The 54,992-nt window shown below is 63.6% G+C and carries 53 protein-coding genes and 2 tRNA genes (1 of these 55 running past the window's edge); 30 read left to right on the forward strand and 25 right to left on the reverse strand.

The features are described 5' to 3' along the window. Positions 1 to 129: 129 nt before the first annotated feature. Positions 130 to 474 carry a type II toxin-antitoxin system RelE/ParE family toxin gene (locus ACE3QM_RS11380; protein WP_374421945.1) on the forward strand — a complete coding sequence of 115 codons (345 nt, stop codon included), beginning with the start codon at positions 130 to 132 and terminating at the stop codon, positions 472 to 474. Further along, positions 474 to 761, forward strand: a complete 288-nt coding sequence (locus tag ACE3QM_RS11385) for an XRE family transcriptional regulator (RefSeq protein ID WP_081546910.1) — start codon at positions 474 to 476, stop codon at positions 759 to 761. Before ACE3QM_RS11380 ends, ACE3QM_RS11385 begins: the two co-directional genes overlap by 1 nt. Positions 762 to 867: 106 nt before the next feature. Here the strand turns inward: ACE3QM_RS11385 and ACE3QM_RS11390 are convergent, their stop codons facing one another. From ACE3QM_RS11390 to ACE3QM_RS11400, 3 genes are all read right to left on the reverse strand, one after another. Next, positions 868 to 1,302: a hypothetical protein gene (locus tag ACE3QM_RS11390; protein WP_374421948.1), complete on the reverse strand. Its 435-nt coding sequence runs from the start codon at positions 1,300 to 1,302 to the stop codon at positions 868 to 870. Between the two features lie 1,044 nt (positions 1,303 to 2,346). Continuing rightward, positions 2,347 to 4,014, reverse strand: coding sequence for an acid phosphatase (locus tag ACE3QM_RS11395; RefSeq protein WP_374421950.1), 1,668 nt, complete (start codon positions 4,012 to 4,014; stop codon positions 2,347 to 2,349). 72 nt (positions 4,015 to 4,086) lie between these two features. Beyond that, positions 4,087 to 4,974 carry a phytanoyl-CoA dioxygenase family protein gene (locus ACE3QM_RS11400; RefSeq protein WP_374421952.1) on the reverse strand — a complete coding sequence of 296 codons (888 nt, stop codon included), beginning with the start codon at positions 4,972 to 4,974 and terminating at the stop codon, positions 4,087 to 4,089. Between the two features lie 236 nt (positions 4,975 to 5,210). Here ACE3QM_RS11400 and ACE3QM_RS11405 point away from each other — a divergent pair, with 236 nt between their 5' ends. Further along, positions 5,211 to 6,821, forward strand: coding sequence for an FMN-binding glutamate synthase family protein (locus ACE3QM_RS11405; protein WP_374421954.1), 1,611 nt, complete (start codon positions 5,211 to 5,213; stop codon positions 6,819 to 6,821). Positions 6,822 to 6,823: 2 nt separating this feature from the next. Here ACE3QM_RS11405 and ACE3QM_RS11410 read toward each other — a convergent pair whose 3' ends face one another. The 5 genes from ACE3QM_RS11410 to ACE3QM_RS11430 all read right to left on the reverse strand — a co-directional run bounded on the left by ACE3QM_RS11410 (position 6,824) and on the right by ACE3QM_RS11430 (position 13,246). Next, a complete protein-coding gene (locus ACE3QM_RS11410; RefSeq protein ID WP_374421956.1) occupies positions 6,824 to 7,228 on the reverse strand; it encodes a hypothetical protein in 405 nt (134 codons plus the stop codon). Positions 7,229 to 7,285: 57 nt separating this feature from the next. Next, on the reverse strand, positions 7,286 to 7,711 hold the full coding sequence (locus tag ACE3QM_RS11415; RefSeq protein WP_048408313.1) for a DUF721 domain-containing protein: 426 nt from the start codon (positions 7,709 to 7,711) through the stop codon (positions 7,286 to 7,288). A 111-nt stretch (positions 7,712 to 7,822) separates the two neighbouring features. Further along, positions 7,823 to 9,136, reverse strand: coding sequence for an AAA-associated domain-containing protein (locus ACE3QM_RS11420; protein ID WP_048408312.1), 1,314 nt, complete (start codon positions 9,134 to 9,136; stop codon positions 7,823 to 7,825). A 9-nt stretch (positions 9,137 to 9,145) separates the two neighbouring features. Then, entirely contained in the window at positions 9,146 to 10,885 is a 1,740-nt protein-coding gene (locus tag ACE3QM_RS11425; protein ID WP_374421959.1) for an ABC transporter permease, read from the reverse strand. 354 nt (positions 10,886 to 11,239) lie between these two features. Next, positions 11,240 to 13,246 carry an alkaline phosphatase gene (locus ACE3QM_RS11430; RefSeq protein WP_374421961.1) on the reverse strand — a complete coding sequence of 669 codons (2,007 nt, stop codon included), beginning with the start codon at positions 13,244 to 13,246 and terminating at the stop codon, positions 11,240 to 11,242. A 430-nt stretch (positions 13,247 to 13,676) separates the two neighbouring features. Between ACE3QM_RS11430 and secA the strand changes: the two genes are divergently transcribed. Beyond that, on the forward strand, positions 13,677 to 16,394 hold the full coding sequence (gene secA / locus ACE3QM_RS11435; RefSeq protein ID WP_374421964.1) for a preprotein translocase subunit SecA: 2,718 nt from the start codon (positions 13,677 to 13,679) through the stop codon (positions 16,392 to 16,394). A gap of 246 nt (positions 16,395 to 16,640) precedes the next feature. Further along, positions 16,641 to 17,165 (forward strand): DUF2087 domain-containing protein, encoded by a 525-nt coding sequence (locus ACE3QM_RS11440; RefSeq protein WP_374421966.1) that lies wholly within the window; start codon positions 16,641 to 16,643, stop codon positions 17,163 to 17,165. 45 nt (positions 17,166 to 17,210) lie between these two features. On the opposite strand, the gene ACE3QM_RS11445 is transcribed toward ACE3QM_RS11440, so the two are convergent. Beyond that, entirely contained in the window at positions 17,211 to 17,687 is a 477-nt protein-coding gene (locus tag ACE3QM_RS11445) for a TlpA disulfide reductase family protein (RefSeq protein ID WP_048408307.1), read from the reverse strand. Between the two features lie 120 nt (positions 17,688 to 17,807). Between ACE3QM_RS11445 and ACE3QM_RS11450 the strand changes: the two genes are divergently transcribed. The 6 genes from ACE3QM_RS11450 to ACE3QM_RS11475 all read left to right on the forward strand — a co-directional run bounded on the left by ACE3QM_RS11450 (position 17,808) and on the right by ACE3QM_RS11475 (position 22,707). Continuing rightward, positions 17,808 to 18,752, forward strand: coding sequence for a carbohydrate kinase family protein (locus ACE3QM_RS11450; RefSeq protein ID WP_048408306.1), 945 nt, complete (start codon positions 17,808 to 17,810; stop codon positions 18,750 to 18,752). A gap of 156 nt (positions 18,753 to 18,908) precedes the next feature. After that, positions 18,909 to 20,198 (forward strand): glutamate--cysteine ligase, encoded by a 1,290-nt coding sequence (gene gshA, locus ACE3QM_RS11455; protein WP_048408305.1) that lies wholly within the window; start codon positions 18,909 to 18,911, stop codon positions 20,196 to 20,198. After that, positions 20,195 to 20,809: a hypothetical protein gene (locus ACE3QM_RS11460; protein ID WP_374421970.1), complete on the forward strand. Its 615-nt coding sequence runs from the start codon at positions 20,195 to 20,197 to the stop codon at positions 20,807 to 20,809. The genes gshA and ACE3QM_RS11460 overlap by 4 nt, the downstream gene beginning before the upstream one ends. A gap of 5 nt (positions 20,810 to 20,814) precedes the next feature. Further along, positions 20,815 to 21,774: a glutathione synthase gene (gene gshB, locus ACE3QM_RS11465; RefSeq protein WP_374421973.1), complete on the forward strand. Its 960-nt coding sequence runs from the start codon at positions 20,815 to 20,817 to the stop codon at positions 21,772 to 21,774. 140 nt (positions 21,775 to 21,914) lie between these two features. Next, on the forward strand, positions 21,915 to 22,286 hold the full coding sequence (locus ACE3QM_RS11470; RefSeq protein WP_374421975.1) for a diacylglycerol kinase: 372 nt from the start codon (positions 21,915 to 21,917) through the stop codon (positions 22,284 to 22,286). Positions 22,287 to 22,329: 43 nt separating this feature from the next. Further along, positions 22,330 to 22,707, forward strand: a complete 378-nt coding sequence (locus ACE3QM_RS11475) for a DUF1622 domain-containing protein (protein WP_048408301.1) — start codon at positions 22,330 to 22,332, stop codon at positions 22,705 to 22,707. Positions 22,708 to 22,790: 83 nt separating this feature from the next. Here ACE3QM_RS11475 and topA read toward each other — a convergent pair whose 3' ends face one another. The 4 genes from topA to ACE3QM_RS11495 form a co-directional block, all read right to left on the reverse strand. Then, entirely contained in the window at positions 22,791 to 25,091 is a 2,301-nt protein-coding gene (gene topA / locus ACE3QM_RS11480) for a type I DNA topoisomerase (RefSeq protein ID WP_231463736.1), read from the reverse strand. A 260-nt stretch (positions 25,092 to 25,351) separates the two neighbouring features. Then, positions 25,352 to 25,810: a DUF494 family protein gene (locus ACE3QM_RS11485; RefSeq protein WP_048408299.1), complete on the reverse strand. Its 459-nt coding sequence runs from the start codon at positions 25,808 to 25,810 to the stop codon at positions 25,352 to 25,354. A 35-nt stretch (positions 25,811 to 25,845) separates the two neighbouring features. Beyond that, a complete protein-coding gene (gene dprA / locus ACE3QM_RS11490; protein ID WP_231463734.1) occupies positions 25,846 to 26,925 on the reverse strand; it encodes a DNA-processing protein DprA in 1,080 nt (359 codons plus the stop codon). Next, positions 26,922 to 27,956, reverse strand: a complete 1,035-nt coding sequence (locus ACE3QM_RS11495) for a LysM peptidoglycan-binding domain-containing protein (RefSeq protein WP_374421980.1) — start codon at positions 27,954 to 27,956, stop codon at positions 26,922 to 26,924. The genes dprA and ACE3QM_RS11495 overlap by 4 nt, the downstream gene beginning before the upstream one ends. Before the next feature lie 148 nt (positions 27,957 to 28,104). Between ACE3QM_RS11495 and def the strand changes: the two genes are divergently transcribed. From def to ACE3QM_RS11535, 8 genes are all read left to right on the forward strand, one after another. Further along, positions 28,105 to 28,608, forward strand: coding sequence for a peptide deformylase (def, locus tag ACE3QM_RS11500; RefSeq protein ID WP_231463729.1), 504 nt, complete (start codon positions 28,105 to 28,107; stop codon positions 28,606 to 28,608). A 37-nt stretch (positions 28,609 to 28,645) separates the two neighbouring features. Beyond that, positions 28,646 to 29,566: a methionyl-tRNA formyltransferase gene (gene fmt / locus ACE3QM_RS11505; RefSeq protein WP_374421983.1), complete on the forward strand. Its 921-nt coding sequence runs from the start codon at positions 28,646 to 28,648 to the stop codon at positions 29,564 to 29,566. Between the two features lie 36 nt (positions 29,567 to 29,602). Beyond that, positions 29,603 to 30,460 carry a zinc metalloprotease HtpX gene (gene htpX, locus ACE3QM_RS11510; RefSeq protein ID WP_043635619.1) on the forward strand — a complete coding sequence of 286 codons (858 nt, stop codon included), beginning with the start codon at positions 29,603 to 29,605 and terminating at the stop codon, positions 30,458 to 30,460. Between the two features lie 96 nt (positions 30,461 to 30,556). Continuing rightward, a complete protein-coding gene (rsmB, locus tag ACE3QM_RS11515; RefSeq protein ID WP_374421985.1) occupies positions 30,557 to 31,807 on the forward strand; it encodes a 16S rRNA (cytosine(967)-C(5))-methyltransferase RsmB in 1,251 nt (416 codons plus the stop codon). Continuing rightward, positions 31,794 to 32,366, forward strand: coding sequence for a DUF4390 domain-containing protein (locus tag ACE3QM_RS11520; RefSeq protein ID WP_231463722.1), 573 nt, complete (start codon positions 31,794 to 31,796; stop codon positions 32,364 to 32,366). The genes rsmB and ACE3QM_RS11520 overlap by 14 nt, the downstream gene beginning before the upstream one ends. After that, complete coding sequence (locus tag ACE3QM_RS11525) at positions 32,366 to 34,474, forward strand: ATP-binding protein (protein ID WP_231463720.1); 2,109 nt, start codon at positions 32,366 to 32,368, stop codon at positions 34,472 to 34,474. Before ACE3QM_RS11520 ends, ACE3QM_RS11525 begins: the two co-directional genes overlap by 1 nt. Continuing rightward, complete coding sequence (locus ACE3QM_RS11530; protein WP_019100015.1) at positions 34,474 to 35,742, forward strand: sigma-54 dependent transcriptional regulator; 1,269 nt, start codon at positions 34,474 to 34,476, stop codon at positions 35,740 to 35,742. Before ACE3QM_RS11525 ends, ACE3QM_RS11530 begins: the two co-directional genes overlap by 1 nt. A 99-nt stretch (positions 35,743 to 35,841) precedes the next feature. Further along, entirely contained in the window at positions 35,842 to 36,597 is a 756-nt protein-coding gene (locus ACE3QM_RS11535) for a ThiF family adenylyltransferase (RefSeq protein ID WP_374421990.1), read from the forward strand. 49 nt (positions 36,598 to 36,646) lie between these two features. Here the strand turns inward: ACE3QM_RS11535 and ACE3QM_RS11540 are convergent, their stop codons facing one another. The 5 genes from ACE3QM_RS11540 to ACE3QM_RS11560 all read right to left on the reverse strand — a co-directional run bounded on the left by ACE3QM_RS11540 (position 36,647) and on the right by ACE3QM_RS11560 (position 39,520). Further along, positions 36,647 to 37,132: a TlpA disulfide reductase family protein gene (locus ACE3QM_RS11540; protein ID WP_048408290.1), complete on the reverse strand. Its 486-nt coding sequence runs from the start codon at positions 37,130 to 37,132 to the stop codon at positions 36,647 to 36,649. Positions 37,133 to 37,188: 56 nt separating this feature from the next. Then, positions 37,189 to 37,602 carry a thioesterase family protein gene (locus tag ACE3QM_RS11545; RefSeq protein ID WP_048408289.1) on the reverse strand — a complete coding sequence of 138 codons (414 nt, stop codon included), beginning with the start codon at positions 37,600 to 37,602 and terminating at the stop codon, positions 37,189 to 37,191. Positions 37,603 to 37,663: 61 nt separating this feature from the next. Further along, positions 37,664 to 38,032, reverse strand: coding sequence for a hypothetical protein (locus ACE3QM_RS11550; RefSeq protein WP_048408288.1), 369 nt, complete (start codon positions 38,030 to 38,032; stop codon positions 37,664 to 37,666). 20 nt (positions 38,033 to 38,052) lie between these two features. Beyond that, entirely contained in the window at positions 38,053 to 38,913 is an 861-nt protein-coding gene (locus ACE3QM_RS11555; protein ID WP_048408287.1) for an energy transducer TonB, read from the reverse strand. A gap of 139 nt (positions 38,914 to 39,052) precedes the next feature. Beyond that, positions 39,053 to 39,520 (reverse strand): Dps family protein, encoded by a 468-nt coding sequence (locus tag ACE3QM_RS11560; protein ID WP_048408286.1) that lies wholly within the window; start codon positions 39,518 to 39,520, stop codon positions 39,053 to 39,055. Between the two features lie 100 nt (positions 39,521 to 39,620). On the opposite strand from ACE3QM_RS11560, the gene ACE3QM_RS11565 reads away from it, so the two are divergent. Then, a complete protein-coding gene (locus ACE3QM_RS11565; RefSeq protein ID WP_048408285.1) occupies positions 39,621 to 39,917 on the forward strand; it encodes a DUF167 domain-containing protein in 297 nt (98 codons plus the stop codon). Here the strand turns inward: ACE3QM_RS11565 and ACE3QM_RS11570 are convergent. Next, the gene (locus tag ACE3QM_RS11570; protein ID WP_374421995.1) at positions 39,911 to 40,351 is read right to left on the reverse strand and encodes an FxsA family protein; all 441 of its coding nucleotides are present in this window, start codon (positions 40,349 to 40,351) and stop codon (positions 39,911 to 39,913) included. The two genes, ACE3QM_RS11565 and ACE3QM_RS11570, sit on opposite strands and share 7 nt — an antisense overlap. 263 nt (positions 40,352 to 40,614) lie before the next feature. On the opposite strand from ACE3QM_RS11570, the gene ACE3QM_RS11575 reads away from it, so the two are divergent. From ACE3QM_RS11575 to ACE3QM_RS11595, 5 genes are all read left to right on the forward strand, one after another. After that, positions 40,615 to 40,690, forward strand: a tRNA-Lys gene (locus tag ACE3QM_RS11575). Between the two features lie 27 nt (positions 40,691 to 40,717). Next, a tRNA-Lys gene (locus ACE3QM_RS11580) sits at positions 40,718 to 40,793 on the forward strand. A gap of 251 nt (positions 40,794 to 41,044) precedes the next feature. Further along, on the forward strand, positions 41,045 to 41,626 hold the full coding sequence (locus ACE3QM_RS11585) for a biliverdin-producing heme oxygenase (protein ID WP_374421997.1): 582 nt from the start codon (positions 41,045 to 41,047) through the stop codon (positions 41,624 to 41,626). After that, positions 41,623 to 42,012, forward strand: a complete 390-nt coding sequence (locus ACE3QM_RS11590; protein ID WP_374421999.1) for a YbaN family protein — start codon at positions 41,623 to 41,625, stop codon at positions 42,010 to 42,012. Before ACE3QM_RS11585 ends, ACE3QM_RS11590 begins: the two co-directional genes overlap by 4 nt. A 72-nt stretch (positions 42,013 to 42,084) precedes the next feature. Continuing rightward, positions 42,085 to 42,414, forward strand: coding sequence for a hypothetical protein (locus ACE3QM_RS11595; RefSeq protein ID WP_374422001.1), 330 nt, complete (start codon positions 42,085 to 42,087; stop codon positions 42,412 to 42,414). 44 nt (positions 42,415 to 42,458) lie between these two features. Here ACE3QM_RS11595 and ACE3QM_RS11600 read toward each other — a convergent pair whose 3' ends face one another. Together ACE3QM_RS11600 and pyrE are read right to left on the reverse strand one after the other, a co-directional pair. Further along, positions 42,459 to 43,049 (reverse strand): DUF4124 domain-containing protein, encoded by a 591-nt coding sequence (locus tag ACE3QM_RS11600; RefSeq protein ID WP_048408281.1) that lies wholly within the window; start codon positions 43,047 to 43,049, stop codon positions 42,459 to 42,461. Continuing rightward, complete coding sequence (gene pyrE / locus ACE3QM_RS11605) at positions 43,049 to 43,693, reverse strand: orotate phosphoribosyltransferase (protein ID WP_048408280.1); 645 nt, start codon at positions 43,691 to 43,693, stop codon at positions 43,049 to 43,051. The genes ACE3QM_RS11600 and pyrE overlap by 1 nt, the downstream gene beginning before the upstream one ends. A 74-nt stretch (positions 43,694 to 43,767) precedes the next feature. Between pyrE and ACE3QM_RS11610 the strand changes: the two genes are divergently transcribed. Together ACE3QM_RS11610 and ACE3QM_RS11615 are read left to right on the forward strand one after the other, a co-directional pair. Further along, positions 43,768 to 44,544: an exodeoxyribonuclease III gene (locus ACE3QM_RS11610; RefSeq protein WP_374422004.1), complete on the forward strand. Its 777-nt coding sequence runs from the start codon at positions 43,768 to 43,770 to the stop codon at positions 44,542 to 44,544. Next, complete coding sequence (locus tag ACE3QM_RS11615) at positions 44,544 to 45,137, forward strand: RBBP9/YdeN family alpha/beta hydrolase (protein WP_374422007.1); 594 nt, start codon at positions 44,544 to 44,546, stop codon at positions 45,135 to 45,137. The genes ACE3QM_RS11610 and ACE3QM_RS11615 overlap by 1 nt, the downstream gene beginning before the upstream one ends. 6 nt (positions 45,138 to 45,143) lie before the next feature. Here ACE3QM_RS11615 and ACE3QM_RS11620 read toward each other — a convergent pair whose 3' ends face one another. Together ACE3QM_RS11620 and ACE3QM_RS11625 are read right to left on the reverse strand one after the other, a co-directional pair. Further along, complete coding sequence (locus tag ACE3QM_RS11620; RefSeq protein WP_374422009.1) at positions 45,144 to 45,980, reverse strand: sulfurtransferase; 837 nt, start codon at positions 45,978 to 45,980, stop codon at positions 45,144 to 45,146. Between the two features lie 29 nt (positions 45,981 to 46,009). After that, positions 46,010 to 46,675 carry an HIT family protein gene (locus tag ACE3QM_RS11625; protein WP_374422011.1) on the reverse strand — a complete coding sequence of 222 codons (666 nt, stop codon included), beginning with the start codon at positions 46,673 to 46,675 and terminating at the stop codon, positions 46,010 to 46,012. A 178-nt stretch (positions 46,676 to 46,853) separates the two neighbouring features. Here ACE3QM_RS11625 and ACE3QM_RS11630 point away from each other — a divergent pair, with 178 nt between their 5' ends. The 3 genes from ACE3QM_RS11630 (at position 46,854) to ACE3QM_RS11640 (ending at position 50,684) form a co-directional block, all read left to right on the forward strand. Then, positions 46,854 to 48,152, forward strand: a complete 1,299-nt coding sequence (locus tag ACE3QM_RS11630) for a hemolysin family protein (RefSeq protein ID WP_231580947.1) — start codon at positions 46,854 to 46,856, stop codon at positions 48,150 to 48,152. A gap of 134 nt (positions 48,153 to 48,286) precedes the next feature. Beyond that, positions 48,287 to 48,544: a hypothetical protein gene (locus ACE3QM_RS11635; protein WP_231463700.1), complete on the forward strand. Its 258-nt coding sequence runs from the start codon at positions 48,287 to 48,289 to the stop codon at positions 48,542 to 48,544. 529 nt (positions 48,545 to 49,073) lie between these two features. Next, positions 49,074 to 50,684, forward strand: a complete 1,611-nt coding sequence (locus ACE3QM_RS11640; RefSeq protein ID WP_374422015.1) for a glycosyl hydrolase family 18 protein — start codon at positions 49,074 to 49,076, stop codon at positions 50,682 to 50,684. Positions 50,685 to 50,732: 48 nt separating this feature from the next. On the opposite strand, the gene ACE3QM_RS11645 is transcribed toward ACE3QM_RS11640, so the two are convergent. Continuing rightward, positions 50,733 to 51,281 carry a cysteine hydrolase family protein gene (locus ACE3QM_RS11645; RefSeq protein ID WP_374422017.1) on the reverse strand — a complete coding sequence of 183 codons (549 nt, stop codon included), beginning with the start codon at positions 51,279 to 51,281 and terminating at the stop codon, positions 50,733 to 50,735. A gap of 168 nt (positions 51,282 to 51,449) precedes the next feature. Then, positions 51,450 to 54,992, reverse strand: the 3' portion of a protein-coding gene (locus ACE3QM_RS11650; protein WP_374422019.1) for a DUF3683 domain-containing protein. 309 nt of this gene lie beyond the right edge of the window; 3,543 of the gene's 3,852 nt are visible here — the last part of the coding sequence; its start codon lies beyond the right edge, outside the window; the stop codon is at positions 51,450 to 51,452.

Raw genomic sequence — 54,992 nt, forward strand, 5'->3', positions numbered from 1 at the left:
CCGCTTTTTCGCTCGTTTTCGCCTTGTCTCGCCCTAGCTCGCGAGATCGTAAACAGGTTCTAAGTGGCGCCGGTATTTCAGCCTAGGCTTTCGATTTGACTAATGTACCAAAATTGGTACCATTCAAGTATGAGTGCCCCCATCCTGGATGTTCGTTTCTACCAGACGGCAAGCGGTACGGAACCCGTGTGTGATTGGTTGAAAGCGCTAGAGGCTCCGGACCGGAAAGTCATAGGCGCAGCCATCAAGACGGTCCAGTTTGGCTGGCCGCTTGGCATGCCCTTGGTGCGAAAAATGGCCAAGGATTTATGGGAGGTCCGCATCCATCTGCCTGGGCGTATCGCCAGAGTGATGTTCACCGTGGTCGCGGAGGCGATGGTTCTGCTGCATGGTTTCATCAAGAAGTCGCAGGCCACGGCGAAGGAAGATTTGGGGCTGGCGCTTGCGCGGCTCAAACAGCTAGGGAATACATGATGAACAAAGAGCATATCGGCAGCCGCTTCGATGACTTTCTGGCCGAAGAGGGCATGCTGGAAGAAGCCACGGCAATCGCCGTGAAGCGGGTGATCGCCTGGCAGATTCAGCAGGAAATGAAGGCGCAGAAGCTGAATAAGACCGCTATGGCAAAGAAAATGCATACCAGCCGCGCGGCCTTGAACCGCTTGCTGGATGACACGGATACCAGCTTGACGCTGGCTACGCTGGCAGGCGCCGCGACGGCGCTTGGCAAGAAAATCAAGGTGGAGCTCGTTCCCGCCTGAAGCGTGTTTTTGATCCAATACGAGCAAAAAGCACCGTTCCCTAATCAGGAAAACGGTGCTTTTTTACGATGGCAGCGCAGTTTACGGCTAGATCCGTCGGCCGGGTTTAATGCCGGCGTCGCGCGTGCCGCGCCTCCAGCCAGGTGCGCAGGATTTGCGCGTCGTGCAGCTGGTGTTGGCTGTCGAGATGGCGGTAGACCTTAACCCGGCGCGCGCCCAGCCACAGCATGTGCTCAAGGTAGTTGAAGAAACCCATCCAGTGGCCGCGCTGGCTGCGGTCGCCGAAGTCGATGTCGCGGGCGACGCGGCTGAGCAGGCCGGAACCGACATATTCCGGATTGTCCTTCAGCCATTGCAGCAGATGGGCGGCGCATTCGCGGCCGTAAGCGCAGGCGATGTCGTAGTTCTCGGAGGCAGCGGGCATTTGCCAGTAGTGGGGGTAGTCGCGGGAGGGCAGGTAGCGGACGAAGGGGAGCAGGGTGGCCTGCTGTTCGCGGGCGGCCAGTTTGTAGCGGCGGCGGGAAGGTAGGGTGTAAGACATGGTGTTTCTCCTGCTGTGACACAAGATAAACCACCTGCCGGGTGAGGCTGAGGTATTAGGCAGGCGCGTGGCAGGATTGGCGTACCGGTCCGAAGTCTTGCCGGCGAGCGCATAGCGCTCTCCCACCATGCGCCTGCCAAAACGGCCTTGCCATGGATAAAGCAGCCAACGCAGCATGCTGCGTTGGCTTGTCGACTTCGGAAACGGGACGCCAATCCCGTGTGCCGCTTGTGGGCGGCAACGGGGGGATTGTTCCTGAGGGAGTGCTTGGGGTCAAGGCGGGGTGGTTGCTTTGATTGAGCGTGGCTTACTTGTTGAGTGATCTGGTTTTGAATCCGCTGCGCGGATATTGATTTAGGGCCGGTTCCGCCCGGCGAACGGGGAGGGGGCGGGCCGCCGCCCCCTTCCATCCCCCCTCGTCCCCCAGGACGCGAAACCCCGAAGAAAAAGGGGCCTGCAAGGCGCGGCTGAACTCGCGATTTGCTAACGTCAAATCGCTCAAACAAAGCAGCCGCTTAAAACCTTGCAGACCCCTTTTTCTCCGGCGCGCCCCGAGGGGACTCTTGGGCGCTACACGAGGTGGTCAATTCTCTAAATAGGAGGAAGTTGATTCACTACTTGGGCCGCTCTGTGGGTAACTTTGCGCTGTTCCCTTTTCTGTGGATATCTCCAAAGAGCCAAGGAGAAACCACGTTTGCGACGCGCCCCTGGTCCCTTCAAGCCTGCCGTCGGGTGGCAGGCCCGAGGTTTTAAGCGGCTGCTTGTTCGAGCAGCGCGACGTTAGCGCGCTGCGAGTTCAGCCGCGCCTCGGGCCTGACGGGACCCGGCGGGAAGCCGCAGGCCAGGCTTGCAGGGCGGCCTTTGGGGTGAAGGGGAATTTGGCCGAGCAAATTCCCCTTCCTGCCCGCCGGGCAGCCCCGGCAATCAAAATCATCATCCGCGCAGCGGATTCAAATGCCCTCGCGACGCTGCGCTTGCCTCGCTCGGTCAGCGCGGAAAGCGGCACCCAAATCATCATCCGCAAAGCGGATGCAACAACGCCCCTCACGCAAACGCCAAAGCCCCGGTCAAATCCCCCGGCGGCTGCGCGCCGCGCGCGCGGAAGGCCGCATTGCGCGCGCTTACCCCTTCCAGCTCCGGCAAATCATGCAGCCGGCTGATGAAACGGATGATGGACGTGGTGTCGTAAAAGGTGTGATCCACATGCCCGCGCTTGGCGAACGGCGAGGCGATGATCGCCGGAATCCGCGAACCCGGCCCCCAGCGGTCCCCCGGCGGCGGCGCCACATGGTCCCACCAGCCGCCGTTCTCATCGTGAGTGATCACCACCAGCATATGCTTCCACTGCGGGCCGCTCATCAAATGCTGCAACACATTGGCCACATGACGATCGCCGGATTCCACGTCGGAATAACCGGCGTGCATGTTCAGATTGCCCTGCGGCTTGTAGAAGGCCACCGCGGGCAGTTTGCCGGCCACGGCGTCGGCGATGAAGCGGTTGGAGATCGGGCTGTCGCCCAGGCCGCCGTCCAGCAGATGGCGCTCGCGGGCGGCGCTGCCGGGCGCGAACTGGCGGAAGTAGTTGAAGGGCTGGTGATGATATTGGAAGTTGGGCGCGTCGCCGCCGCCCTTGCCGTCCAGCGCCGCCTGCCAGCTGCCGCCGTACCAGGCCCAGTCTATGTGCTTCTCGGACAAGAGGTCGCCTATGGTGCGGTAGTTTTGCGGCGGCAGGGTGCTGGGGTCTTGCGGGTCGGCGTAGCGCTTGTCGCCGCCTTCCGCCGGCCGCACGAAGCTGGGCTGGTAGGGCGGGGCCATGGTGTTGACCGCGTAGCCGTCCGGGGTGATGGCGCCGCTGTTGACGAATTTGGGCGGGCCGTCCAGCGCCGAGGCCGGGGATTTTGGGTCCAGCGCCAATTGGTGGCCGGTGGGGCCGTCGGCCAGCACGGCGATTTTCTTCTTGGCCGGGGTCTGGGCGGCGTTGAAGTATTCCGGAGTGCGCGCGGAGATCAGGAACTGGTGGTTGAGATAGGAGCCGCCGAAGGCCGCCATGAAAAAGTTGTCGCACAGGGTGAAACGGCGGGCGATCTGCCATTGGTTGAGCGTGCGCGCGGTGTCCGGGTAGTGGCCCATCACCAGCGCGCCGGAATCGGCCCAGGCGACGAACTGGTCGTTGCGGCCGTCGTTGATCTGCATCTGGTTGTGATAGAACAGATGGCAGAGATCGCGGGTGATCACCGCTTCCGGCAGCGGCTGGCCTTCGGCGTCCTTCAGCGGGAAGGGCGCGTTGGGCAGGCCGTGGATGTCTTTTTCTTCGATGAAATAGCGCTTGCCGGCCACGGTCTGGCCGGTGGGCACCAGGCCGCCCCAGATCTTGGGCAGGCCGGACAGCGGCTGACCGTCGCGGTCGCGTTGCTGCGCCTGTTCCGGCTTGACCGCGCTCAGCGGCTGGGCCACGCCGGGAAAGTTGCCGTAGAGGTTGTTGAAGCTGCGGTTTTCCAGGTAGATCACCACCACGTTCTTGATATTGGCCTTGAGCAGCGCGTCCAGCTGGCCGTGGCGCGGGTGCTTGCTCGCTGTTGGCGCGGCGGCGGCCGGCAAGGCGCAACTGGCGCCGATGGCGGCCAGGCCTTCGAACAGGCGGCGGCGGGAGGGGTCTTGCGGGGCGTCCGTTTCGGCTGGCAACGGGCTGTCCTGTTCATCGGCGGCGGTCATGATGCGTCCTTGTCTGGGGGCGTGCGGTGTGGTCCATCATCCCGCCGCCGTGTTGCGGCTGGATGTCGGTGTTTAGTTGGCGCGCAGCGCGGCGGCGCGGGCTTCCGCCAGCGGCTGCAGCACTTCTTCCGGCAGGAATTCGCGGAACAGGGTGTCCGCCGGCGGCGCCTCGCGCAGCAGTTCTATCGGGTCGCGGCCGTCCAGGCTGCCAAGGTTGGGCGCGTGGACGAAGTAGCCCAGCAGCCGTTGCAGCCGCGGCGGCAGCGTGCGGGCCAGTTCGCGGGAAACGGCGAGGTATTGGTTTTCCGCCTGGCGCAGCCAGCCCAGGTTGTAGCTGATGACCACGCCGGTACGCGCTTGGGCGCTGTGGTTGGCGCCGCCGCCGTGGACCAGCGAACCCAGATAGATCAGCACCGAGCCGGCGGGCATGGCGGCGCTGATGACTTCTTCCGGCCTGGGTTCTCGCGGCTCGGGCCAGCGGTGGCTGCCGGGCACGACGCAGGTGGCGCCGTTCTGTTCGGTGAAGTCGTCCAGCGCGTACATGCAGTTGATCATTTTTTCCGATCCGGGCGCGGTGCCGGGGAACATCAGATCATCGCTGTGCAGGAATTGGCGCGGTTCGCCGGGGCCGATGCTGATGGCCTGGGTCAGGTTGAGCTGGTATTCGCGGCAGCCGCGCAGCAGGAAGGCGTCCATCACTTGCAGGATCAAGGGATGAATGGCGAGCTCGCGGGTGGCGGGCACGCGTTCGATCAGGCCGCTGAGCCGGCGGGTGACATGGCCGTAGAAATCACCCTGACAGGGGGCGGTGCGGTCCAGCAACGGTTGCAGCTGGGCGCGGAACTGTGCCAGGCCTTCCGGGGTCAACAAGTGCTCGATCACGATGCCGCCGTCTTGTTCTAGCGCGGCGATCAGGGTTGCCGGCGCGGTGTCCGGTCGGAAGTGTTGCAGGCTGGGCATGTGTTGGGTTCCATCGCATTGTCGAGTCGCCGACGCGGTGCGCGGCGCTGTGCTGTGGTGGGATGTTATATTCCGGACATTCGCCATGTCTGCGGAGCCGGCCTTTAGGTCAGGTCATTGACTATCTATATAGTGAATGTATTTATTAATGTGAATGGCGTTCGCCGCGGCTTGTGCGCGGCGGGTTTTCGACCTTACCCTGAGCCCTTGCCGCCATTCGCCGCTGAGGAGTCCGCATGAGTGTGTCCCTGTTGAGCCGTTACGCTTTTTTCTCCTGTTGTCTGTTGTTTACCCTGTTCAGCCTGCCTTTCGTTCATTACGAGTGGCTGTGGCCGTTCACGCTGGCTGCCGCCGCGCTGACGCTGCTGGGGGTGTTCGATCTGCTGCAAACCCGTCACGCGGTGCGGCGCAACTACCCGATCCTGGGCAATATCCGTTACCTGGTGGAAAGCATCCGTCCGGAAATCCGCCAATATCTGCTGGAGTCCGACCGTGAGCAGTTGCCGTTTTCGCGCGCGCAGCGTTCGCTGGTGTACGCGCGGGCCAAGAACGAGGGCGCGGACAAGCCGTTCGGCACCTTGATCGATGTATACCAGCCGGGTTTCGAGTTCATCAGCCATTCGATGCGGCCGGCGCCGCTGAGCGATCCGGCCGGTTTCCGCGTGGAGATCGGCGGCCCGCAATGCGCGCAGCCGTATTCGGCGTCCCTGTTCAATGTGTCGGCGATGAGTTTCGGCGCGCTCAGCGCCAATGCCATCCGCGCCTTGAACCAGGGCGCGCAGCGCGGCGATTTCTATCACGACACCGGCGAGGGCAGCATCAGTCCTTACCACTTGGAGCATGGCGGCGCGCTGGTGTGGGAGCTGGGCAGCGGTTATTTCGGCTGCCGCGACGCGGTCGGCGGTTTCGACGCGGAGCGCTTCGCCGAGCAGGCGCGCAATCCGCAGGTGAAAATGATCGAGATCAAGCTGAGCCAGGGCGCCAAGCCTGGCCATGGCGGCATTCTGCCCAAGCACAAGGTGACGCCGGAAATCGCCGCCACCCGCGGTGTGCCGCTGGGGCAGGATTGCGTGTCGCCGTCGCGCCACAGCGCGTTTTCCACGCCGCTGGAGATGATGGCCTTCATCGCGCGGCTGCGCGAGCTGTCCGGCGGCAAGCCGGTGGGCTTCAAGTTTTGCCTGGGCCATCCGTGGGAGTTCATGAGCATCGCCAAGGCGATGCTGGAAACGGGGATTCTGCCGGATTTCATCGTGGTGGACGGCAAGGAGGGTGGCACCGGCGCGGCGCCGCTGGAGTTCACCGACCATATCGGCGTGCCGCTGCGCGAGGGCTTGCTGTTTGTCCACAATGTGCTGGTGGGCCTGAATCTGCGCGACAAGATCAAGATAGGCGCCAGCGGCAAGCTGGTCAGCGCTTTCGACATCGCCAGCGTGCTGGCGATAGGCGCGGATTGGGCCAATTCCGCGCGCGGCTTCATGTTCGCCATCGGCTGCATCCAGAGTCAGAGCTGCCATACCAACCGCTGCCCCACCGGGGTGGCGACGCAGGACAAGCTGCGCCAGCGCGCGCTGGTGGTGCCGGACAAGGCGGACCGGGTGTTCCATTTCCATCGCAACACCATGAAGGCGCTGGCGGAGATGCTGGCCTCGGCCGGGCTGGAGCATCCGTCTCAGCTGCGGCCGCACCACTTGGTGCGCCGCGTCAGCGATACCGAGATCCGCCTGTTTTCGCAGCTGCACGTTTTCCTCAAGCCGGGCGAGTTGCTGGAGCCTGAGATCAAGGCGGCGTTCTATGGCCGCATGTGGCAGATGGCGCGGGCGGACAGCTTCGAGGCCCAGCTGGTCTGAGCCTATTGCGGGGAGGGCGCGGCGCCGCTTTCTTCGTCGTCCGCGTCCTTGGGCGGCGGCAGGATGCGCCATTGACCGTCCTGGCGGCTGAAGCGCATCCGTTGCTCGCGCTCCACCGGCTTGCCGGTGAGTTTGCGGCCTTGATAGCGGACTTCGCAGTCCAGGGTGGCGTTTTCTTCGTCGGCCTGGCAGTCGTCCACCGCGGTGACGCGCAGGTCCTTGAGCATGGATTCCACCATGGAGCGCATCAGCAGGGTGTGGGTGGATTCCGGCTTGGCGTCGAGATCGGCGAGCGTCTGGGCCTTGAAGGCGGCTTCCGCCTCGGCCGGCGTTGGCTGTTCGGCCGGGGCGGCTTGGGCGAAGCCGGCGGCCAGACCGGCGAGCAATATGATGATGTTTTGTTTCATGCCGCGACTTTAAGCCGGTTTGACCGGGGCCGGCAAGGCGGTCGATGGCGCCGGTTTTTATTCGCGGTGGTGGGCGATCAGCTTGGCCAGCGCGGCGCTGACCAGCGGGTTGCTGACGCTGGAGGCGGCTTCTTCCATGCCGTCCAGCGCGTTTTGGCTGATTTTCAGTTTCTTCTCGCGCGGCTTGCGCGCCAGGCGCACGTCCACCTTGACCCGGGTCTTGCCGGCGATGAAGCCTTGCTTGGCCAACTGCGGCAATAGGCCGGGCGCGAGCATGCGCAGGCGGGCGGCGATGATGCCGGTGTCGGTGTAGATCACCAGTTCGTCGTCGCGGATGCGCACGGCGCGGCAAGTGCCGGCCAGCAGCGGCGGCAGCAGCTTCTGGAAGGCGCGGTCCAGCTTCATCAGCTCTTTGGCCTCGGCGGTGAGCCGGGTCAGGGTGCTGTCTTTGCTGGCGATGTCGTTGAATTGGCGTCCGGACATGGCGGGCTGTCTAGTGAAAACAGTTCATTGTAGCCGCTGACGGGGGCGCTTGGGGAGGCTGAGGCCAGTGTGCTGCGGAGGGCCGGCCGGGCGCGGGCCCGGCCGGAGGCCTTATTGGCCGCCTTCCACGTCTTCCAGACTGAAGGTTTCGGTATGGTCGTTGTAGGAGAAGATTTCCGCGTAGCGTCCCCAACTGATCACGGTGTCCAGCGTTTCCTCGGCGGCCTCGTCGGACAATGAGTCTTCCAGTTCCTGGGCGAAGCGCAGCCGCGGCGCGCGCTGGCCGGGGCGTTCCTGCAGCACTTTGCGGATGTGGGCGGCCATGGGCACATGGCGCTGCAAGTGCTCGGCGAACTGCACCTTGCGTTCCTGGGTGCCGTAGTCGGCGAACAGCTTGCCGGCGGCGGTGAGCAGGATGTCGCCGTCCTTGAGTTCGGCGAAGCCCAGATGCTCGAGAATTTCCGCCACCGGGAATAATTCATCCACTTCCAGCCGCAGTTTTTCCGCGATTTCCGGCATGTCGGCCTTGCCGTGGTAGGGCGCTTGCGCCACTTCCTCGATCAGGCCGGCCATCAGGTTGGTGGAGACCTCGCTCAGCTGACTGCCGATTTCCAGCGGCAGCTTGTGCAGGGTGTGGGCGCTGCGGCGCGCGGTCATCAGCGCGTAGATGTCGTCCACCATCTTGCGGAAGGCCGGGTCCAGCCGGTTGCGGCGATGCGGGAACGGCACTTTGATCTCCGCCACCACGCGGCCGGGGTTGGACGACAGCACCAGGATGCGGTCGCACATGAACACGGCTTCTTCGATATTGTGGGTGACGATGAGCACCGACTTGATCGGCAGCTGGCCCTGGCTCCACAGGTCCAGCATATCGGTGCGCAGCGTTTCGGCGGTGAGCACGTCCAACGCGGAGAAGGGCTCGTCCATCAACAGCAGCGTCGGATTGACCACTAGGCCGCGGGCGAAGCCGACGCGTTGGCGCATGCCGCCGGACAGCTCGCGCGGATAGGCGTTTTCAAAGCCGTCCAGGCCGATCAGGTCGATGGCGGCCAGCGCGCGGCGGCGGCGTTCCTTGGCTTCCACGCCCAGCGCTTCCAGGCCGGCTTCCACGTTTTGCAGCACGGTCAGCCACGGGAACAGCGCGAAAGTCTGGAACACCATGGCCACGCCTTCGGCCGGGCCGGTCAAGGGCTTGTCGTGGTAGCGGACGTCGCCGCTGCTTTGCTTGATCAGGCCGGCGATGATGCGCAGCAAGGTGGATTTGCCGGAGCCGGAGCGGCCGAGCAGGCCGACGATCTCGCCTTCGCGCAGCGTCAGGTTGACGTCGTCCAGCACCTGGATTTCGTCATTGCCCTTTTTGAAACCGCGACAAACGTTTTCCAGCCGGAAAATTTCCCGCCCCGGGGTGATGGTGTCTTGAGTCATGGTTGCCCCTTAGTTGAGACGGAGTTTGTTTTCGGCGATCGCGTACATGGGACGCCACAGCAGGCGGTTGAACAGGACGACGAACAAGGACATCACCGCGATGCCGAGCAGTATCTTGGGGTAGTCGCCGGCGGCGGTGGTCTGGGCGATATAGGCGCCCAGGCCGTGGGCGGCCAGTTTGTCGTCGCCCCAGGACACGTATTCGGACACGATGCTGGCGTTCCATGCCCCGCCGGATGCCGTTATCGCGCCGGTGACATAGTAGGGGAAGATGCCGGGCAGCATCACTTGCCGCCACCATTGCCAGCCGCGGATGCGGAAATTGGCCGAGGCTTCGCGAAAATCGTTGGGGAAGGCGCTGGCGCCGGCCACCACGTTGAACAGGATGTACCACTGGGTGCCGAGCACGATCAGCGGCGACAGCCAGATGTCCGGGCTCAGCTTGAAGTGGACGATGAAGACCACGAATACCGGGAACAGCAGGTTGGCCGGGAAGGCGGCGAGGAATTGCGCCAGCGGCTGGATCTTTTCCGCCAGCGCCGGGCGCAGGCCGATGTAAACGCCCAAGGGCACCCAGACCAGAGAGGCCAGCAGGATCAGCAGCGATACCCGCAGCAGGGTGATCAGGCCCAGGCCCAGCACGCGCAGCACCTCGGATGCGCCCACTTCGCTGTGGATGAAGGTCACCAGCTTCCAGCTGGCGAGCAGGCCCAGCACCGCCACCAGCAGCCACCAGACCACGTCGATGCCGCGCGACACCGGGGTTTGCGCTTCGGAATGCAGGCCTTGCGGCAGCCGGTAGTCGAGACGCAGCCGGGCGAGCACGCGCAGCAGTTTGCTGAAGGGCTTGAGCAGTTGCTGGATGGCGCGGGTGCGCTGGATCAGGTTCAGCACCCAGGATTCCGGCGCCGATTGGCTGGCGGTGTCTTCCAGGCGGAATTTATCGGCCCAGGCCACCATCGGGCGGAACAGGAATTGGTCGTAGATGATGATGACCACGGTCATGGTCAGGATCACCCAGCCGACGGCTGCGAGGTTCTTGTTCTGAATGGCCATGGCCAGGTAGGAGCCGACGCCGGGCAGGGTGACGGTCTTGTCGCCGACGGTGATGGCTTCCGAGGCCACCACGAAGAACCAGCCGCCGGACATGCTCATCATCATGTTCCAGATCATGCCGGGCATGGAGAACGGCACTTCCAGCTTCCAGAACTTCTGCCACGGCGTCAGCCGCAGATTGACCGAGACTTCTTCCAGATCGCGCGGCACGGTGCGCAGCGATTGGTAGAAGCTGAAGGTCATGTTCCAGGCCTGGCTGGTGAAAATGGCGAAGATGGCGGCGAATTCCGCGCCCAGCACCCGACCGGGAAACAGCGCCAGGAAGAAGGTGACGGTGAAGGAGATGTAGCCGAGCACCGGCACCGATTGCAGGATGTCCAGGATGGGCACCAGCAGCAGGCCGGCGCGACGGCTCTTGGCCGCCAGCGTGCCGTAGATCAGGGTGAAGACCAGGGCGGCGGCCATCGCGGCCAACATGCGCAGCGTGGTGCGCAATGCGTATTCCGGTAGATTGGCCGGGTCCAGCGTGATCGGCACGGTTTGCAGCGCGGTCAGCGGCGCCCAGGTTTCGCGGATGCCGGTGGTGGCCATCAACAGGAAACCCAGCAATAGCGGAAACGCGATCAAATCCCAGCGGTTGGGAATCAGCCGCTTGGCGGTGGCGGGCATGAAATGGCGGACAACGGTAGTCATCTGGCCTCTCCGGTTTAGCGCCGCCGACAGCGCCGCCTGCGGCGGTCAGCGGTTCTTTAGTCTGTTTTATTCGGGCGGAGCCGCGGCAGCGGGACACGCGGCCGGAAGCGGCATGCCCGTCATCTGAAGCATAGGCCAAGGGCATCGGGCGTGGACTACGGGCAAGGCCATGCATCGGGAATGGGTACGCATGGCGTCGGCGCTGGATACTAGCAGAGTTGTGAGTGCGGGAATGTTACCGGCACGGCAGATTTGTTGGTGTTTTGTGACGAATTGTACTGACGCAAATCAAGGGCTTGGGCGTGGCGCCGCCGCGCGGTGCAACCGGGGCGGGCGGCGCGGCCGGCTTGTGTTTTACTCCACGTTGCCCGCGGGGGCGCCCGCCGCCACTTCCACGGTCTTGACGCTGAGCGTGGCCGGGCTGGGCGCGACGCCGTTGCTGACGGCACCCACCTTGTGGAACACGCAGCTGAGCTTGGCCGGGGTCAAGGTCACCAGCGCATAGCCCTGGGCGTCGCTGTCCACGTATTTGAGCCAGCTGTTGAAGCTTTGCAAGGTGTTGGTGAAGGTGTTGACCACCTGGCCGCCGGCCGTGGTGTAGATCAGCGGCTTGGCCTTGGAGAAGGCCGGCACGGTGTCCACCACGTTCTTGAAATAGCTGAACAGCGAGTTGCTGGACACGCCGGCGGTGACCAGGTCCACCATCACCGGGCTGGGGCTGGCGGCGTCGTAGTCGTCCATCACCGGGCCGGCGAAGAAGGCGTGGATGTCGCCGGTGAGCGCCACCACATTGCCGATGGACTGGGCTTTCAGATAGGCCATCAGCGCCTTGCGCTCGGCGTTGTAGCCGTCCCATTGGTCGGCGTTGAGGATGAATTTGTCGAAGAACAGCGACGGCGGCAGGCCGGCGTCCAGGCCGGGCTTGATGCTGGCGTTGAAGGTGCCGGCGGAGATCGCGCCGCCGCTGAGGCTGCTCAACAGCGGCTGGGTGTTGGTATAGCTGACCACCGGAGTGGCGCCGCTGGTGTTGGCGGCGGCCAGGTCCAGATAGAGCGCGCCTTGCAATTGGGCGATTTGCGGCTGGCTCAGCGTCAGGCCGAAACCGGCCAATTGCGGCACCAGGCCCTGGGTCAGCAGCGCGGCGACCGCGACGGTGCCGTCAAAGCCCATGCGCAGCAGCGATACTTCATTGCCCCACAGCTTCCAGGTGGTGGTGGCGGACTTCATCTGGCCCTGCCACCAGGCGCGCTGGGTTTCGCCCAGCACCGACACGCTCAGCAGATTGCCGCCGGTGGACGTCATCTTGGCGGCTTCGACCTGGGACAGGATGTCCTGCGGCACGAAGTAGCGGCTGCCGATTTCGCTGCCGGTCTGGGTTTCCGGAATGATGTGATCGCTGCGGTACAGGCGCTCGTCGGTCATCACCAGCGTGGCCAGGTCGCCGAACACGAAGCTGCGGTAGATCTGGATGTTCTGGAACGAGGGATTGTTCAGGTCCAGCTGGACATCGGCCGGCATGTTTTCGAACCAGGCTTGGCTGGCACTGCGGCGGCGCGCGGTTTGCGGCGTGCTGTCGTCGGTGGCGCTGTATTCCTGACGGTCCTGCCAGCAGTCGTCGGAAAACTCGTGGTCGTCCCAGATCGCTATCATCGGGAAGCTGGCATGCAGCTTCTGCAGCCGGGCGTCGCCGCGATAGGCCTTGTACAGCGAGCGGTAGTCCGCCAGCGTGGTGGCGTAGATCGCGCCGTCGGCGCGCTTGGTGCCATTGGGCAGGCTCAGCGCCGGGTGGCGGCTTTCATTGCCGCCGCTCTGGAAGCCGGCGCCGACGGTCTCGTAGATGTAGTCGCCCAGGTGGACGATGAAGTCCAGGTCCTGGTTGGCCAGTTCGTCGAAGGCGCCCCAGTGGTTGACGCTCCAGTCCTGACAGGAAATGAAGGCGAACTTGAGCTGGGACAGCGGGGTGCCGGCCGCCGGCGCGGTCTTGGTGCGGCCGGTCATGCTGACCGCCGCGCCGGTGAGGAAGCGATAGTAGTAAGTGGTGGCGCTGTTGAGCCCGGTGACTTTGTGGCGGAGGGTGTAGTCCCAGGCGGGCTGGGCGCTGAGCGCGACATTGACCAGCAGGGTGGTGAAGTCGGCGCGGTCGGACAATTGCAGCGTGACCTTGATGTTCTGGCCGCCGCTGCCGCCGTCGGCACGGGTCCACAGGATGATGCTGTCCGGCTTGGGGTCGCCGGAGGCCACGCCCTGGCCGAAACCGCTGCCGGCTATGCCCTCGGCCGCGTCCTTGCCCCCCGGCTGGCTGGCTGCGCCGCCGCTGCCGCCGCAGGCGGACAGGGCGCCGGCCGCGGTGGAAACGGTCAAAAAGCTGCTCCATTTCAAAAACTGTCTGCGATCCATCTGTTCCCCTCTGTAGGTGGCGCTGCGTGTTGCGCGGTTGAGCCGGGCCGTGGACGGCCCTTGTTTGGAAAGGCGCTATTGTTTGAGGGGATTATTAAATTGGCATGACAGCGGGTGTCAATTTAATTGAGTGTTTGCTCGAATTTGCCGGCGAATCGTAGTCTAAAACCAACACTTGTTTGATTCGCGGCCGGCCAAGGCCGCGGCGAGCGAGGTGGGAGCTCAGGCAGGGGAGCGGCTTCGGCGCCGGCGGAAAAAGGCCGGGTTTGTTCCGCTCGGCCTCTTGATACAGCGCAACCGCGCCCCAATAAAACAAGACTGCTAATGTGCTACACTTTCAGGCATTTTTGCGGACACCTATCTAAACAGCCCGCTGGTCTCTGGATTCGATTACATGATTTCTTCTTTGCTCAAAAAAGTATTCGGCAGCCGCAATGACCGGCTCCTGAAGCAATTCCGCCAGACGGTGGTGCGTATCAATGCTCTGGAAGAGGGCTTGAAAGCGTTGTCCGACGAGGCCTTGGCAGCTAAAACCGACGAGTTCAAACAGCGTCTGGCCAAGGGCGAGACGGTAGACGATCTGCTGCCGGAAGCCTTCGCGGTATGCCGCGAGGCCTCGCGCCGCGTGCTGGGCATGCGCCATTTCGACGTGCAACTGATCGGCGGCATGGTGCTGCACTACGGCAAGATCGCCGAGATGCGCACCGGCGAGGGCAAGACCCTGGTGGCCACGCTGCCGTCCTACCTGAACGCGCTGACCGGCGACGGCGTGCATGTCGTCACCGTCAACGACTACCTGGCCAGCCGCGACGCCGGCATCATGGCCAAGCTGTACAACTTCCTGGGCCTGTCCGTCGGCGTCAACCTGTCCCAGATGCCGCATGACGAGAAGCAGGAAGCCTACGCCTGCGACATCACCTACGGCACCAACAACGAATTCGGTTTCGACTATCTGCGCGACAATATGGTGTTCAGCGTGGAAGAGAAGGTGCAGCGCAAGCTCGCCTACGCGGTGATCGACGAGGTGGACTCCATCTTGATCGACGAAGCGCGCACCCCGCTGATCATCTCCGGCCCGGCCGACGACAATATCGACATGTACCAGCGCATGAACGCGGTGCCGCCGATGCTGAAGCGCCAGGAAACCGAAGAGGGCGAAGGCGATTACTGGGTGGACGAGAAAGCCAACTCGGTGATGATGTCCGAAGCCGGCCACGAGCACAGCGAGGAAATCCTCACCCGCCTGGGCCTGCTGAAGGACGGCGACAGCCTGTATTCCGCCACCAACATCACCCTGATGCACCACCTGATGGCCGCGCTGCGCGCCCATTCGCTGTTCCACAAGGACCAGCATTACGTGGTGCAGGACGGCGAAGTGGTGATCGTGGATGAATTCACCGGCCGCCTGATGTCCGGCCGCCGCTGGTCGGAAGGCCTGCACCAGGCGGTGGAAGCCAAGGAAGGCGTGGAGATCAACCGCGAGAACCAGACGCTGGCGTCCATCACCTTCCAGAACTACTTCCGCCTGTACGGCAAGCTGGCCGGCATGACCGGCACCGCCGACACCGAGGCTTACGAATTCCAGAGCATCTACGGCCTGGAAACCGTGGTGATTCCGACCAACCGGCCCATGGTCCGCAAGGACGCACAGGACAAGGTCTACCGCTCCGCCAAGGAGAAGTACGACGCCATCCTGGCCGATATCAAGGATTGCCATGAGCGCGGCCAGCCGGTGCTGGTGGGCACCACCAGCATCGAGAACTCCGAGCTGATCGCCAATCTGCTGCAAAAGGCCAAGCTGCCGCACAATGTGCTGAACGCCAAGGAACACGCGCGCGAAGCCGACATCGTGGTGCAGGCCGGCAGTCCCGGCGTGATCACCGTGGCCACCAATATGGCCGGCCGCGGCACCGACATCGTGCTGGGCGGCAACCCGGAACCGGAAATCAAGGGCGTAGAGTCCGACGACAGCCTGTCCGCCGAGGAAAAGCGCGCGCGCATCGACAAGATTCGCGCCGATTGGCAAGTGGTGCATGATCAGGTGCTGGCCGCCGGCGGCCTGCACATCGTCGGCACCGAGCGCCACGAATCGCGCCGTATCGACAACCAGCTGCGCGGCCGTTCCGGCCGTCAGGGCGACCCGGGCTCCTCCCGTTTCTACCTGTGCCTGGAAGACCCGCTGCTGCGCATCTTCGCGTCCGACCGCGTCGCCGCGATCATGGACCGCCTGAAGATGCCGGAAGGCGAGGCGATCGAGCACCCGTGGGTGTCGCGTTCCATCGAGAACGCCCAGCGCAAGGTGGAAGGCCGCAACTTCGACATCCGCAAGCAATTGCTGGAATACGACGATGTCGCCAACGACCAGCGCAAGGTGATCTACCAGCAACGCAATGAAATCCTGGTGGAAAGCGATGTGTCCGACGTGGTGGTCAATATGCGCGAAGGCGTGTTGTCCGACCTGGTGGACCAGCATCTGCCGCCGGAATCCATGGAAGAGCAGTGGGATCTGCCGGGCCTGGAGAAAACGCTGGAAGCCGAATTCCTGCTGCCGATCAAGGTCAGCGAATGGCTGAAGGCGGAACCGGCGCTGGACATCGAGTCCATCCGCGAACGCATCATCGAGCAAGCCGCCGAAACCTATCAGGCCAAGGTGGACCTGGCCGGCGACGGCGTGATGCGCCAATTCGAGCGTAGCCTGGTGCTGCAGATGCTGGACAACCACTGGCGCGAACACTTGGCGGCGATGGACCATCTGCGCCAGGGCATTCATCTGCGCGGTTACGCGCAGAAGAATCCGAAGCAGGAATACAAGCGCGAAGCCTTCGAATTGTTCGCCGACATGCTGGAGCGCATCAAGCGCAGCGTGGTCAATGTGCTGATGACGGTGCAGATCCGCAGCCAGGAAGACGTGGACGCGGTGGAGCCGCACCAGGTGGGCGAGTACGAAATGCAGCACGCGGCGCCGGGTTCGGCGCTGGGCGAGGACGAGGACGAGGACAATCCGCTGTCCCCGGACGCGCTGGCGGCGCAGGGCCTGCGTATCGGTCGCAACGACGCCTGCCCTTGCGGCAGCGGCAAGAAGTACAAGCAGTGCCACGGTCGTCTGGAGTGATCCGGTAGCCGCAGGGCCAAAAGCCGACGCGAGAGCGTCGGCTTTTTTCATGCTCATGCGCTTTGCAAGCCAACGGCGCGGTGTTAGCATCGTCTCGGGTCAACAGTTCACCCAGGCGTCGCCGGTGTCCACACCACGCTAAACCTGTCTTGGCTAGATGCATCCCGCTTGGCTCGAACCCGTGCCAGGCCGTAACGGCGACCGCGGCAGTCCCTCCGACCTTGGCACGATGACAGGATTCGAACCATGTCTCGTACGCTTTATCCCTTTTATTGCAGTGATATCTCCGCCTTGGCGCGCGCGCTCAAACAGCAGTGGCAGCAGGAAAGCGCCCCGCCCAGCCATTTGAGCATACTCAATATGCTGGCGCGCGCCGCCGGTTTCCAGAACTTCCAGCATTGGCGCGCCGAGTGCGAGCGCCCGACGCTACCCGAGGCATCGGCCGAAACCACGCGCTTGTTGCGCCATTACGACGCCGAGGGACGCTTGACGCGCTGGCCGAAGAAGTTCAGCGAGCAGCGGCTGTGTCTGTGGGCCTTGTGGGCGGCCTTGCCGCGTGGCCGGCAATGGTCCGAGCCGGAAGTCAACGCGCTGTTGCGCGCGGAGGAGGTGTTCGGCGATCACGTGCTGCTGCGGCGCGAACTGGTGGAGCAGGGCTTGCTGGGGCGCACGCCGGATTGCCGCCGGTACTGGCTGATCGAGAATGAGGCGCCGGCGGAGGCCGGCGGGCTGATCGAACAGCTGGGCCTGCGCCGGACGCAGCGCCGCTAGCGCGGGCTGCGCTCAATCACGCCCGGCCACGGCCGGGCGTTGTCGTCACAGATAGGGCTTGATCGCCGCTTCCAGCTTTTTCTCGTCCAGGCGGCCGATCAGCTTGGCGGCCACCTTGCCCTTGCGGTCCAGCACCAGGGTGTAGGGCAGGCCGCCAGTGGCGTTGCCCAGGCTGCGCATCAGGCCCAGCGTGTCGCTGTCGCCCAGCAGGATGGGGTAGCTGATTTTCAGCTGGCGCACGAAGGCGCCGACTTCTTCCTTATTGTCCAGCGCCACGCCCACCACTTCCACGCCCTTGGGCGCCAGCTTGGCGCGCATGCTGTTCAGCATCGGCATTTCCTCGCGGCACGGCCCGCACCAGGTGGCCCAGAAATTCAGCACCGTGACTTTGCCCTTGTAAGCGGCGAGGGTGGTGTTGCCGCCTTGCAGGGTGGCGAAGCTGGTTTGTTCCAGCGTGGCCGCGGCCATGGCGGTCAAGGGCAGCAGCGCGATCAGCGCGGGGGCGAGCAGGCGTTTGAGCATGAATGGATTCCTGGTAGGTGTTTGATGTTGATTGAATATTTACGTGCGGCGCCAAGCGCGGGCAGCGCGTCAAAATGGTTTCATGTTAAAATGGTCGATTGACCTTTTTGCGGAGTGGGCATGTCTATCCTCGTCTGCGGGGCGCTCGCATACGATACCCTGTTCTCGTTTCACGGCCGGTTCGACAGCCAGATCCTGCCGGATCAGCTGCACAAGATTTCCACCACCTTCCTGGCGCCCACCATGCGCAGGGAATTTGGCGGCATGGCCGGCAATATCGCCTACAGCCTGTGTTTGCTCGGCGAAACCCCCATCGTCATGGGCGTGGTGGGCGAGGACTTCGAACCGTATCGCCAACATCTGAAACGCGCCGGCGTGGATGACCGCTTCATCCGTCTGATCCGCAAGCAGTATACCTCGCAGTGCTTCGGCATTGCCGACAAGGATGGCAATCAATTGATGGCCTTCCATCCCGGGGCCATGGATTTCGCCACCGAGAATCACGTTGCGGATATTCCGGACCCCATCGAGCTGGCCATTCTGTCGCCTGGTGGCTACACCGCCTTCCTGCAGCACTCCAAGGAGCTGGCCGCGGCCGGTATTCCCTTCATCTTCGATCCGGGTCAGGAACTGCCCTTGCTGTCGCGTGACGAGATCCACGAGATCGTCGAGCTGGCCAGCTATGTGGCGATCAACGACTACGAGAGCGAGTTGATGCGCGAACGCGCCGGCCTGTCGGTGGAGGAGCTGAGCAAGAAGGTGGAGGCGCTGATCGTCACGCGCGGCTCCAAGGGCGCCGAGATCTACGTCGGCGACACCGTGCACCTGATCCCGCGCGTGCAGATGCCGATCAAGCCGGTGGATCCGATGGGCTGCGGCGACGCTTTCCGCGCCGGCCTGCTCTATGGCATCAGCCGCGGCCTGGACTGGAAGATCACCGGCCGCCTGGCCAATGTGATCGGCGCGATCAAGGTGACCACGCCGGGCTGCCAGAACCATTTCTTCGACTGGGACTCGCTGAAGGATTTGTATCAGCAGGCTTACGGAGAACCCTGGCCGTTGTGATGATGCGGCCGCAATGGCCGGATCGCGGCAAGGTGACACTGGAAGGACGCGCGAGCGTCCTTTGCTTTTTGAATGGTCAAAACACAATAAGTCTTGAATTCGCCCCTCGCCACCCCCACCATTAGCGAATTCAATTCGAAAACCCAAGGGGATCTCATGCCGCCCGTTCCGCATCTGGCAACCGCTTTGACCGGCCCGCTTTACGAACTGGAAAGCCGCATCCTGACTGCCCAGCCTCAGATCGAACACTGGTTCCGCAGTCAGTGGCACAACCACGCGGCGCCGTTCTATGGCTCGGTGGACCTGCGCAACAGCGGCTTCAAGCTGGCGCCGGTGGACATGAACCTGTTCCCCGGCGGCCACAACAACCTGAACCGCGATTTCCTGCCGCTGGCGGTGCACGCCGCGCAAAGCGCGGTGGAGAAAGTGTGTCCGGAAGCGCGCAGCATTCTGCTGATTCCGGAAAACCACACCCGCAACACCTTCTACCTGCAGAATATCGCCGCGCTGGTGCATATTTTCGAACAGGCCGGCCTCAAGGTGCGCTTGGGTTCGCTGAATCCGGAAATCACCGAGCCGACCGAGCTGCTATCCGCCAATGGCGACACCGTGCGCCTGGAGCCCATAGAGCGCCGCGGCAACCGCCTGGTGCTGGCGGATGGCTTCAATCCCTGCGTGATCCTGCTGAACAACGACTTGTCCGGCGGCATTCCCGACCTGCTCAAGGGCCTGGAGCAAAACCTGCTGCCGCCGCTGCACGCGGGTTGGGCGGTGCGCCGCAAGAGCAACCACTTCGCCGCCTACGACAAGGTGTGCGAGGACTTCGCGCGCTTGATCTCCATCGATCCCTGGACCATCAATCCCTATTTCGCCAGCTGTAGCGGCCTGGACTTCCACGCCCGCACCGGCGAGGAGCAGCTGGCGGACGAAGTGTCGCGGATGCTGGAGAAAATCCGGATCAAATACCGCGAGTACGGCATAGACAACGAGCCCTTCGTCATCGTCAAGGCCGATGCCGGCACTTACGGCATGGGCGTGATGAGCGTGAAGAGCCCGGACGAGGTGCTGGGCCTGAACCGCAAGGCGCGCAACAAGATGTCGGTGGTCAAGGAAGGCCTGGAGGTGTCCGAGGTCATCGTCCAGGAGGGCGTGTACACCTTCGAAACGGTGGAAGACGCGGTGGCGGAGCCGGTGGTCTACATGATGGACCGCTATGTGACCGGCGGCTTCTACCGCGTGCATACCGGCCGCGGCATAGACGAGAACCTGAACGCGCCCGGCATGCACTTCGTGCCGCTATCGTTCGAGACCGCTTGCCTGCCGGATCGCCAAGGCACGCCGGACTGTGCGCCCAACCGTTTCTACGCCTATGGCGTGATCTCGCGGCTGGCCTTGCTGGCGGCGGCGCTGGAACTGGAAGCCACCGATCCGGACGCGGAGGAATGAAAGCCTGGCTGAGCCTGGCGCTGTTGGCGGCGACGGCCTCGGCGGTCGCCGACGAGGCCTTGACGCCGCAGGCGCTGGAGGAATTGGTGCAGTGCGCATCGTTCGAGCGCTACCAGGCGCTGCAGCCGGCCTTGCTGGACGTGGTGTTCGACAAGGGGCCTGCCTGGATACGCAAGAATGAGCAGGCCAGCAGCCTGGGCGTGTATGTCTACGATCTGCAGCGGCCGATCCGGGTGTTCGGCGCGGAGACGACGCGGCTGGCGCTGCACAAGGAGTTCGTGTCGGTGCCGCTGCCGTCCGCTTGGACAATGGCCGAAGCCGCGTCCCGGCTGCGGCTCAAACGCGCGCCTATCCGGGCGACGGAGCAGTATTACCGCTTTGTCGGCAATGACGGGCCGATGTTGTCGGCCTATCAGATGCCGGCCAATCCGATGGCGGCGCTGCTGGGCGCGCCACAGGACGAGCCACTGCGCTATCTGGGCTGCTCCTATAATGGAGCCGGCGAGGAGGCCTTTCTTGCCGTCGCCGCCCAAGCCGATGAGATGATGGAAAAAGCGCGAGGCGATATGGCGCGCATATTGCGCGATACCGCCAAGCCAAGCGAGGACTGACAAGCATGCGTATCTTGTTCATTGCCGATCCGCTGGATCACTTCAAGCTTTACAAGGACACTACCTTCGCGATGATGCAGGAGGCGGCCGCGCGCGGCCACGCCCTGAGCTTCGCCGAGGCGCACCAGTTATCGGTGGAAGGCGGACGCGTGCTGGTGGATGCGCGCGATCTGAGCCTGACTGGTCAGAACGCGGGCGAACATCCCGCCTGGTTCAAGCTGGGCGAGCTGCACCGCCAGCCCTTGCAGGCCTTTAGCGCCGTGGTGATGCGCAAGGACCCGCCGTTCGACATGGAGTACTTGTACGCCTCGCAGTTGTTCACGCTGGCGGAGGCCCAGGGCGCCAAGGTGTTCACCAGCGGCCAGGCCTTGCGTGATTTCAACGAGAAGCTGGCCATTCTGCAATTCCCGGAACTGACCGCGCCGACGCTGATCACCGGCGAATCGCACCGGCTGCGCGCCTTCGTCAATCAGCATCAGGACGTGATCCTGAAGCCGCTGGACAGCATGGGCGGCGACAGCATCTTCCGGGTGCGTCCGGACGACGCCAATCTGTCGGTGATCATTGAAACCATTACCCTGCGCGGCAAGCGCACGGTGATGGCGCAGCGTTATATTCCGGAGATCCGCGACGGCGACAAACGCATCCTGGTAATCGACGGCGAGCCGGTGGACTGGTGCCTGGCGCGGATTCCCGCCGCCGGGGAAACCCGCGGCAACCTGGCGGCAGGCGGTCGCGGCGAGGCGCGGCCGCTGAGCGCGCGCGATCGCGAGATCGCCGAGGCAGTGGGGCCGGAGCTGAAGAAACGCGGCATTCTGCTGGCGGGCCTGGATGTGATCGGCAACTATCTGACCGAAGTCAACGTCACCAGTCCCACCTGCTTCCGCGAGATCATGGATCAGACCGAGATCAATGTCGCCGGCCTGTACATCGACGCGCTGGAGCGGCGCTGCCTGGCGCATTAACGCCGATTGCAGCGACCTTTGACACGGCCGGCGACAATGCCGGCCGTTTTGATTTTTTATTGGCGTCATCTTGGGCTGGCATGCTGGGGCGCCGGTCGTCATCCGACGCCGCTTTGTGCCCCAAGCGCATGGACCTAGCAATGAAAGAAAGCCCATTCAAAGGCAAAACCGGGATCACCCGCCTGATCAACGCCTTCGGCTACTCGCTGGACGGCCTCAAGGCGGCGTTCCGGCATGAGGACGCCTTCCGTCAACTGGTGCTGCTGGCGGTGGTGTTGATCCCGCTGGCCTTCGTCATTCACGCCCAGCCGTTGGAGCGCGCCTTGCTGGTGGCCAGTTCGCTGGCGACGCTGATCATCGAGCTGCTGAACTCCGCGATCGAGGCGGCGGTGGATCATACTTCGCTGGAGCGGCATCCGCTGGCCAAGCGCGCCAAGGACATGGGCAGCGCCGCTCAATTGCTGGGCCTGATCAATCTGGCCGCGGTGTGGAGCCTGGTGCTGTTCGGCTGAAGCGGGTAAGGTGAGCGCTGCCTGAATCAAGAGGAGCCGTCAGATGATGTCGCCAGTGGAGTCCGGAGTCGAGGAGTGGGTGCTGAATATGGTGCTCTGGCTCAAGCTGGGCGTGGAAGCGCTGGGCGCGCTGGTGATAGGCGTCGGCATCCTGACCCTGGGCCTGCGCTATATCCGCCGCTGCCTGAGCCCGGATCACGCCGATTACAATCAGGTGCGGCTCAGCTTCGCCCGCTTTCTGGCGCTGGCCTTGGAGTTGCAGTTGGCGGCCGACATCCTGTCCACCGCGGTGGCGCCCAGTTGGGATCAGATCGGCAAGTTGGGCGCCATCGCGGTGCTGCGCACCGCGCTCAATTACTTCCTGGGCAGGGAAATCCGTGAAGCCGAGGCGGTGCGTCGGCTCAAGCCGCCGCCGGCCTGAACCGGCCTCTTGCCTGCGCAGTAATAAACAAACAGCCCTGCACGGTTTTCCCATGCAGGGCTGTTGCTTTAAGCGCGGGCGACTTAGCTTGGCTCGGCTTCCTTGCCTTCCGGCGGCGCGATCACCTCGCTATAACCGCATTCCTTCTGCGGGCAGACTTTCTCGGTGCCGCGGCGCTTGGTGGTCTTGATGGTCAGGATCGGCCAGTTGCACTTCGGGCACGGCTCGGCCACCGGCGGGTTCCAAGTGGCGTACTTGCACTTGGGATAGGTATTGCAGCTATAGAACAGCTTGCCGTAGCGGCTCTTGCGCTCGATCAGCTGGCCGGCCTTGCATTCCGGGCATTCCACGCCGGTTTCGCGCGGCTTTTCCAGCGGTTCGATGTGCTTGCACTTCGGATAGTTGGCGCAGCCGATGAACTTGCCGTAACGGCCCTTCTTGATGTGCAATTCACCGCCGCATTCCGGGCAGCTGCGGCCTTCGATCACCGTCGGCGCTTCCGCCTCTTCCGCCGCCTGTTCGGCGGTTTCGCCGATATTGCGGGTGTAATCGCAGTCCGGATAGCCGGTGCAGGCGATGAAGCGGCCGCGCTTGCCGAACTTGATGGACAGCGGCTTGCTGCATTTGGGACAGGCTTCGTCCAGGCTCTCGGTGGTGACCTCGGCGCGGGAAATGCTTTCCTTCTCCGTGATCTGCTTGGAGAAGTTCTTCCAGAAGCTGTCCATCACCGGCACCCACTCGCGCTGGCCGTTGGCCACTTCATCCAGCTGGTTTTCCAGCTTGGCGGTGAAGTTGTAGTCCACGTATTGCGCGAAATGCTCGGTCAGGAATTTGTTGACGATGTCGCCGGTGTCGGTGGGCAGGAAGCGCTTCTTGTCCAGCACCACGTATTCGCGATCCTTCAGCGTCGAGATGATGCTGGCGTAGGTGGATGGGCGGCCAATGCCGAATTCTTCCAGCGCCTTCACCAGCGATGCTTCCGAATAACGCGGCGGCGGCTGGGTGAAGTGCTGGGTGCCGTAGAGCTTGTCCACCGGCAGGGTCTCGCCCTCTTCCAGCAGCGGCAGCTTGGCGTTGTCCTCATCCTCGGCGTCGTCCACGTCTTCTTCATACACGGCGAGGAAGCCGGCAAAGGTCTGCACTTGGCCGGTGGCGCGGAACATGCCTTCGCCGACGGCGATGTCTATGCTGGTGGTGTCGAACTTGGCCGGCGCCATCTGGCAAGCCAGGGTCCGTTTCCAGACCATGTCGTAGAGCTTGAACTGATCGGTGGTCAGGAAGGGCTTGACCATTTCCGGCGTGCGCAGGATGGAGGTGGGGCGGATCGCCTCGTGCGCTTCCTGGGCGTTCTTGGACTTGTTCTTGTAGGCCACCGGGTTCTTCGGCAGGTAGTCGCCGTCGAACTTGAGGCCGATATAGCCGCGGATTTCCTCCACCGCTTCGCCGGCCAGCGCCACCGAGTCGGTACGCATATAGGTGATCAGACCGACGGTGCCCTGGCCGATGTCTATGCCCTCGTACAGCTGCTGCGCGGTGCGCATGGTGCGGTCAGTGGTCATGCCCAGCTTGCGCACGGCCTCCTGCTGCAGCGTGGAGGTGGTGAACGGCGCGGCCGGGCTGCGCGATTTCTTTTTCTTCTCGATGCTGCTGACCACCGCCGGGTGGCCTTCCAAGCGCGCCAGTATGCCGGCCTGCTCGGCCTCGTTGGGAATGTCGAATTGTTCCAGCTTCTTGCCGGCCATTGTGGTCAGCTTGGCGCCGAACTTGGTGCGGCCCTTGTGGCTGTCCAGATGCACCGACCAGTACTCCTGCTCGACGAAGGCGCGGATTTCGTTCTCGCGCTCGCAGATCAGCCGCAGCGCCGGGCTCTGCACGCGGCCGGCGGACAGGCCGCGGCGGATCTTCTTCCACAGCAGCGGCGACAGGTTGAAGCCCACCAGGTAGTCCAGCGCGCGGCGGGTCTGCTGCGCGTCCACCAGGTTCTGCGCGATTTCGCGCGGGTTCTGGATCGCTTCCAGCACCGCGTTCTTGGTGATCTCGTGGAACACCACGCGTTGGGCGGTCTTGTTCTTCAGCAGTTTCTTGCTGTTCAGGATCTGCACCAGATGCCAGGAAATGGCTTCGCCTTCGCGGTCCGGGTCAGTTGCCAGATAGATGTGTTCGGCGTCGCCCACCGCCTTGACGATGGCGTCGACATGCTTGCTGTTGCGCGCGATCAACTGGTATTTCATCGCGAACCCTTTTTCCGGGTCCACCGCGCCGTTCTTGGGCACCAGATCGCGCACATGGCCGTAGGAGGCCAGGACTTCAAAGTCCGGGCCTAGGTATTTCTTCAGCGTTTTCGCCTTGGACGGCGATTCGACGATCAAGAGACTGGTGGGCATATTATCTTTTCAATTGTTTGCAAGCGCCGGCGCGCCGGCTGATCCGTCGGGCTTCGCAAGCCTGCCGTCGCGGCATGGCTTTGAGCCTCTGCGTGGTGCTGCGTTCCCGTCGACCGTGCGGGAATGTCCGTTCGGAAAAATCGCGTCGACAGAAAATATATTCGTCAAATAAAACAAGAGCGCAAGAGCGCTCTTTGGTTCGGGTGCCAGCCGAGACAAGCAAGGGCGGCATGTTAAGCCCGGCCCAGACGCCTGACAAGTCATTGCATGGTGGGTTCGCCATGCACGGCATCCAGCAGCGCCTCTCCCAGCAGAATGGGCAGCTCCGCCTGTTGCGCCCACAACACCATCAAGGCCACCAGCTTGGCGCTGCCTACGTTGATATCGTCGGCGGGCAGGTCCATCAGCCGGTCTATCACCATTTCGCGCTGTGCCGGCGTCAAGGCGCCGTGGTCTTCCAGAAACTGCAGCAGGCCACGCACGTCGGCGGGCAGGTGTTCCACCTCGTCTTCGGCGTAGACGCGGATGCCGCTGGCCTCGTTGGCGCCGAGATAGCCGCTGTCGTCCAGGCCGCTGACGCCATCCAGCCAGTCCAGCGCGTCGTTGATCTCCTCGTCTTCGAAACCGGCGGCTTCCAGCTGGCGCATCAGCACGCCGCGATCGCCAAAGGCTTCCGGATCGCGGAATTGTTCAAACAGGAAGGCGAGTACGTCAAACATCAATCTGTCTTTATCAAAATGCGGGTTAGCGCGGTTCAGCCCGATTTCAGGCGTTGAAAAAGCCCGCCGGGATGGCTGGCCACCAGGCCGGCCAGCTCAAGTTCGAGCAGCATCGCGTAAAGCTCCCCCACAGTCAACCCGAGCGTGGTTGAAAGTGCATCGATACTGATGGGGTCGAATCCCATGGCTTCAAGCAGCGGCGATTCCGCGGCGACAGCCGCCGGCTGGGCGCGGGGAGGCTGGCGTTGCAGGCGGCCCACTTCGTCCAGCACGTCGTCCACGGTTTCCACCAGCTTGGCGCCGTCCTTGATCAGGCGGTGGCAGCCGCGCGATTGCGGATTGTGGATGGAGCCGGGGATGGCCATCACTTCGCGGTTGTTCTCCATCGCCAGCCGCGCGGTGATCAGCGAGCCGGAGCCGGTGTTGGCCTCGGCCACCAGGCAGCCACGGCTGAGCCCGGCGATGATGCGGTTGCGGCGCGGGAAATGGCCGGCCAGCGGCCCCATGCCCAGCGCGAACTCGGACAGGATCAACCCTTCCTCGGCGATGCGGTGCGCCAGCTGGCGGTTGCCGGCCGGGTAGACGCGGTCTATGCCGGTGCCGACCACGGCGATGGTGGAGGCCGGCTGGGTCAGCGCGCCGTGGTGGGCGGCGGCGTCGATGCCACTGGCCATGCCGCTGACGATGCAAAAGCCGTGCTCGGCCAATTCGCTAGCGAAGCTTTCCGCGTTCTGCCGGCCCTGCGGTGTGGCTGCGCGGCTGCCGACGATGGCCAGCATGGGTTGGGCCAGCAGTTCGCGTCGACCGCGGGCGAACAGCAGCGGCGGCGGCGAGCCGGATTCGGCCAACTGCGGCGGATAGTCGTCATCCAGCAAGGACACCAGTTGGCAGCCAGGGGTTTGCGCCCATTGCTGCGCGGAGTCGGCGGCGGCTTCGGCCTCGCGGCCGCGCAGCGCGGCGGCGGCTTCTTTGCCGATCAGGGGCTCGGTCTGGCGGCTGTTGGCGTCCAGCGCGGCGGCGGCGCTGCCGAAGGCGTCGATCAGCCGCAGAAAGCCGGCCGGACCGATGCCGGGGGTCAGCGCCAGCAACAGCCAGTCGTGCGGAGGCTGCGTCATTCTTGCTCGGGACTGGCCACGCCGTCGCCGACATAGATCGGGCCGGTGCTATCGAGAACCAGCGCGTAGGAGACTTTGTCGAACACGCGGTAGACGAAGGCATTGCCGGCGCGCTCCGCCGGCAATGCCACCGTGCGCTTGCCTTGCTCGTCCTTGATTTCCAGTGGGCGGCCCTTTTTGAACAGACCGAACACATGGCCGTTTTCAACTCCCTGCGCGCTGCCCAGATTGAGTACAATAGTGGAGTATTGCGCCGCGCCGTCCACGCCGTTGTAGATTGAGACCACTTTGCCGCTCATCTGCGCGCTGGCCGGGTGCGGCGCGTAATTGTTGAAATTCTGGCGCGGCGCGCGCATCAGGCGATCGCCGACCATGATTTCCTCGCTGGTATTCCTGACCTTGAGCGTCTGGACTTCGCCTTGCGCCTTGTCGGCAACCAGGTCGCCGCTATACGTGGCTTCTATGCCCAGCACCTGTTTGCTGTCCGGGTCCAGCAGCGGTTTGCCCAGGCGGTAGGCCTGCCAGGTGCCGGCCTCGGTGATGCCGGTGGCGTAGACCCGGTCGCCGGTGGTGACGCTGATGCGTTCTTCCGGGCCGGCGATCAGCTTGGGCGCTTGCATGAATTGCGCCATGTCCACCACCAGCGGGCGCTTGAGAAAGGGCTCGATCGCGGAAGCCGGGATGCTGGCCACCGCCAGGTCCTGGGTTTCGATGCGCGCCTGCGGCGACAGCTTGACCTCGCGTTGCGCGCCCCTGGCCAGCGACAAGCGCGGCTGGCCGTCCACATAGTCCAGCGCCAGCACATCGCCAGGATAAATCCAGTGCGGGTTCTTGATGTCGCTCTGGTTCATCCGCCACAGTTGCGGCCATTTCCACGGGCTGCTCAGATAGCGTCCGGAAATGCTCCACAGCGTGTCGCCGCGCACCACGGTGTATGTGCCGGGCGCGTCCGGTTTCAGCTTGAGACCGGCGGAAAAGGCCGGCGCGGCCAGGCCGATGGCCAAGGCGAGGGATATAATGCTTTTACGCATGGGAAATGCCCCAATATAAGGTGAGCGGACACCTGCGGGAGTGGCCCGCTTGCAAGGAATCGCGTGTCGAACATGTCTATTATCGGCGTGCTGATCGCGATACGACAACTTGATGAGTGATTGAAACGATGGGGAGTCATTAAATCCGATGGCATTGTTGAATATTTTGCATTACCCGGACGAGCGGCTGCACACCGTGGCCAAGCCGCTGGAGGTCTTCGACGAGGCCTTGCAGACCCAGATCGACAATATGTTCGAGACCATGTACGAAGCCAAGGGCATCGGACTGGCCGCGACCCAGGTCGATTTCCACCACCGCCTGGTGGTGATGGACATTTCCGAGGAGCGGAACGAGCGTCGCGTGTTCATCAACCCGGAAATCCTGCAGAAGGACGGCGAGACCGTGTACGAGGAGGGCTGCTTGTCCGTGCCCGGCATCTACGACAAGGTGACCCGCGCCGAGCGCGTCAAGGTGCGCGCGCTGGACCGCAACGGCAAGCCGTTCGAACTGGAAGCAGACGGCCTGCTGGCGATCTGCATCCAGCACGAGATCGATCACCTGGACGGCAAGGTATTCGTCGAATACCTGTCCCAGATGAAGCAGACCCGCATCAAGACCAAGCTGAAAAAGCGTGAAAAACAGAATATGTGATGGACGCGCCATCGGCGCTCCGTCCGGAATGGTTTGAATGAAATTGATCTTTGCCGGTACGCCGGAGTTTGCCGCCGCAGCGCTGCGAGAGCTGATCGCCGCCGGCCATGAAATCGCCCTGGTGCTGACCCAGCCGGACCGTCCGGCCGGCCGCGGCATGAAATTGAAACCCAGCCCGGTCAAGGCCGTCGCGCTGGAGCACGGCCTGCGCGTGGAACAGCCGGTGTCGCTGCGCAACGAGGAGGCGCAGCAGATGCTGCGCGATGTCGGCGCCGAGCTGATGGTGGTGGCCGCTTATGGCCTGATCCTGCCGCAGGCGGTGCTGGACATCCCGGCGCACGGCTGTCTGAACATCCACGCCTCGCTGTTGCCGCGCTGGCGTGGCGCCGCGCCGATTCAGCGCGCCATCCTGGCTGGCGACGCCGAAACCGGCATCACCATCATGCAGATGGACGTGGGCCTGGACACCGGCGACATGCTGTCCATCCATCCGGTGGCCATCGCCGCCGACGAAACCGCCGCCACGCTGCATGACAAGCTGGCGGAAGAGGGCGCGCGCGCCATCGTCTCCACGCTGGCCGGGCTGGACGCCATTCAGCCGCGCAAGCAGCCGGAAGCGGGCGTCACCTACGCGCAGAAGCTGAACAAGGCCGAGGCCTTGGTGGATTGGAGCCTGCCGGCGCAGGACGTGGCGCGGGCGATCCGCGCCTACAACCCGGCGCCCGGCGCGCATACCTTGCTGGCCGGCGAGCCGCTGAAACTGTGGATGGCCAGCGCTGAAGCCGGCGAGGCCGAACCGGGCGTGATCGTCGCCGCGGACGCGGACGGCGTGCTGGTGGGCTGTGGCGCTGGCCTGGTGCGCTTGAGCGTGCTGCAGGCGGCGGGCGGCAAGCGGCTGGCCGCGCGCGATTTCGTCGCCGGCCGCGGCCATTTGCCGGGCGTGCGCCTGGGGGTGTGAACGGATTGATGGACAAGGAGTGAAAGGCAGCGAGCGATGACGGACAACTGGTTCAAAACCACTTTGCTGATGGCGGCGATCCTGGCGCTGTTCGCCGTGATCGGCGGCATGATAGGCGGCAAGAGCGGCATGATCCTGGCCCTGCTGTTTGGCGGGGCGATGAATGTGTTCGCCTGGTGGAATTCCGACCAAATGGTGCTGCGCATGTACAACGCGCAGGAAGTGGACGCCCAGAGCGCGCCGGAATTCTACGGCATGGTGGCGGAACTGGCGCAGCGCGCCGGCCTGCCGATGCCGCGCGTCTACGTGATCCACGAAGAGCAGCCCAACGCCTTCGCCACCGGTCGCAGCCCGGAGCACGCGGCGGTGGCCGCCACCAGCGGCATCATGCGCATGCTGGATTACCGCGAGCTGCGCGGGGTGATGGCGCATGAGCTGGCTCATGTCCAGCACCGCGACACCTTGATCTCCACCATTTCCGCGACCATGGCCGGCGCGATTTCGGCGCTGGCCAACTTCGCCATGTTCTTTGGCGGCCGCGATGAGAACGGCCAGCCGGTGGGTTTGCTGCCGCGCCTGGCCATCGCCCTGCTGGCGCCGCTGGCGGCCAGTCTGATCCAGATGGCGATTTCGCGCGCTCGCGAATTCGAGGCCGACCGTGGCGGCGCCGAGATTTCCGGCGATCCGCTGGCGCTGGCGTCCGCATTGCAGAAGATCGAGTATTACGCCCAGGGCATCGTGATGCCCACCGCCGAGGCGCATCCGGAAACCGCGCAGATGATGATCATCAATCCGCTGTCCGGCGGCGGCGGGATGGGCGATCTGTTCCGCACCCATCCGCAGACCGCTGATCGCATCGAACGGCTGCAAGCGATGGCGCGCGGCGTATATTAATTGAAGAGCGTCGCGCGGCCGCCGCGCCGCGATGACCGCGCAAGGCCAATGCCGACCGGCATTGGCCTGTTTGTTATGTCGTTATAGAAGGCACCCATGCATCATATTCAGCAATTGGCCGCCAACATCCTGTTGCGCGTCGAGTCCGGAACCAATCTGACCGAGGCCTTGGCCGAAGCCCAGCGCAAGGCGCCCGATCTGAGCCCGTCCGAGCGCGGCGCGCTGCAGGATCTGAGCTATGGCAGCCTGCGCCACTTGGCGCGGCTGCGCTTTTATCTGCGCCAATTGGTGGCCAAGCCCTTGCCCGAGCCGGTGCTGGAGCGGGTGTTGATCGTGGCCTTCTATCAATTGCTGCATACCCGCGCCGCCGAGTACGCGGTGGTGAACGAGGCGGTGACCCTGGCCGGGCGGCTGGCCAAGGGCAACTTCAAGGGCCTGGTCAACGGAGTGCTGCGCAACTTCCTGCGTCAGCGCGCGGCGTTGGAACGAGCGGCGGAAAAAGACCTTGAAGCCAGCTTCAATCATCCGTTGTGGTGGGTGAAGGGCTTGCAGCGCGCCTATCCGGACGCTTGGCGCGCCATCCTGGACGCCGACAACAGCCATCCTCCGATGACCTTGCGCGTCAACCGCCGCCATGGCGACGCCGCGGCCTATCTGGAGCGGCTGCGCGCGGCCGGCCTGGACGGCGAGGCGCTGGACGGAGGTTCGATCAAGCTGGCGCGGCCAGTGAATGTGCGCGAGCTGCCCGGCTTCGCCGACGGCGACGTGTCGGTGCAGGACTGGGGCGCGCAGCAGGCCGCGCATTGGCTGGACCTGCGCGCCGGCCAGCGCGTGCTGGATGCTTGCGCCGCGCCCGGCGGCAAGACCGGCCACATTCTGGAGAGCGCCGATGTCAGCGTGACCGCGCTGGACATCGACGAGCAGCGGCTGCAGCGCGTGGCGGACAATCTGGAGCGCATCGGCGCCACCGCCCAGCTGCACGTCGCCGACGCCGGCCAGCCGGACGGCTGGTGGGATGGCCAGCCCTTCGACCGCATTCTCGCCGATGTGCCGTGTTCCGCCAGCGGCGTGGCGCGCCGCCATCCGGACATCAAGTGGCTGCGTCGCCCGGGCGACTTTGCCGCGCTGGGCGTGCAGCAGGCGGCGATGGCCGACGCGCTGTGGCCTTTGCTCGCCTCCGGCGGCAAAATGCTTTACGCTACGTGCTCCATTTTCCCCGAAGAGAATCAGCAACAGCTCGACTCCTTCCTGAACCGCCACGCGGACGCCGCGTGCCTGAAGCAGGAGCAGTTGCTTCCTTGTGAGCGTCATGACGGCTTTTATTACGCGTTGCTTGAAAAACATTAGCCTGCTGCTGTGTTTGCTGGCCGGCCTCGCCATGGCGGCGCAGGCCGAGACCATCAGCTCGCGGCGGGCCGAGGCGGAAGTGACGGCGGACGGCCAGCTGTCCGTCAGCACTCGCTTTCAGACGCGCTTGACGCCCAGTCTCAGCGATGCGCTGGAGCAAGGCGTGGTGTTGCCGTTCCGGCTGGAGTTCCAACTGACCAAGCCGCGGCTGACCGCTTACTATCTGAATTTCAGCGAATGGTTCGATCCGCACGCCCAGCTTGGCTTCAAACTGTCCTACCAGTCCTTGACCAATCGCTACCGGGTCACCATCGGTGGACTGTCCAATTTCTATCCTACATTGCGCGAGGCGCTGGGCGCCGTGGGCGCGATCCAGGGCTGGCGCGTGCTCAATAACGGCACGCTGGACCCGCGCGCGCCGGGGCGCGTGGCCGGTCAGGTGCGGCTGCTGCTGGATATCGGCGAACTGCCCAAGCCCTTCCAACTGAACGCGCTGGGTTCGGCTGACTGGTCGCTGTCGTCGGACTGGGTCAAGCTGGACGTAAAGGATGGCAGCTGATGCGCTACGCGGTTGTCGCGCTGGCGACGCTGGGCGCCATCCTGCTCTATTTGCTGGCGCTGGCCACTGGCAACGCCTCCAAGCTTAACGATTACTACTGGTGGGTGTTCGGCCTGAACGGCCTTTTGCTCGCCACGCTGCTGGGCGTGGTGGCGCGCCAGTTGCTGCGCTTGCGCCAGCGGGTGCGCGACCGGGTGTTCGGCGCCAAGCTGACCCAGAAGCTGGTGATGATGTTCGCGGTGGTGGCCCTGGTGCCCGGCATCCTGGTGTTCACCGTCTCCGCCCAGTTCCTGACCCGCAGCATTGAGAGCTGGTTCGATGTGCGCGTCGAATCGGCGCTGGACCGCAGCCTGGGGCTGGCGCGCAATTCGCTGCACTATGTGCAGGAAGATCTGAGCCGGCGCGCGCGCTCGGTGCAGGACGAGATCGAGTCCTTGCCGGAAGGGCTGTTGCCGGCGCGGCTGGAGCGGCTGCGCGAGCAATTGGGATTGCGCGAGCTTGCTGTCTATAGCCGCAGCGGCCAGCTGCTGGCCTTTGCCGGCGGCCTCAGCGAGCGAGTGCCTCCTTCCTTGGGGCGCGACAGCATCGCCAAGCTCAGGCCGCGTCAAACTCTGGACAGTTTCGAGAACGACGGCGGCAGCGGCCTGGTGCTGAAATCGCTGCTGATCTATCGCAATCTGGACAGCCAGCAGCGCGTGCTGCAGGCCTTGCAATCGGCGCCGGGCAGCATTGCCCAGGACGCCGAACAGATCGAGACCGCGCGCGCGGAATACCGGCAACTGCTGCTGGGGCGCGAGGGCCTGACCACCTTCTATATGCTGACGCTGGCCTTGTCCGCGCTGCTGGCGCTGACCGCGGCGCTGGCCTTCGCCTTATTCCTGTCCGAGCGGCTGTCGGCGCCGCTGTCCGAACTGGCCGCCGGCACCCGGGCGGTCGCGCAGGGCGACTTTTCCAAGCGCCATCCGGTATACCGCCGCGATGAACTGGGCATGCTGACCACGCTGTTCAACCGCATGACGCAGCAGCTGGAGGACGCGCGCCACGCCGCCGACCTGAGCCGCAGCGAGCTGGAAAGCAGCAAGCTTTACCTGGAAAGCATCCTGGCCAACCTGAGCGCCGGCGTGATCGCCTTCGGCGCCGACTGGCAGCTGCGCGCGGCCAATACCAGCGCTTCGCGCATTCTGGGCGTGGATTTCGCCGAGGTGTCCGACCGCGATTTCCCGCACTGGGCCACCACGATTCCGGCGGTGGCGCCGTTGGTGGAGTGCGTGCTGGAGTATGCGTCCAAGAACAGCGACAGCGATTGGAAAACCCAGCTCAGCTATCTGACGGTACAGGGCGAGCGCACCTTGCTGGTGCGCGGCGCGCATTTGCCGGAAGCGTCGGCGGACGGCTATGTGGTGGTGTTCGACGACATTACCGAACTGGCGCGCGCCCAGCGCGACGCGGCCTGGGGCGAGGTGGCCAAGCGGCTGGCGCACGAGATCCGCAATCCGCTGACGCCGATTCAATTGTCGGCGGAACGGCTGGCGATGAAGTTGCAGGACAAGCTGGCCGGCGCCGATTCCGACATGCTGCGCCGCTCCACCGATACCATCATCAAGCAGGTGGGCGCGCTCAAGGCCATGGTCGACGCCTTCCGCGATTACGCGCGCGCGCCGCGCACCAAGTTGACCGAATTGGACCTGAATCAAGTGGTGCGGGAGGTGATGGCTCTTTACGAATCCAACTCTGCTGTTAAGATGGCGCTTGATGAAAGGCCGTTGATGATCATGGCGGATGCGGCATTGTTGCGCCAGGTTTTACATAACCTGATTCAGAACGCGCAAGATGCGGTCCTTGACGTTGACATCCCGATGATTCAAATTAGCAGCCGAAAAGAAGAAGGCTATGCGCTCGTTAGCGTGGAGGATAATGGTCCGGGCTTTGCTCCGGAGATCCTGCAACGCGTGTTCGAACCCTATGTGACTAGCAAGACCAAGGGCACCGGTCTTGGCCTGGCGGTGGTCAAGAAGATTCTTGAAGACCACCACGGGCAGATCAAAGTGGGCAATCTCGAACCGAACGGCGCGCGCATCCTTCTCTCCCTGCCATTGCTGGAGGCCTAATGCGTAGCAGCGATATTTTGATTGTTGACGACGAAATCGGTATCCGTGAATTACTCTCCGAGATACTGCAGGACGAGGGGTATACCGTTGCGTTGGCGGAAAACGCCGAGGTGGCCAGACAGCTGCGCAACCAGACGCGTCCGGCGTTGGTGTTGCTGGACATCTGGATGCCGGATTGCGACGGCGTGACGCTGCTCAAGGAGTGGGCCAAGTCCGGCCAGCTGAACATGCCGGTGGTGATGATGTCCGGCCATGCCAGCATCGACACCGCGGTGGAAGCCACTCGCATCGGCGCGTTCGACTTCCTGGAGAAGCCGATCGCGCTGCAAAAGTTGCTGACCACGGTGCAGCGCGCGTTGAAGTATGGCGACATGCAGGCCAATACCTCGCTGAATCTGGATAAGCTGGGCCGCAGCGAGCCGATCCAGGAGTTGAAGCGGCAACTGGAACGCGTGGCCAAGGTCAAGTCTCCGGTGTTGCTGACCGGCGAACCTGGCTCCGGCTTCGAGCTGGTGGCGCGCTTTTTCCATCAGGGAAATACGCCGTGGGTGACGCCGGCCAAGCAGGAGCAATTGGCGGACGCGCCGCTGGAGCTGCTGCAAAAGGCGAATAACGGCGTGTTGTTCCTGCCGGAGATCGGCCAGTACGGCCGCCGCGTGCAGCAAGGCCTGCTGTTCCTGCTGTCCAAGCTGGACCGTTTCAATGTGCGGCTGCTGTGTTCCTGCAGCCGTCCCTTGCAGGAATTGCTGGTCGATCCCGAGTGCGACAACCGGCTGCTGACCGCCTTGTCCAGCGTGATCGTGCCGATTCCGCCGCTGCGCGAGCATTCCGAGGACATCATCTTCATCGCCGAGCAGATCCTGACCGAGCTGGTGGAGTCCAAGCAGGTGCCGGCGCGCAAACTGACCACCGCCGCGCTCAACGCGCTGCGTCAGTATGACTGGCCGGGCAATCTGGAGCAGCTGCGCAGCATCATCAAGAGCCTGGCGCTGACGTCGGAGTCCGACGAGGTGGATGCCGGCGAGGTCAACAAGGTGCTGGCGCAGTTCCGTCATGAGAAGCCGGTGGAGGAGTCCGGTTTCGACTTCAATATGCCGCTGCGCGAACTGCGCGAGCAGTTGGAGCGGCGCTACTTCGAGTACCATATCTCGCTGGAGAACGGCAATATGAGCCGGGTGGCGCAGAAGGTGGGCCTGGAGCGCACCCATCTGTACCGCAAGCTCAAGCAGCTGGGCATCAAGTTCGCCCGCAAGACGGTGGAAGAATAAGTCCGCGTTTCAGCTTTGAACATAAGGCCAGCCAGCATACGGCTGGCCTTATGCTTTTGGGCGATGGCGTGGTGGCTGCGTTCGGATTAGGCTGGAAAGATGATGGAACTCAACGACGAAGCGCTATTGCGCTATAGCCGGCATATCCTGCTGCCGGAAATCGATATCGTAGGCCAGCAGCGCTTGGGCCAGGCGCGGGCGCTGATCGTCGGCGCCGGCGGACTGGGCTCGCCGGTGGCGTTGTACCTGGCCAGCGCCGGCGTAGGGCAGATCAGCATCGCCGACGACGATGTGGTGGAGCTGTCCAATCTACAGCGCCAGATTATTCACCACAGTGATAGCCTCGGATGTTTGAAGGCGGAGTCCGCCGCCGAGCGCATGCGCGCGATCAACCCCGAAGTGACGGTAACGCCGCTGGCGCGGCGTTTGGGTCCAGAGGAGCTGGCGCAGTTGGCCGCCGACCACGAGCTGGTGCTGGATTGCAGCGATAATTTCGCCACCCGCCACGCGGTGAACCGCGCCTGCGTCGCTGCCGGCACGCCGCTGGTGTCCGGCGCCGCGGTGCGTTTTTCCGGGCAGTTGGCGGTGTTCGATCCGCGCGACGCGGCGTCTCCCTGCTATCACTGTCTGTTCCCTGACGAGGGCGAGGCCGGCGATGGGCCGTGCGCGACTTTCGGCGTGCTGTCGCCGCTGGTGGGGGTGATAGGCAGCTTGCAGGCAGTGGAGGCGGTCAAGCTATTGGCTGGCATCGCGCCGCGGCTGGGTTGGCTGACGCTTTACGATGGGCTGGCTGGCGAGTTCCGCCAGATCCGGGTGCCGCGTGATCCCGCTTGCGCGGTGTGCGCCACGCGATGAAAAACGCCCCGGCTGACCGGGGCGTTGGTTTTGGCGGCGGCGAGCGGGCTCACAGATGCTGCTGCACCAGCGCGCGCACTTCCTTGAAGTCCATCACGCCGACGTAGCGCTTGATGATCTTGCCCTGTTTGTCGATCAGGAAGGTGGTCGGCGCCAGCTGGATGTCGCCGAAGGCCTTGGCGATCTCGCCATTGCCGTCCAGCGCGACAAAGAAGGGCAACTGATATTTGTCGACGAAGCTCTTTACGTAATTGGGCGGATCGTAGCTCAGCGCCACCGCGATGGTTTCCAAGCCCTTGCCGGCGAACTCCTGATGCATCTTCTTGATTTCCGGCATCTCTTCCACGCAGCCCGGGCAGCTGGTGGCCCAGAAGTTGACCAGCACCACCTTGCCCTTCAGCGACTCGGTGCTGGCGGTCTGGCCGCTGAGCGAGGTATAGCTGACCTGCGGCGCCGGCGTGCCGGCGAACAGCGTCATATAGCCGATGACGGCGAGCAGAGCGACGCCAAGCAGCGCGAGCAGAGCTTTCTTCATTTCCTTGTCCTGCGGGTAAGGTCCGGGCGCGGCCCGGACGGTTCATGCCATGATGATCAGGCTTGTTCGGCCAGCATCTGTTCGAGGAGTTCCTTCAGTTTGCCATCCAGCGCCACCGCCTTGCCCTGTTTGGCGTCAAAGACGGCGAAAGTGACATCGGCCTCGGCCACCAGTTTGCCGCTGCCGGCCAGCGTCACGCGCTGGTGCATCACCGCGCTGCGGGTGCCTATCGATTTCACGCCGGTGTCGATCTGCAGTTCGTCGCCCATGGTGGCCGGGTAGCGGTAATCGATATTGATGTTGACGACGACTAGGGCCAGGCCCGATTGCAGGAACCAGGGCAGGTCGCCGCGGCTTTCGAAGTAATTCCAGCGCGCCTCTTCCAGGAACTCAAGGTAGCGGGCATTGTTGACATGGCCGTACAGGTCCAGGTGATAGCCGCGCACTTTGATCTTGGTATTGTGCTGCATGATGGTGTTTCCCCCCTTGGGTGTTGGTGGCGGCGCCGATGAGCGCCGCCGTTTCTCCGTGTTATTCGCCCAGTTCCAGCGGCACGAAAGCTTCGCGCTCCAGCGGCTCGTCGACCAGGTCGGTGACGATGGAGTGGATTTCCACCGCGAACCATTGCTGGAACAGCTCCAGCGTCAATGCCTCGGGCCACAGGCCATCGTCATCGCACCAGTCGGAGAGTTCGGCTTCGAACAATTGCTGGTAGCGTTCGAGGATGAAGGTCTGGGCATCGGTGTAATCCTCCGCCGGCGGGATCAGCAGCGCGTTGCAATCCAGACCCAGCTGGTCCAGCGACATGCCGCCGTCCAAGCCGCCGGGCAGTTGTTGCAGCCAGGCGTGAAAGGGCGCCAATGGGCGGATCAGGGCAATGCTGCGGTTGACTTCGTACATGGAGATTCCTTGATGATGTGTCAGCGACTGGATAATTGATTGTCGCGGGTGAAGACGAATTTCTGACGGATGCGCTGCGAGCTGTATTGCTGCGCGAGCGAGGCCGGGAACGGCGGATAGGGCGCGGCCAGTTCGACGATGCGGCGGGCGGCGTCATCGAGCACATCGAAACCGGAACTGCGCAGCACGCGGACTTCGCGCAGGCCGCCGTCGGCTGCAATCAGCACTTCCAGCGTGACCGCGCCGTGAATATTCTGACGGCGCGCGGTTTCCGGATAATTGAGGTTGCCGATGCGCTCCACTTTCAGCCGCCAGTCTTCCTGATAGCGGGCCCAGGGGTAGCCGCGCGCGCTTTCCGCCAGCCGGCCTTGCTTGCCGCCACTTTCCTGCTGCTGATCGGCCAGTCCGCTGTCGCCCAGTTGCCGGCTCAGGTCGCCGACTTGCGCCAGCAGGCTGCCGGCGCTGACGTGGCCGACGTTGCCGGATTGCGCTGGCGGCAGCGCCGGTTTTTTGCCGGTGTCCGGTGGCCGGGTAATGGTCTGCTGTCGCGGCGAGGCGTCGGCGGGTTCGGGGGTGCCGGGATCCACTGGCGCGGCCGGCGGTTTGGCGCGGTGGCTGGCCAGCCGGTCGGTTTGCGCGCTGTTGCCGGCGCCCAGATTGTTTTGTTCCGCCAGTCGGCGGGTCTTGGGCACGGTCCGGCTGGGCGCCTGGTTCAATTGCACATTGATGATCTGGACCGAGGCCGGCGCCGGCGGGCTCGAGCGCGGCCGGATTTCCAGGCTGAACAGCAGCGCATGAACCAGCAGCGAGGCAAACAGCGTCGTGGCCAAGGGCAGCATGGCTGCGTTGGACGACGAGGGCGAAAGCGGACTAGTGGACATGGTGGCTGATCTTTTACCGGGTAGGCGGAGCGCCGACAGATGCCGCCGCAGGCGGGGCGCGCGCTGCTGAAAGTGTAGCACGATGGCAAGCAAAAACGCCGCGTGGAGCGCGGCGTCGGGCAGAGGGCGTTGCGGCCTATTATTTTTCCAGCAGGCTGCGCAGCATCCAGGCGGTTTTTTCATGCACTTGCAGGCGCTGGGTCAGCAAGTCGGCGCTGGGCTCGTCGCCGGCGCGGTCAACCACGGCGAAAATGCTGCGCGCGGTGCGACATACGGTTTCATGGCCGTCCACCAACTGGCGGATCATTTCCTCAGCCTTGGGCGGGGTGCCGGCGGCTTCCGGGATCGCGGTCAGCTTGGCGTAGTCGGCGTAGCTGCCCGGCGCGTGGTGGCCCAACGCGCGGATGCGCTCGGCCACGGCGTCCACCGCCAGCGCCAGCTCGTTGTACTGGGTTTCGAACATCAGGTGCAGGGTGTTGAACATCGGCCCGGTGACGTTCCAGTGAAAATTGTGAGTCTTCAAGTACAGGGTGTAGGTGTCGGCCAGCAGGCGGGACAAGCCGTGGGCGATTTCCTGGCGGTCTTGTTCGTTGATTCCAATATCCATCGCGATATCCTCATAAGTGAAGGGAGAGCGGAGGCCGCAGCCGGCGGTGCCGACGCGGCGGCTTTTCGACTACACTCTCCCGTTTTGCGGGAAAAAGATCATGAAACCCTGGCTGGACTGCAGTAAGGGCACAGTCCGTCTTAGCTTGCATGTTCAGCCCGGCGCCAAGAAGACCGAGGCGGCGGGCGAACACGGCGATTGCCTGAAAATACGTTTGGCGGCGCCGCCGGTGGACGGCAAGGCCAATGCTGCGCTGCTGGCTTGGCTGGCGCAACGCTTCGCCGTGGCCAAACGCGACGTTCAACTGCTGTCCGGCGACAAGAGCCGGCATAAGGTGGTGTTGATTCAGTTCACGGCGACCGACGAGGAGGTCTTGCGGCTGCTGGGCATTCAATGAAGACGCCGGTCCGACGGAGTTTCCTTGTCCACCCGAGTGTATTCACCGTCGATCACGTCATTATCGGCGGAGCTGTGGCCGCCGCCAGCGGCCCCACGAGCGTTGACGGCAATGTTGGGGCCTTTGAAGGGCAATAGCAACAGCACTGCGGCCAGGTCGCTGATGACGCCTGGAATCAGGAACAGCACGCCGGCCAGCAAGTAGCGCAGCGGCCAAAGCAGGGAATACAGCGATACGCGCTCGCCCTGGCGCATCACGCTGCCCAGCGTGAATAGGGCGCCGATTTGCTGGTTGCGCAGCATCCATAGCCCCAGCAGCGAAGACAGCACGACGAAGACGAAGACGGCGAGTCCGCCAAAGCGGTCCGCCAGCGCCACCAGGGCGGCGATTTCTGCGAAGGGGTACAGCAATAACAGGATGAGGAATGTGCGCATGAGCGAGCTGAGTATCCGGTAAGTGGGTGATCGCGATCCGGCGTTTGCGGTCGCCGCCTGATCCCTTGTTATACACATGGGTATGGTCCGGCGACTTTACAAGTCGGGATCTAGCTTATCGTTCGGGCTTAGATGGTTCTTCCCCGTTTTCGGTTCCTGCCGGCTTGAGGTTTTTCACCGCGTGCCAACGTCATTCATGTAAAAAAAAATGCAAAAACCCGTTGACGACCCTGAACTGTTTCATTATAGTTGCGCTCTCTCTTGGGTCGTTAGCTCAGCTGGTAGAGCAGCGGACTTTTAATCCGTTGGTCGCAGGTTCGAATCCCGCACGACCCACCACTCAAAACTTTCTGCGCATACTGGATCGGGTCGTTAGCTCAGCTGGTAGAGCAGCGGACTTTTAATCCGTTGGTCGCAGGTTCGAATCCCGCACGACCCACCAATTTACAGCAATCAGGCCAGTTCGCAAGAACTGGCCTTTTTGTTTTTCGCTGTTCTCCTCGTGTTTCCCCTCTCTGATTAGCGTTGATCGGCCGTCGTGGCGCGCCTTTCTCTCGAGCATGCCGTCGTTATGGTAAATTTGATAATGATTGTAAGAATCATTCGCATTATAATGGCGAGTTAATCGCCTCATCCCGGCGCCCTCGCCGCCGCGCGCAGGCGCCGGGTTCGCATCAAACAGGAAACACGAGCATGACTACCGTTGTCGAGAAAACCCGCACCCAGGATCTGAAAGCCCGCACCCACGAAACCCACGACGCGCTGGACCAGCGCATCATGGCGAATCAGCCGTTCGCCACCCGTGAAAACTACGCGCGCTTCCTGTTGGCGCAATACCGCTTCCTGCGGGATGCAGACGCGCTGTACGACAACCCCGAGCTGGCCCGCTTGTTCCCGGATCTGGCCGAGCGCCGCCGTTACGACAGCATCGCCGCCGATCTGCGGGACCTGGCCCGGGCGCTGCCGGAATTGCGCGAAGCGCCGATCAGCAGCACGCTGGACGTGGCCAGCGCGATGGGCTGGCTCTACGTGGTGGAAGGCTCCAAGCTGGGCGCGGCCATTCTGTACAAGCTGGCCGGCAAATTGGGCCTGGACGAGAATTGCGGCGCCCGCCACCTGGCTGGCCATCCGGATGGCCGCGCCCGCCACTGGCGCGCGTTCACCGCCGCGTTGGACGGCCTGCTGCTGGATGAGGCGGCCGAGCAACGCGTCACCGCCGGCGCCGTGGCCGCTTTCGCCTGCATGAACAGCCACCTGGACCAGGTGTACGCTTGAGCGGGCGGGCGCGGCACCCGGCGGTGCGCTGGCTGTATCTGTGCGCCGGCATGCTGATGCTGGCGCTGGGCGTGATAGGCACCTTGCTGCCGGTGATGCCGACCACGATCTTTCTGATCCTGGCGCTGGCCTGTTTCAGCAAATCGTCTCCGCGGCTGGAGCAGCGTTTGCTCGCGCATCCGCGCTACGGCCCGGCGCTGCGGCTTTGGCGCGAGCAGCGCGTGGTGCCGGTCAAGGCCAAGTGGTTCGCCAGCCTGGGCATGGGCGCGGGGTTCGCCGCCCTGCTGTTGGCGCGGCCGCCGCATTGGGTGCCGTGGCTGGTCGGGGCGATCGAGCTGAGCGTCCTGCTCTACCTGCTGTCGCGGCCATCGCGCGCCGTCGGTTGAGCGTCGGGATTTAGCCAAAATCCGGTGGCCGCGTTAAGCTTGCGTCGTTGAAACCGAAAAACGGGAGCTGAGATGAAAGTGAACGGAATCGCCGCGACGCTGGCGGGCTTGCTATTGTCGATGCCGGCGCTGGCGCAGACGGCGGATGAGCAATTGCTGGCGGCGCAGATGTATTACCAGCAGGTGCGCGGCGCGCAACAGAAAGCCGATGCGCGCTTGACGCAGGCGGAGACGGACAAGGCCAAAGCCGAGCAGCGGCTGGCGGATGCCCAGGCTGGGCTGAGCGGCGCGAATACCGAACTGGAGGCGGCCAAGACCGCTCAAGCGGCGGCGGCGCAGGCCAGCGAGGCGGCCACCAAGGCCTTGAACGAGGCTTGGCAGCGCAAGGAAGGCGGCCAATAACAGCGGCCTTAGGCTTGTTGTGAGAAGCTTCGCGGCGCCAAGTCTCATTCGCCGCGCAGTTGGCGATAGCGGCTGAGGTCGTTCTGGGTTTTCTGGCGAAAAGCCGCCAGTTCCTGTTGCTTGACGGTGATCTGCTTGGCCAGATCCTGTTGTTCGGCCTGCAGCACTTTCAGATTGCGCAGGCTGTTTTGCGGCGGCGCTTGCTTGTTGCGCTGGCTTTGCGCGATGTCTTGCTGGGTATTGCGGACTTGCATCGCCAGTCCTTGGGCGCGCAGCTGCAGCGCGTCCAGCGCGCTTTGCAGCACGGCCTGCTGCTTGGCGCGCTCGGCTTGCAGCTGTTGCAGGCTGGCGTAGCTTTCCACCAGCGCGTTGTCGCGGCGGGTGTTTTCCAAGCGTTGGACGTCGTGTTGTTTTTGCGCGGCCTCGGCGGCTTCGCGCGCCTGGCGCGCGGCGGGGCTTTCCGCCGGCTTGGTGACGGTGCCCTGCTTGGAGAGCTCGGCGACGCCCTGCTGCTGGCTCTGCAGCGGCGGGGAGTCGCTGTAATGCACCTTGCCGGACTCGTCCACCCACTTGTAGAGGCCGCCGGCATTGGCGGCGGTTCCCAGCAGCAGTAGCAGTCCGGCAAGCGTTTTCATCAGTCGTTGACTCCGTATTGCGCCCGGTAGGCGCGCACCGCGTCCAGGTGCGCCGCCAGTTCCGGGCTGTGTTCCAGGAAGCCGAGCAGGTCTTTCAGCGTGGCGATGGCGATGACCGGCAGGCCATGCTGCTGAGCGACTTCCTGCACCGCGGACAACTCACCGCTGCCGCGCTCCATGCGGTCCAGCGCGATGGCCACCCCGGCCGGTTCGGCGCCGGCGGCGCGGATCAGCTGCACCGATTCACGCACCGAGGTGCCGGCCGAGATTACATCGTCTATGATCAGCACCTTGCCTTGCAGCGGCGCCCCCACCAGGGTGCCGCCTTCGCCATGGTCCTTGGCTTCCTTGCGGTTGTAGGCGAAGGGCAGGTTGCGACCTTGCTCGGCCATGGCCATGCACGCGCCGGCTGCCAGGATGATGCCTTTATAGGCCGGGCCGAACAGCATGTCGAACTGCAAGCCGCTTTCCAGTATCGACTTGGCGTAGAAGCGGGACAAGTGCAATGTGGACAGACCGTCGTTGAACAGGCCGGCATTGAAGAAGTAGGGAGACTTGCGGCCGGCCTTGGTGATGAACTCGCCAAACTTCAAAACCTGCTTGTCGAGCGCAAAACGAATAAAATCCTGACGGAAATCGCTCATCATTACTCCTTATTAACTGTTAACTGTTTGAACGGCTGAAAAAATTGCCGGCAAGCATATCACGGGAGACTCTCTTGCTTCGAATCGTTTCCGCCAATTTGAACGGCATCCGTTCCGCCGATAAAAAAGGTTTCTTCGACTGGCTGGCCGGCATGGACGCCGACTTCGTCTGCGTGCAGGAACTGAAGGCCCAGGCCAGCGACTTGTCAGAGCGCATGCGCCAGCCGGATGGGATGACCGGCTATTTCCATTATGCGGAGAAGAAGGGCTATAGCGGCGTTGGCCTGTACACCCGCCATCAGCCGGACGCGGTGGTGGAAGGGCTGGGCGTGGACTGGATCGATGCCGAAGGCCGTTTCCTGCAACTGGATTTCGGCAATCTCAGCGTGATTTCGCTGTATCTGCCATCCGGCTCCAGCAGCGATGAACGCCAGCAAGTGAAATTCGACTTTCTCGACGTGTTCATGCCGCATCTGGAAACACTGCGCGCGGCCGGTCGCGACATCGTGATCTGCGGCGATTGGAACATCGCCCACAATGAGATCGACCTGAAAAACTGGAAGGGCAACCTGAAGAACTCCGGCTTCCTGCCGGAAGAGCGCGCCTGGATGACCGATTTGCTGGGCCGCGTCGGCTGGTGCGACGCCTGGCGCAGCCTGTACCCGGACACGCCGGGCTACACCTGGTGGAGCAATCGCGGTCAGGCTTACGCCAAGGACGTGGGCTGGCGCATCGATTATCACATCGTGACCCCGTCGCTGATGGCGCTGGCGCGCAACGCCTCGGTGTACAAGGACGAGAAGTTTTCCGACCATGCGCCGCTGATCGTCGATTACGAGCGTAGCCTGTGATGTTGGACGAGGACGACATCACCTTGATCACGGTGCCGGGCTGGGGCAACTCCGGGGCGGAGCATTGGCAGACCGCCTGGGAGCGCAGCTATCCGCTGGCGCGCCGGGTGGAGCAGGACGACTGGCTCTACCCGGAATGCGAGGCTTGGGTGGACGGCATCCGGCGCACGCTGGAGCAGGTGCCGGGCCGCTGGATGCTGGCGGCGCACAGCCTAGGCTGCCATGCGGCGGCGGCCTGGCTGCGAACCTTGTCGCTGCGCGAACAGAAGCGGCTGCAAGGGCTGTTGCTGGTGGCGCCGCCGGCCTTGCCGATCAGCGAGATGCGGGCGCGCGCCAGCGGCGAACTGCCGGAGGACGCGCCCTTGCCCGCTTTCGCCGGCTTTAACGCGCCGACGCTGCGCTTGTCCGCGCCGGCCTTATTGGTGGCCAGTCGCGACGACCTGTTCTGCGACATGGCCGAGGCCGAAGCGATGGCGCAAGCCTGGGGCTGTCCCTTGGTCGACGCCGGCGCGCATGGACACCTGGGCAGCGCCGCGCGGCTGGGGCAGTGGCGCTTCGGCCAGGATTTGCTGCAGGAACTGATGCTGGCTTGAGCGGGCTCAGCGCTCAACCGGCCGCGCCGGATCGCTGCACCATTCGCTCCAGGAGCCGGGGTAGAGCCGGCTGCCCGCGAAGCCGGCATGGCTCATCGCCAGCAGATTATGGCAGGCGGTGACGCCGGAGCCGCACTGGTGGACGATGGCGGCTGGATCGAATTCACCGAGCAGTGCCTGCCATTCGGCGCGTAGCTGCTGCGCGCTCTTGAAGCGATTTGCGGCGTCGACGTTGTGCATGAAGAAGCGGTTGGCCGCGCCGGGAATGTGGCCGCCCACCGGGTCCAGCGTCTCGCCTTCGCCGCGGAAGCGCTCGGCGGAGCGGGCATCCACCACGGTGAAGGCGGGCTGCTCTATATTGGTCAGCACGGCTGCGGCGTCGACGCTATCCACCAGCGGCGCGCGGACGGAGAAGCGGCAGGGACGGCGCTGCCCGGCTTCGCTGCTGAGCGCGTGGCCGGCCTGGCTCCAGGCGGCGATGCCGCCGTCGAGCACGGCGACGGAGGGATGGCCGAGCCAACGCAGCAGCCACCAGGCACGGGCGGCGTATTGTCCGGCCACATCGTCGTAGGCGACCACCTGGGTGCCCGGCGTCACGCCGATGGCGCCGAGGTCCACCGCCAGCCGGCTGCCGTCTGGCAAAGGGTGGCGACCGTTGTCGCCGGTCTTGCTGCCGGACAGGTGGTAGTCCAGGTGCAGGTAGTGAGCGCCGGGCAGGTGGCCGGCCTCGTAGGCGGCCAGACCGTAGTCCGGCTGCTCAAGCCGGAAGCGGCAATCCAGGATCACCAGGTTTTCATCGGGCAGAGTGGCCAGTTGTTCGGCGGAAATCAGCGTTTGGTACATGGCATACCTCTTGAATGGAGTCTGGCTGCTCAGCGCAGCAACGTGGCTTGGTAGGACGGGACGCCGGGGACCAGGCGGTAGCTGCCGGCGTCCAGCCGCAGTGTCTCGACACTGCTAGCTCCGTTGCCGTCGACGCGGCGCAGCGCCAGCCAGTGGCGGCCGTCGGCATCCACGCCGTCCACCGGCCAGGCCAGGCCGGATTCGGCGAAGAAGCGGTAGCAGGCCAGATCGGCGCCTTCCAGCCCGTCCGGAACCTGGGTCACCTGGATTTGATAGTTCAGCCAGCAATGGCTGGCGGCGTCGGCTAGTTGTGAGCGCAGTTGTCCGGCCAGGTCTGGCCAGTGGCGTACCGCGCCATCGCGGCGCGCGGCGGCCCAGATCGGGGCGGGAAAGTGGGCGTCGTCTTCGAAGCGCGGAATCACGTGCCAGTGGAGGTGGGGAACCATATTGCCCAGGCTGGCCAGGTTGATCTTGGCCGGCTTTAGAATGTGGCGCAGCGCGGCTTCGGTATATTGGACCCAGTCGAGCAAGTGTAGGCGGTCTTTATCGGAAAGGTCGCTCATCTCGCGGACATGGGCCTTCCAGATCACGCGGCAGAAGCCAGGGTAGCCGGCCTCGTCCACCAACAGCACTCTGAGGCGCTCGTCTTCATGCAGTAGTTGCCCGGCTGGAGCCTGGCACAATTCACAATCCATGGTTGCGGCCTTACTGAAATGTGGAGCGGTCATTGTAACGGTTGCCGTGGGCTTCGGTGAAACCACGGTTCGCTGCTATCATTACAGAAATTATGATTTGAACTATTTATCATGCCTTCTGCCCTAGCCCGCCTGCAGCGGTGTTCAGGCGCTGCGATGGGCAAGAGTGGAGAGCTTGATGACGGATATGATGATTATCTTGGCGCTGATTCTGGCCAGCGCCTTTTTTTCGGTGTCGGAAATTTCGCTGGCGGCTTCGCGCAAGATTCGCTTGCGCCAAATGGTGGACGAAGGCAATGCCAATGCCGAAAAAGTGCTGGCCTTGCAGGAGCATCCCGGCCATTTCTTCACCGTGGTGCAGATAGGCGTCAATGCGGTGGCCATCCTGGGCGGCATCGTCGGCGAAGCGGCGTTCACGCCCTTCTTCGCCCGTGTATTGGGGTTTTTCCTGTCGCCGGAGTTGGCGCAGAGCCTGGGCTTCCTGGCATCCTTCCTGTTGGTGACCAGCTTGTTCATCCTGTTCGCCGACTTGACGCCCAAGCGTCTGGGCATGGTGGCGGCGGAGACGGTGGCGGTGCGCATCGTGCGGCCGATGTTGTTCATGGTGCTGCTGTTCAAGCCGCTGGTGTGGCTGTTCAACGAGTTGTCCGGCCTGTTGCTGCGCCTGGTGGGCATGCCCACCAGCCCGCGCGACGAGATCACCAGTGACGATATTTCGGCGATGATGGACGCTGGCGCCGAAGCCGGCGTGCTGCATCGGCAGGAACATCAGGTCATCGAGAATGTGTTCGAGCTGGAAAGCCGGCTGGTGCCGTCGTCGATGACGCCGCGCGAGAGCATCATCTATTTCACGCTGGACGAGGGGGAGGACAGCATCAAGTCCAAGGTGGCCGAGCAGCCGCATTCCAAGTTCCTGGTGTGCGACAACGGTATCGACAATGTGGTCGGTTACGTCGATTCCAAGGATTTGCTGCGCCGGGTGCTGGCCGGCCGCGCGATCTCGCTGAAGGAGCCGGGCTTGTTGAAGACCGTGCTCTTGATCCCGGATTCCTTGACCCTGTCCGAGTCGCTGGATCAGTTCAAGGGCACGCGCGAGGATTTCGCGGTGATCTTGAATGAATATGCATTCGTCGTTGGCCTGATCACGCTCAATGACGTGATGTCCACGGTGATGGGCGATCTGGTGGGCCAGGGTCAGGAAGAGCAGATCGTCAAGCGCGACGAAAACTCCTGGTTGGTGGACGGCATCACGCCGGTGGAAGATGTATTGCGAGTGCTGGAGATCGATGAGCTGCCGGACGATCAGAACTACGAAACCGTGGCTGGCTTCATGATGTATATGCTGCGCAAGATTCCGCGCCGCACCGATTGCGTGCAATACGCCGGCTACAAGTTCGAGGTGGTGGACATCGACAATCACAAGATCGACCAGATCCTGGTGACGCGGGTGGTGGCCAAGGAGCCGGCGCAGGTTTAAGCGCTTGTACGATCGGTTACATGATTTAACACAGGCCTCACAGACTACGGCGAGGCGGCTTGCATATGATGAATTCAAGGATGCACCAGGACGGTGCCCTGACAACCGATAAGTCGCAGACTTGGAGAATCACCATGAAAAAGATCGCCGCACTGATCCTGGCTTCCGTAATCGGCCTGACTTCCGCCGCCACCTTCGCCGCCGACGCTTCCGGCCCGGCCGCCAAGGCCGCCGCTCCGGCGCACGCCAAGAAGCATCACGCCAAGAAACATCATCATAAGAAGCATGCCAAAAAGGCAGCTTCCACTCCGGCCGCGCAAAAAGCCCAAGCCGCCAAGAAACACGTGAAGAAGCAGCATCACAAAAAAGCGCACGTGAAAAAAGCGGCTTGATTCTGCGGCTACAGGCAGGGTATCGGGAGGAGGCTTCGGCCTCCTCTTTGCATTTCCGGAGCCGTGGGCGATTCCCGTTTCGGATGCCATTGAAAATTTAATGGTTTTGTAGTGGCATGGTTTTATGAAGCCAATGCTATTGCCGTGTTGTTTCTGTCTCAAATTGCCAACAGGCATTCTCAAGTTCCCCTTCTCCGCGGCGCCGCGCTGTAATGCCTGCTGGAAGACTCCCATTTCCACCTTGCCTATGGTGGTTCTTGCGTTAAATTCATTGAAATTCACTTAAATTCAGGCTTGTTCCGGCTTGTTGGAGCCGGCTGTATTGTTGGCGACGTAAGGCAATACTTTTGACCTGTTTTAACTGTTATTAAGGACAGGTTGGTGAAATTTGGGTTGGCAGCGGTGGAGTGATTGCTCGAATCTGATACCACTGTAATACCACATGTCCGAACTAAAACGCCGGCTTGCGGTGCTGCAGCGAGGACAGCATGACGCTGCCGTGATCACTGACAGAATTGAGGAGGTCCGAATGTCGAAGCTTTCGTTGACGTTGTCGGCGCTGTTTGGAGGAGCCGGCTTGTTGTTGAGCAGCGCGGTGGTATTCGCCGCGCCGGCCTGCAATGCGTGGAGCGGTGCGCAGACCTATAACGGCGGCGATTACGCCTTGCACGCCAACAAGACCTGGCGCGCCAAATGGTGGACACAGAACAATCAACCAGGCGCGGATCAATGGGGGCCGTGGGAAGAGCGGCCGGCCAGCGAATGCACACCCGGCGGCGGCGATCCCGGCCCGGGTCCGGGCACCGGCGTGCCGCCGGAACCGACGCCGACCGTGGGCCGCCATGTCGGCTCCTATTTTGCGCAATGGAGCATTTACGGCCGCAATTACAAGCTGCGCAATCTGGTGGACGCAGGCGGCGATAAGAAGCTGACCTTCCTGAATTACGCTTTCGGCAATGTCTACGCCGACGGCAAGTGCGGCATGGTGACTCGCGCCGAGAACGGTAATGGCGACGGTGGCGATGCCTGGGCCGATTACCAGAAATCCTTTGGCGCCAATGAGTCGGTGGATGGCAAGGCCGATAGCTGGAGCGATCCGCTGCGCGGCAACTTCAATCAGCTGCGCAAGCTGAAGCTGGCCAACCCCTCGCTGAAAGTGCTGATTTCGCTGGGCGGCTGGACCTGGTCGAAAAACTTCGGCAAGTTCGCCGCCAGCGACGCCGGCCGCAAGGCCATGGTCGCGTCCTGCATCGATCTGTATCTGAAAGGCAATCTGCCGGTAGGCGAGAATGCCGGTGGCGCCGGCGCGGCCAAGGGCGTGTTCGACGGCATCGACATCGACTGGGAATACCCGGGCGGCGGCGGCTTGCCGAGCAATAGCGTGGATCCCAACGACAAGCAGAACTTCACCTTGCTGATGGCGGAATTCCGCAGCCAGTTGGACGCGTTGACCGCGCAGAACAAGCGCCGCTACTACCTGACCGCGGCGATTGGCTCCGGCGTCGACAAGATCCGCCAGACCGAGCCGGCCAAGTACGCGGCTTATATGGACTGGATCAATGTGATGACTTACGACTTCAACGGCGGCTGGGACGCCAAGGGGCCGACCAACTTCCAGTCCAATCTGTTCCGCGATCCGGCCGCGCCGGTGACTGGCGACCGCGTCTACTACAACGTCAACGACGCGATCCAGACCCTGGTCACCGCCGGCGTGCCCAAGGCCAAGCTGAACGTGGGCATCCCGTTCTATGGCCGCGGCTGGGCCGGCGTGGCGGCGGGAGCCAAGGGCGATGGCCTGTATCAAGTGGCGACCGGAGCCGGCAAGGGCACTTACGAGGCCGGCATCGAGGATTACAAGGTGCTGAAGACGCGTTCCGCCAAGCAGTTCGTGCATCCGGTCAGCAAGCAGTTGTGGACTTACGACGGCAATGAGTTCTGGAGCTACGACGACCCGGCCACCATCCGCACCAAGCTGGATTATGTGCGTCAGCAGCAACTGGGCGGGGTGTTCAGCTGGTCCCTGGACGGCGACGACGCCCAGGGCACTTTGTTGAAGACCACCAGCGAAGTGCGTCAGGACGCCGCCGCGGCCAAGAAGAAGGCGGCGGCCAAGGCCTCGGCCGCATCGCCGTTGAAGTAACAAGGAAGCAGCAAAGAGAAACCGCCGGGCGTGCCCGGCGGTTTTCGTTTAAGCCGCGCCGCTTTCCAACTCGGCGATGCCGCGCACGCGTAAGGGCTTGGGCGTTTCGTCCAGATTGGACCAGACCCAGTTGAAGTGATCGATCACCTGTTCCGCGTTCAGTTGAGGTCGTGGTTTGCAGGTGTGAGCGTCGGCGATCAGGGTCACGCTGTATTCCTGTGACATCGCCGAGCGCAGCGTGCTGTCCACGCAGAACTCGGTGGCGGAGCCGGCCAGCCACAGCTCGTCGATATCGTCGCCGCGCAGCAGCTCGGTCAGCGTGGTGTGCTGGAAGCTATCGCTGAAGCGTTTGTGCACCACGGCATCGCCATCCTGCCGCGCTAGCGCCGGATGCAGCTGCCAGGCCTCGCTGTCGCGCGCCAGATCGCTGCCGGGGCCGCTGTCGTGCTGGATGAAGATCACCGGCATGCGTTGGCGGCGCGCCAGCGCGATGGCGCGGTTGAGATTGGCCAGCACGGCGTCGGCGCGGCCGGCGCGGGGCTGGCCTTCGATCTGGCCGTATTGCACGTCGATGATGATCAACGCTTTATTGCCCATGGGTTGTTCTCCAACCTTAGAACGTGTTTACGATCTTGCGAGCTAAGGCGAGACAAGGCGGAAACGAGCGAAAAAGCGGAATGTACAGGTGGTACATGAGCACTGAGCTTGGTTTCAACGCCCATTTCTATCCATCCCGCCGACGCGCAGCAGATCGTAAACAGGTTCTTACAGCAGCACGCGTTCGATGCCGCCATCGCGCGCCTGATCCACATACTGCTTCAACCAGTTCGGCCCCAGCACATGCTTGGCGATTTCCACCACGATGTAGTCGGCTTCGGTGCCGGTGTCCGGGCTGTAGCGCGACAGGCCTTGCAGACAGGACGGGCAGGAGGTCAGGATCTTCACTGGCTGGGCAGGCTTGGCGCCACCGGTCAGTGCCTGCAGGTTCTTGTTGATTTCCTCTTCCTTGCGCGAGCGCACCTGAGTGGCGATGTCCGGCCGGCTGGCGGCGAAGGTGCCTGATTCGCCGCAGCAGCGGTCTGACAGCGCCACGCCGCCGCCCAGCAGCTCGTTGACCACCTTCATCGGCTGATAGGCCTTCATCGGCGTGTGGCAGGGATCGTGATACAGGTATTGCTGGCCGCCGACGCCGTCCAGCTTGACGCCCTTCTCCATCAGGTATTCATGGATGTCGATGATGCGGCAGCCCGGGAAGATGTCCTCGAAGCGGTATTGCGACAACTGGTCGTAGCAGGTGCCGCAGCTGACCACCACGGTCTTGATGTCCAGGTAGTTCAGCGTGGTGGCCACGCGGTGGAACAGCACCCGGTTCTCGGTGGTGATCGCGTCGCCCTTGTCCTGATAGCCGGCGCTGGTCTGCGGATAGCCGCAGCACAGATAGCCGGGAGGCAGCACCGTCTGCGCGCCGACATGCCACAGCATGGCCTGGGTGGCGAGGCCAACCTGGCTGAACAGGCGCTCCGAGCCGCAGCCGGGGAAGTAGAACACCGCTTCCGCGTCTTCCGACAGCTTGGGGTTGCGGATGATGGGCACGATGCTGGCGTCTTCCACGTCCAGCAGCGCGCGCGCGGTTTTCTTGGGCAGGCCGCCGGGCATGGGCTTGTTGATGAAGTGGATCACCTGCTCCTTGACCGGCGCCTTGCCGACGGTGGCCGGCGGTTGCCGGGTCTGGGAGCCTATCAAGCCCAGGCGCTTGCCCACCGCGTTGCCCAGCCGCTGCGCCTTGTAGGCGACGCCGACCAGGCTGGTGCGCAGGGCCTTGATGGTGGCCGGGTCCTTGGCGGTGAGAAAGGCCATGCCGACGGCGGTGCCGGGGTTGAAACTCTTGTTGCCGGTCTTGCGCAGGAAGTTGCGCATCGCCACCGAAACATCGCCGAAGTCGATCTTGACCGGGCAGGGCTTGACGCAGCGGTGGCAGACCGTGCAATGGTCGGCGACATCGGACAATTCCTCGAAATGCTTGAGGCTGACGCCGCGGCGGGTCTGCTCTTCGTAGAGGAAGGCCTCGGTCAGCAGGCCGACGCCGAGAATCTTGTTGCGCGGCGAGTACAGCAGATTGGCGCGCGGCACATGGGTGGAGCACACCGGTTTGCACTTGCCGCAGCGCAGGCAGTCCTTGATCGAATCGCTGATCGCGCCGATGTCGGATTGTTCCAGGATCAGCGATTCCGCGCCCAGCAAGGAGAAGGACGGCGTATAAGCCATGGCCAGGTCGGCGCCGGGCAGCAGCTTGCCGCGGTTGAAGTGGCCGTTGGGGTCCACTTGCTGCTTGTAGGCGCGGAAGGGGGCGATTTCCTCCTCGCTGAGGAATTCCAGCTTGGTGATGCCGATGCCGTGCTCGCCGGAAATCACTCCGCCCAAGGAGCGCGCCAGCGCCATGATGCGCTCCACCGCCTTGTGCGCGCTTTGCAGCATCTCGTAATCGTCGGAGTTGACCGGCAGGTTGGTGTGGACGTTGCCGTCGCCGGCATGCATGTGCAGCGCGACAAACACGCGGCTGCGCAGCACTTTTTGCTGGATGGCGCGGATGGCGGCCAGGATGGGGCCGTCGGTGTTGCCGGAGAACAGTTGCTCCAGTTCGGCCTGCATTTCGCGCTTCCAGCTGACGCGCACGACCATGTCGCGCAGCGCGTGAAACACCGAGGCTGGCGTTGCCGCGGCGTCTTCCAGCGGCGCGTGCGGCCAGCGCTCGCGGTATTCGTGGAAGGGACGGTCAAGGTGTTCCAACAGCCACTGCCAGCGGTCGCGGGTGATGGCGAGCTGGGACAGCGCCGAGGCGCGGCGGTCGCCGATCAGTTCTTCCGATGGCAGATTGGTGTCCAGCTTGTCCACCGGCAGCCGGCCGTGGAAATACTCGGTCAAGGTATCGAGCAGGCGCAGCTTGTTCTGGATCGACAGCTCGATATTGATGCGTTCGATGCCGTCGCTGTAATCGCCCAGCCGCGGCAGCGGGATCACCACGTCTTCGTTGATCTTGAAGGCGTTGGTGTGCTTGGCGATGGCGGCGGTGCGGCTGCGGTCCAGCCAGAAGCGCTTGCGCGTTTCCGGGGTGATGGCGATGAAGCCTTCGCCGTGACGCGCGTTGGCCAGCCGCACCACTTGGCTGGCGGCTTCCGCCACCGCGTCCTCGTGGTCCGACACCAGGTCGGCGATCAGCACCATCTTGGGTCGGCCCTTGCTCTTGGCCTTGGTCACATAGGACACCGCGCGCACATAGCGCCAGTCCAGGTGTTCGAGGCCGGCCAGCTGCACGCCGGCGGCCAGCGCCGTGCCGCCGGGCTTGAACAGATCGGTGATTTCGACGATGGCCGGCGTGGCTTCGGCCACGGTGCCGAAGAATTCCAGGCAGACGGTGCGTATATGCGCGGGCATGCGATGCAGCACGAAGCGGGCGCTGGTGATGATGCCGTCGCAGCCTTCCTTCTGCACGCCGGGCAGGCCGGCCAGGAATTTGTCGGTGACGTCCTTTCCCAGGCCCACTTTGCGGAAGGCGCTGCCGGGGATGTCCAGCTGGCGGCTGGACACCACGGTCTGGCCGTCGTCCTTGAGCTGGCTGACGCGGAAGCGGGCGACGTCGACATCGTGGATCTTGCCGTAGTTGTGCTCCAGGCGTTCGATGAACTGCCATTGGCCGTTGGCGTCCACCATTTTCCAGCTGGCGAGGTTGTCCAGCGTGGTGCCCCATAGCACCGCCTTCTTGCCGCCGGCGTTCATCGCGATATTGCCGCCGATACAGGAGGCCTCGGCCGAGGTGGGGTCCACCGCGAACACCAGGCCGGCGGCGGAGGCGGCCTCGGCGACGCGGGCGGTGACCACGCCGGCGCCGCATTGTATGGTGGCGCGGAGGCCGTTCAGGCCGGGCAGTTCGATCTGTTCGACGCCGAGGTGGCGGTCCAGCTTTTCGGTGTTGATCACCGCGCTCATGCGGTCCAGCGGCACCGCGCCGCCGGTGTAGCCGGTGCCGCCGCCGCGCGGAATGATGGTCAGGCCCAGCTCGATACAGGCGCGCACCAGCGGCGCGATTTCGGCCTCGCTGTCCGGGCTCAGCACCACGAACGGATATTCGACGCGCCAGTCGGTGGCGTCGGTGACGTGGGCGACGCGGGACAGGCCGTCGAACTGGATATTGTCGCGGCGGGTGAGCCGGGACAGCTTCTTCAGGATCTTGGCGCGCAGCTCGCGAGTATCCTCGAACTGTTCGGCGAAGCGCTCGACGGCGGCGCGCGCCGCGGTCAGCATCTTGCCCAC

Source organism: Chromobacterium sp. (genome assembly GCF_041912965.1).
GTDB classification, from domain to species: Bacteria; Pseudomonadota; Gammaproteobacteria; order Burkholderiales; family Chromobacteriaceae; genus Chromobacterium; species Chromobacterium aquaticum.

Coding starts and splice junctions, on each gene's coding strand:
- ACE3QM_RS11535 (WP_374421990.1), top strand. CDS start 35,842: ATGATGGAACTCAACGACGAAGCGCTATTGCGCTATAGCCGGCATATC.
- ACE3QM_RS11475 (WP_048408301.1), top strand. CDS start 22,330: ATGATGTCGCCAGTGGAGTCCGGAGTCGAGGAGTGGGTGCTGAATATG.
- rsmB (WP_374421985.1), top strand. CDS start 30,557: ATGCATCATATTCAGCAATTGGCCGCCAACATCCTGTTGCGCGTCGAG.
- dprA (WP_231463734.1), bottom strand. CDS start 26,925: ATGACGCAGCCTCCGCACGACTGGCTGTTGCTGGCGCTGACCCCCGGC.
- ACE3QM_RS11420 (WP_048408312.1), bottom strand. CDS start 9,136: ATGACTCAAGACACCATCACCCCGGGGCGGGAAATTTTCCGGCTGGAA.
- ACE3QM_RS11485 (WP_048408299.1), bottom strand. CDS start 25,810: ATGTTTGACGTACTCGCCTTCCTGTTTGAACAATTCCGCGATCCGGAA.
- gshB (WP_374421973.1), top strand. CDS start 20,815: ATGCGTATCTTGTTCATTGCCGATCCGCTGGATCACTTCAAGCTTTAC.
- ACE3QM_RS11550 (WP_048408288.1), bottom strand. CDS start 38,032: ATGTACGAAGTCAACCGCAGCATTGCCCTGATCCGCCCATTGGCGCCC.
- ACE3QM_RS11525 (WP_231463720.1), top strand. CDS start 32,366: ATGCGCTACGCGGTTGTCGCGCTGGCGACGCTGGGCGCCATCCTGCTC.
- pyrE (WP_048408280.1), bottom strand. CDS start 43,693: ATGAGCGATTTCCGTCAGGATTTTATTCGTTTTGCGCTCGACAAGCAG.
- ACE3QM_RS11450 (WP_048408306.1), top strand. CDS start 17,808: ATGTCTATCCTCGTCTGCGGGGCGCTCGCATACGATACCCTGTTCTCG.
- ACE3QM_RS11600 (WP_048408281.1), bottom strand. CDS start 43,049: ATGAAAACGCTTGCCGGACTGCTACTGCTGCTGGGAACCGCCGCCAAT.
- def (WP_231463729.1), top strand. CDS start 28,105: ATGGCATTGTTGAATATTTTGCATTACCCGGACGAGCGGCTGCACACC.
- ACE3QM_RS11440 (WP_374421966.1), top strand. CDS start 16,641: ATGTCTCGTACGCTTTATCCCTTTTATTGCAGTGATATCTCCGCCTTG.
- ACE3QM_RS11635 (WP_231463700.1), top strand. CDS start 48,287: ATGAAAAAGATCGCCGCACTGATCCTGGCTTCCGTAATCGGCCTGACT.
- ACE3QM_RS11400 (WP_374421952.1), bottom strand. CDS start 4,974: ATGCCCAGCCTGCAACACTTCCGACCGGACACCGCGCCGGCAACCCTG.
- ACE3QM_RS11390 (WP_374421948.1), bottom strand. CDS start 1,302: ATGTCTTACACCCTACCTTCCCGCCGCCGCTACAAACTGGCCGCCCGC.
- ACE3QM_RS11570 (WP_374421995.1), bottom strand. CDS start 40,351: ATGCGCACATTCCTCATCCTGTTATTGCTGTACCCCTTCGCAGAAATC.
- topA (WP_231463736.1), bottom strand. CDS start 25,091: ATGCCCACCAGTCTCTTGATCGTCGAATCGCCGTCCAAGGCGAAAACG.
- htpX (WP_043635619.1), top strand. CDS start 29,603: ATGACGGACAACTGGTTCAAAACCACTTTGCTGATGGCGGCGATCCTG.
- ACE3QM_RS11620 (WP_374422009.1), bottom strand. CDS start 45,980: ATGTACCAAACGCTGATTTCCGCCGAACAACTGGCCACTCTGCCCGAT.
- ACE3QM_RS11630 (WP_231580947.1), top strand. CDS start 46,854: ATGACGGATATGATGATTATCTTGGCGCTGATTCTGGCCAGCGCCTTT.
- ACE3QM_RS11595 (WP_374422001.1), top strand. CDS start 42,085: ATGAAAGTGAACGGAATCGCCGCGACGCTGGCGGGCTTGCTATTGTCG.
- ACE3QM_RS11540 (WP_048408290.1), bottom strand. CDS start 37,132: ATGAAGAAAGCTCTGCTCGCGCTGCTTGGCGTCGCTCTGCTCGCCGTC.
- ACE3QM_RS11645 (WP_374422017.1), bottom strand. CDS start 51,281: ATGGGCAATAAAGCGTTGATCATCATCGACGTGCAATACGGCCAGATC.
- ACE3QM_RS11410 (WP_374421956.1), bottom strand. CDS start 7,228: ATGAAACAAAACATCATCATATTGCTCGCCGGTCTGGCCGCCGGCTTC.
- ACE3QM_RS11445 (WP_048408307.1), bottom strand. CDS start 17,687: ATGCTCAAACGCCTGCTCGCCCCCGCGCTGATCGCGCTGCTGCCCTTG.
- ACE3QM_RS11425 (WP_374421959.1), bottom strand. CDS start 10,885: ATGACTACCGTTGTCCGCCATTTCATGCCCGCCACCGCCAAGCGGCTG.
- secA (WP_374421964.1), top strand. CDS start 13,677: ATGATTTCTTCTTTGCTCAAAAAAGTATTCGGCAGCCGCAATGACCGG.
- ACE3QM_RS11415 (WP_048408313.1), bottom strand. CDS start 7,711: ATGTCCGGACGCCAATTCAACGACATCGCCAGCAAAGACAGCACCCTG.
- gshA (WP_048408305.1), top strand. CDS start 18,909: ATGCCGCCCGTTCCGCATCTGGCAACCGCTTTGACCGGCCCGCTTTAC.
- ACE3QM_RS11585 (WP_374421997.1), top strand. CDS start 41,045: ATGACTACCGTTGTCGAGAAAACCCGCACCCAGGATCTGAAAGCCCGC.
- ACE3QM_RS11380 (WP_374421945.1), top strand. CDS start 130: ATGAGTGCCCCCATCCTGGATGTTCGTTTCTACCAGACGGCAAGCGGT.
- ACE3QM_RS11495 (WP_374421980.1), bottom strand. CDS start 27,956: ATGCGTAAAAGCATTATATCCCTCGCCTTGGCCATCGGCCTGGCCGCG.
- fmt (WP_374421983.1), top strand. CDS start 28,646: ATGAAATTGATCTTTGCCGGTACGCCGGAGTTTGCCGCCGCAGCGCTG.
- ACE3QM_RS11625 (WP_374422011.1), bottom strand. CDS start 46,675: ATGGATTGTGAATTGTGCCAGGCTCCAGCCGGGCAACTACTGCATGAA.
- ACE3QM_RS11405 (WP_374421954.1), top strand. CDS start 5,211: ATGAGTGTGTCCCTGTTGAGCCGTTACGCTTTTTTCTCCTGTTGTCTG.
- ACE3QM_RS11385 (WP_081546910.1), top strand. CDS start 474: ATGAACAAAGAGCATATCGGCAGCCGCTTCGATGACTTTCTGGCCGAA.
- ACE3QM_RS11640 (WP_374422015.1), top strand. CDS start 49,074: ATGTCGAAGCTTTCGTTGACGTTGTCGGCGCTGTTTGGAGGAGCCGGC.
- ACE3QM_RS11555 (WP_048408287.1), bottom strand. CDS start 38,913: ATGTCCACTAGTCCGCTTTCGCCCTCGTCGTCCAACGCAGCCATGCTG.
- ACE3QM_RS11530 (WP_019100015.1), top strand. CDS start 34,474: ATGCGTAGCAGCGATATTTTGATTGTTGACGACGAAATCGGTATCCGT.
- ACE3QM_RS11470 (WP_374421975.1), top strand. CDS start 21,915: ATGAAAGAAAGCCCATTCAAAGGCAAAACCGGGATCACCCGCCTGATC.
- ACE3QM_RS11615 (WP_374422007.1), top strand. CDS start 44,544: ATGTTGGACGAGGACGACATCACCTTGATCACGGTGCCGGGCTGGGGC.
- ACE3QM_RS11565 (WP_048408285.1), top strand. CDS start 39,621: ATGAAACCCTGGCTGGACTGCAGTAAGGGCACAGTCCGTCTTAGCTTG.
- ACE3QM_RS11560 (WP_048408286.1), bottom strand. CDS start 39,520: ATGGATATTGGAATCAACGAACAAGACCGCCAGGAAATCGCCCACGGC.
- ACE3QM_RS11395 (WP_374421950.1), bottom strand. CDS start 4,014: ATGACCGCCGCCGATGAACAGGACAGCCCGTTGCCAGCCGAAACGGAC.
- ACE3QM_RS11460 (WP_374421970.1), top strand. CDS start 20,195: ATGAAAGCCTGGCTGAGCCTGGCGCTGTTGGCGGCGACGGCCTCGGCG.
- ACE3QM_RS11545 (WP_048408289.1), bottom strand. CDS start 37,602: ATGCAGCACAATACCAAGATCAAAGTGCGCGGCTATCACCTGGACCTG.